Raw genomic sequence first — 57,671 nt, 5'->3', positions numbered from 1 at the left:
ACTGCGGAAATGTGGTGTTGCGGTCGACGGCCGGCAGGGTCCCGACAAGTCTGAAGCCGCCCCAGGTGACGAACAGGGCGATCAGGCTCAGGATCACGATCGCCGCGGCGCGGACTCGTCCCTTCTCACCGGCCCGCCGCGTCGTGAAGATCGTGCTGACCACCGGCAGGAGCGCCGCGCCGGCCAAGGTGCCCCAGTCGCTCTTGCTGAGGACGCCGGTCAGGACAGCGCCGACGACCGAGCCGAGCACGGCCAGCAGCAGGGCGCCGGGGGAGAAGCCCGGCGCCTCTCGCAGCTCCCGGGGCAGCGATCGGCGTTCCCACGGCCGGTCGCCGATGCGGAATCCGAGCTCGACGTCGGCGAGGGTGAGCCGGTCGCCGTCGCGCAGTGGGCTCGGACCGGCGATCAGCTCGCCGTTGATCCGGGTGCCGTTGGCCGAGCCGAGATCCACGACCTCGTACTCGCCCGTCGTGCCGTGGCCCGGCCGGACCGCCGCGTGACGCCGGCTGAGATGTTCGCCGGCAATCGCCAGGTCGCAGCCGGCGTCGCGGCCGATGACCGTGCCCCGGGGCTCGATCGTCACGGTCCGGCCGTCCTCGGCGGGCGGTGCGACCACCGTCAGGGTCGCCGTCGGGCGATAGATCGCCGTGTCGGTGGCGTACGCCTTCATGGCCGTCTACTCCTCCGCACAGAACGCGTAGGCCTCCAGCCACCAGTCGCCCGGGATTCCCGGGGCGATCTCGGTGGCGGTCGCCAGGAGGCCGTCGCCGGCCTGGAAGTGGACCGGCTCCAGGTGGGTGACCGCGACGCCGGTGTTCTCGGCCGGCGTGGTGGCGAAGGCCCAGCCGCCACCGCCGGTTACCCGCTGACCCGGGGGACAGAGGGCGACGACGGTCTTGGGCGACACCGAGTCGACGGTGGAGACGGTTGCCCACCCGTCCGGTTCCGGCGGCACCGACGCTTCGGCCGCGGGCGAGCCGATCAACAGTGCCGACAGCAGGACGGCCAGGCCGGCGAGAGACAGAATCGCATTCTTCCTCATGAGATTTCCCTTCACGGATTTGTGGAATATCTCGACGGTAGGAATGGGGAGTCCTCGCGCGCATGACCGGAATTGCCCGGTGCCATTCCGGCGGCCCGGGTAGTCAGATCTGACTATCGACGGGTCCGGGGGCCGTCAGTAGCTTGAGGTGATGACCGGCTGGATGCCGCCGGCTTTGCCGGAGCAGTGGGAACGCGCCGCGGAGAAGACCTTCGTCGGCCGCGCCGCCGAGCTCGCGGCGCTGGAGGAGGCGTGGGCCGCGGCCGCCGCCGGTGCTCGTCAGCTGGTCTTCGTCGGCGGCGAGGCCGGCGCCGGGAAGTCGCGGCTGGCCGCCGAGGCCGCCCGGGCCCTGCACCGGGCCGGGGCGACGGTGCTGATCGGCGGCTGCGTCGCGGAGCTGGGCGAGCCCTATCAGCCGTTCGTCGAGCCGCTCAAGGCGCTGCTGGCCGGCGTCGAGGACGCCGCGCCGCGGCTGCGGGTGCTGACCGGCGAGGTTCCCGTTCCCGACGCCGATCAGGCCTTCCAGCGGCAGCTGTGCATCGCGGTCGTCGACCTGATCAGGACGACCACCCGGCACGCGCCGCTCGTGCTGATCCTGGAGGACCTGCACTGGAGCGGAACGGCCGGGCAGCAGCTGCTGACCTACATCGCCCAGCACACCGCCGCCGACCGGCTGCTCGTCCTGGCCACCCACCGCGACACCGCGCCGGACCGCTCGGCGGCGCTGGTGCGGACGATCGCGACCGTGCAGGGCGCCGACGGCGTGCAGCGGATCGACCTGGCGCCGCTGCGTCCCGAGGACATCGCGGACTACCTGATGCGCGACGCCGGGGTGCGGCCGGAGCGGGCCCGGGCCGCCGCCGAGACGCTGCACCGGCGTACGGGCGGCAATCCGTACTTTGTCCGTGAGGTGTGGCGTGACCTGCGGGCCCGCGGCGGGCTGGGGGCGCTCGACGACGCGTGGACCGCCCCGGCGTCGGTGCGGGACGCCTTCCAGAGCCGGCTCGCGCGGCTGAGCCCCGAGCAGGCCGCGATCGCCCGGCTGGCCGCCGTGATCGGCGAGGAGGTCGAGCCGGCGATCCTCTGCTCGGCGGCCGGGAGCACGGCCGCGCCGACGCTCGCCGCGGTGGACGCCTGTGTCGACGCGGGGCTGATGCTCACCATGGCCGACGGCGACGACACGTTCCGGTTCACCCACGCCCTGGCCCGGCAGTCGGTCCTGGAGCTGATCCCGGCCTCGGCGAGGATGGACTGCCACGCCCGGGTGGCGGCGGCGATCGAGCGGCAGCCGGCGACGCACCGCCGCGTCCAGCGGCTCGCCCACCACTACGCCAGCGCGCATCCGCTCGGCTACACCGGCCAGGCCGTACGCTATCTCGCCGAGGCCGCCCGGATAGCCGCCCAGGGTCTGGCCCACAGCGACGCGGCGCGGCTGTACGAGCGGGCCGCCGCCCTCGTCCCGGAGGCGGAGGCGCGGGACGCCGCGTTGCTGAACGCCGTCGAGCAGCACATCCACGCCGCCGACTTCGTCCGGGCGCGGGAACTCGCCGAGCGGGTCGCCGCCAAGGGCACGGACGCCCAACGGCTGCTCGCGGCCGTCGCCTTCGAGGCGGCCTCCTGGCGGCCCGGCCTGCCCAGCCGGCAGGCCGTCCAGCTGCTGCGGGAGGCTCTCGAACGCGCGAGGCCCGGCCCGACCGGTGCCGATTACGTCCGCCTTCTCGCCGGGCTGGGGCGGGCGCTCTCGTTCACCGGCAACCGGGAGCAGGCGTCGGCGAGCATGACGCGGGCGCTCGAGCTGGCTCGCGCCGCGCACGACGACCGGCTGCTGATGGAGGCGCTGTCGGCGAGCCTGTGGGACCGGCAGACACCCCACTACTTCGCCACCGTACGCGACCGCGCGGTCGAGCTCTCCGGGCTGGCCCGCAAGCACGGCGACCTGGTCCTGCTCGGGCCCGCGGCGCACCACCGGGCGATGGCCGCGTACCTGCTGGGCGATCCGAACGAGCTGGAGGCGGCGCACCGGGAGCTGGCCGGGGTGGCCCAGGCGACCGGCCAGGCCTACTTCGAGTACCACGCGGCCGGTGCGGCGTACGGGAAGCAGTTCATCGTGGGTGACTTCGCCGCGGCCGAGCGCACCTGCGACGCCCAGCTGCGGCTGGGGCTCTCGCTCGGCCCGGACCAGACGACCGGGCCGTTCGGCGTGCAGAGCTTCATGGTGCGCCGCGAGTCCGGCGCGCTGGAGCAGGTCCGCCCGCTGATCACCGGCGAGGAACGGCCCGGCGGCTACTGGGCGCCGGGGCTGCTGGCGCTGTACACCGAGTTCGGCCTGCGCGAGCCCGCGGCCCGCCTGATGCGCTGGATCCTCGACCGTCCCGTGCTGTGCGACGAGGCCTCCGCGCAATGGCCGATGGTGCTCGCCTTCCTGGTCGAGGCGGCGCTGTGGCTGGGTGACACCGCGACCGCGGCGGATCTGCGCCCGGCGCTGGACCGCTACGCGGGGCTCAACCTGGTGGCGGAGCCGTTCGTGGCGTTGTTCGGGAGCGCCGACCGGTACATCGGGGCGGTGGACTCACTGCTGGGGCAGGGCGATCCGGCCGCGTCGCTGGCGGCCGCGCTCGAGATGGACACCCGGGTCGGCGCGCCCGTCCACGTGGCACAGACCCTGACGGCGATCATCGAGCACCGCCGGCGCACCGGGGCCGGCGAGGCGGACGTACGGGATCTCGTGGCCCGGGCCCGCGCCATCGCCGAGCCGCTGGGCCTGCGCCGGGTCCTGCGCACGCTCGGCGAGCGCGACACCGCCGCCCGGCCCGCCGGCCTGACCGACCGGGAGCTGCAGGTGCTGCGGCTGCTCGGGGCAGGGCTGGGCAATCGCGAGATCGGCGCCCGGCTGTTCATCACCGAGAACACCGCCGCCAACCACGTCCGGAGCATCCTGGCCAAGACCGGCGCGCGCAACCGTACGCAGGCGGCCCGCTATGCCGCCCAGCACGGCCTGACGTGACCGGCCGCCGTCACATCGCCGTCACGCCGCCGTCATACCGCCGGGGCGAGCGACCCGTCCGCGAGCACCCGCGCATCGATCTCGACGACGACGTCCGCCGGAATCCCGGCCCGTTGCGCGGCCCGGATGATCGCCTCGGCCGTCGGGGCGTCGTAGAGGCAATAGGTTTTGCGCAGATCGGCCGACAGGAACGAATAGAGCCAGTGAACTCCCTCGCTGTCATTGATCAGATTGATGCGCTCGGCCTCGGCCGCATTGGGGTCGAGCTTCTCCGCGTAATTGCGTTCGATCATGAAAAGCGGCATCGCATTTCCTCCCTCAGCCACACCACCGTATAAGCGGCGACGCCACCCCGGAATCCCCGGACCGGCCGACGGAGTCACCCGGGTCCGCTGCCTTGTTCCGGTGCCGCGGCGATCGGCAGGCGCACCATGAACCGGGTGTTCCCGGGAGCCGACTCGACCGACAGATCGCCGTGGTGCCGGTTGACCACGATGCGCCACGAGATGTCGAGGCCGAGGCCGGTGCCGGAGCCGACCGGCTTCGTCGTGAAGAACGGCTCGAAGATCCGCCGCTTGGCCTCCTCCGGGACGCCGACGCCGGTGTCCCCGATCTCGACCAGGACTCGATCGTTGTCGCGCGACGTGCGTACGGTCAAAGTGCCCTGGCCTTTCATGGCGTCGACCGCGTTGTCGACGAGATTTGTCCACACCTGATTCATCTCCGCCGCGTACAGCGGAATCGGAGGCAAACCGCGGTCGTACTCCCTTACCACGGTGATCGCGTCGCCGATCTTGCGATTGAGCATCACCAGCGTGCTGTCGAGCAACTCGTGGATGTCCACCACCTGGTACGGCGCGCGGTCGAGCTGCGAGTACTGCTTGGCCGCCGTCACCAGGGCCGAGATCCGGGCCGTCGAGTCGGCCAGCTCGTTCATGAGGAGCTCGATGTCGACCGTGGCGTTGAGCCAGCCCAGCACGTTCTCGAGGGACGACGTGTCCTTGATCGAGCTCGCGACGGTGTCCAGCCAGGCCGTGCCGAATCCGGCCTGGACGAATCCCGGCGCCATCTCCCACCCGCTGGAGATCCCGCGGTCGTCCAACCAGTCGGACAGCTCGTCCTCGCGATCGGAGGCCGCCAACGAGCTCAGCGACGAGCTCGTCACATGCTCGACAGTGCGGTTCTGCAGGCCGGCCAGCACGGCCAGATCGTCTCGGTCGATCGGGCCCGACAGGAGCAGCCCCAGCTTGTGCCGCATCGCCGCGATCCGCTCGCGCAGCGCCGCCGTGGCGCTCGACACCGCGGCGGCCGGGTTGTTCAGCTCGTGGGTGAGACCGGCCGAGAGCGAGCTGAGGGCCACCAGCCGGTCCCGTTCGCTCACCGCCTGCGCGGTGTTCCTCATACCGGCGAAAAGACCCGCGAGCATGTGTACGGGCATGGGGAACCATTCGCGCATGAGCTCGGCGAACTTGTCCGCGGCCAGCACGTACAGGCGGGACGGGACGGTCGTGCGCAGCGTGTTGTCGAGCGTGTTGGTCACGCCGTCGCCGAAGAACGAGCGCCAGGCGCCCGCGTACGACCCGGCCTGACTGGTGCGGTTGATCTCGACGTCCTGGTCGCCGGCCCGGCGCGAGATCACCAGCTCGCCGTCGAGCAGGACGTAGAACGAGGTCGCCAGGTCATCCTCGCGGTAGACGTAGCCGGGGTCGAAGCGCTCGACGTGACCGTTGCGGCAGAGCCACTCGAGCTGGTCGTCGCTGAGCTTCTCGAAGAGGAAGAGCGACCTGAGCTCGGCCGTGTCGCAGGGGAGTTGTTCACGCGCGGTCATGTCGCCTCACCGTACTCGCGCGTGCGCGGGACCGATGGCTGGTCGGCGCGGTGGCTAGCCACCGGGGGATGACCGGCAGGTCCGCCCGTCACAGACTGCTCGAGGGTCCAGGAGTGTGGGCGTCGGCGGTGAAAGAGCGGATCTCCCGGGCGCAGATCGTGGGCTGGTCCTCCGGGAGAAGGGTGTAGGCGTCGGGCACCTCGATCAGGCGGCCCTGGGGGAGTGCCTTCGCGAGGCGGGGTCCGTTCTCGGGGCGCATCATGCGGCCCTCGGGGGCCCAGAGCACGAGGGCGGGCTTGGCGAAGCCGGCCAGTTTCGCGGCCGCGTCGACGTACTCGCCGCGGCGCGTGGAGCGGAGGTATTTCAGCAGGTCGCGGCGGATTTTCGGGTCGTCGAGCGCGGGGGCGAGCCAGGCGTCCATGATGTCGTCGGGGATGCGGCGCTTGGACATGAGGCCGAAGTTGACCGGGGAGCGGCGCAGGCCCGGCACCCGCAACGTCTGCATGGCGAGGCGGGTGGCGCCGGGGATCATCGAGGACAGGCGTAGCGCGCGGCCGGGCAGCCCCGGCGGGTAGTTGTCGAAGGACTCCTGCGGCATCAGCACGAGCCGGGCGACGCGTTCGTCGAGGCCGTGCGCCGCGACGAGCTGCGCGCCGCCCCAGTCGCAGCCGACCAGCGTGACCTCGCGGAGGTTGAGCGCCTCCAGGAACTCGGCCACCAGCCTGGCGAGCCCGATCGAGCTGAGATCGGCGTCGCGGGCCATGGGCCGGCGGTGCGCGCCGAGCGGCACCTCCAGGACGACGCAGCGGTGGTCGGCCTTGAGGTCCTCGACGACGTGCCGCCACACGGTCGTCCCCACGAAGACGCCGGTCAGAAGGACGACGACCGGTCCCGCACCGCCGGTGTCCTCGTAGTCGACGGTGCCCGCGGACAGGATGACCTCTCGCATTTCCGCCTCCCCGACCACCACAACACCGGGGCCACCGCCTTTCGTCAAGCGGTTGGCGGCCGGAGCCAGAACTCGGTCGGCAACGCGGCCACCTCGGTGCCCGATTGCTCCAGCAGCGCGGCCCACGACAGCAGGTGCCGGAAGGTCGGCTCGCCGCCCTCGGCGAGCTGCCGGATCACCGCGACGTTGCGCTCGACCCGCCCGAGGATGGCGTCGCGGATCGCGGTGCGGTCGCCGGCCGGGTAGCCGTACGCGTCCAGGAGCAGGTGGAATCGCCGGCGCCGGTCGTCCGGGTCCTCGAATCCGGCCGGTACGGAGACCTCGGCCGTCAGCAGCGGCACCCAGGTCAGCGTGGAGAACGCCAGGTCGTCCTCGCGGCGGGACGGGCTCGCCGTGTCCCAGTCGATGAAGCCGACCAGGTCGCCGCCGGCCCAGACGGCGTTCCACGGCGACGCGTCCAGATGGCCGATGAGCAGCCCCGGCTGCCACGCACGGCCGGTGAACCAGATGGCGTCGTCGTCCGGCCGGAAGGTCCCGGTCGCGTCGTGCAGCCTCCGCAGCCACCCGCCGACCTGCCGGAGTGCCTCGTCGGAGCGCAGCCAGTCCGGCCACGGCGGCGGGGTGTCGCCCAGTGTCTTGCCGGCGAGGTACGTCAAGCGCTCGCGGCCCTGGTCGTCGAAGCCGCGGGCGCGCGGAGCGCCGTCGAAGCCGGCCTCCTCCAGATGCCGCAACACCGTGTGCACGGTCGCCGTCCACGGCTGCGCGGGCCGGCGAACCTCGTCGCCGGCCAGTACGGCGCCGAAAACGCGCCCGCCGGGCAGCCGTTGTTCGGTCATCCCCCGGTTCTACCGGCACCAGCCGTCCACGGCGACCGAATAAGCCGGCTCCTGACTGATTCCCGTCAGTTCGCGCTTCTGTCTTCTGAGGCGGAGCACGGTGAATGGCGGGAGCCGCCATGTCACTGCTCGCGGAGATCTTCGCCGTCCACCGGGAAGGGTGCCTTCCCTCTGCGGAGGCGTTGCCGATGCTCGACGATGTGGCGGCGACAGTTCGCCAGACCGGCGAGTTCACCTGGGAGGCGGATTCCGCCGAAGCCGCGGCGGCCTGGCTCCTGCTCGTGGTCCACGACACGTACTCGGTGGACGAATCCGGCAAGGGGATTCTTCCTGGGGCGTCCTTCACGAACCTGCTGGGTTTCCGCGGCCAGTTCGCTCGCTTCCCCGAATTGAGGCCGAGCCGGTGCCGGCTGGGCGCGCACGAGAGACAGGTGCAGTCCGCCGCGCTGGGCTGGTTTGCCGGCACGCTGAACGGGTTGATCGTCGAAAACTACCGCTACGTCAACGGTACGGTGCCCAACTTTCCGATGGATCCCGAGGATGGTCTGATGGTCGGCCAGCATTACGGTTTGGCGACCAACTATGTGGACTGGTCCTGGGATCCGCTCGTCTCGGTGGTCTTCGCGCTGCACGGCCTCCCGCCCGGCGAGAGGGGGACGGTGCTCGTCTGGCCGCAGGCAGTCGACGATCCGATGAGCTTCTGCCTGCCACCCACGGCGGCCAAGAGGGTTTGGCGGCAACGCGGCTATTTCCAGCAGCTGCCGTGCTTCGACGGCACCGACACGAATGTGGATGTTCTCCTGACCGTCCTGAATCGCTCGCCTGTCGCCCGGCAGGTCTCCTCATTTCCGCGCATCGAGTTTGCCGCCGACGGCGCCGCCAGAACCGACGCGGATCGGCAATATTCCGCGCTTCTGGTCGACGACGACCCCCTCGTGCGCTTGAAGGACTGGGCGGTGGATGTCGCCCGGGATTTCGGGCCGCCGACGCTGAATCGCTGGCAGATGGAGGACGCCGAACGTGTCCGGAAGGACCTTCGCCGGCTTGGCGCGCCCGAGATGCCCGATCCGGCCGGAGAAGGCTTCGCCGAGGACCTCGACCTGGTCGTCGACTACATCGACGCGATGAGCGTCCGGCGGAAAGCGAACGAATACCCGACCTTCGGCCCCGCCGTGGCTGCGATGGGGAAGCGCACGTTCACGTCTCTGAGCCTGGTGCCGACCGGACTGCCGCCACGAGCGATGGAGCTCAGCCGCTTCACGCGGCTGACCCAGGCAGACGTGTGGCTGCAAGGTTGGGAGTTCTTTCCCGAGCTGTGGTTCCACCCGCGCGCGGTCTGAGAGGGTCATAAGTTCGTTTAGAGGTCATGGCTGCGGCGACGACCGTCTGCCGTTCGCTGATCAGGTCCGGGTTCGATGGAGTTCGTGGCCCGTGATCGGGTTGCTGGTGGCCGCCGGTGTCGCGTCGATGGTGGCGTTCGTGCTCGCCCCCGCCGCCCTGCTCGGCGGGGGGGTACGGGTCGTTCCGGCAGGAGGCCGCGCTGCGGGACGGGGTCGGTCGCGGCCTCGTCGAGTTCTGGCGGGGCGGCGGGCCGGAGTACCCGGCCCTGCTGGCGAGACTGGTCGACTACTGGTTCCGATGGCACGCGATCAAGGTGGCGATCAGCTCCCTGATGCTCATCGTGTTCGTGCTGCTCGCCGCCGCCCTGTGGCGCGGATATCTGCGGGGCGGAGGCGCGCGGGCGGCGGCGGGCTCCTCGCGCTCCTCGGCGGGGGCTGACCGCCGGGCCCGCGCGACTTCCCGGGCCGGCCGATCCGGCCACCCGCCGGGCGAGCTCCGGTCGCCGCGCGGGCTACGACATCACGACATCGAGGGACGCCGAGACGCCCGTCGCGGGGAATTTTGTCAATACCGGCAGCGCAACACCTCGAGCGTGTGCCCCGGAACCTCGACCTGCCCGCCGGCGCGCGCGGTTTTGCGGCGGGTGGCCAGCAATGGGTCGGCCGTGTTGACGACCACTTCCCAGGTGCGGCCGAATTCTCTTGGCGGGAGGGTGAATGCGACCTTGTCGCCGAGGGGGTTGAAGAGGAGCAGGAATGAGTCGTCGGTGATGGGCTCGCCGAGCGAGTCGCGTTCCGGAATGCCGTGGCCGTTCAGGAAGACCGTCATCGTCATGCCGCTGCGGGTGTTCCAGTCGTCCTCGGTCATCGGCTCGCCGTCGCGGCGCAGCCAGGCGATGTCGGGGGCTTTCGTGTCGCCGACCAGGTCGCCGGTGAAGAAGCGGCGGCGGCGGAAAATGGGGTGGTCGGCGCGCAGTTTGGTGAGGCGGCGGACGAAACCGGTGAGCACGTCGGCGTTTCGCGCCTCCGCCCAGTCTATCCAGCTGAGCTCGTTGTCCTGGCAGTAGACGTTGTTGTTGCCGTGCTGGGTGCGGCCGAGCTCGTCGCCGTGCGAAATCATCGGCACGCCCTGGGAGAGCAGCATGGTGGCGAGGAAATTGCGTTTCTGCCGTTCCCGCAGCGCCACCACGTCGGGGTTGTCGGTCGGGCCCTCGACGCCGCAGTTCCAGGAGCGGTTGTAGCTCTCGCCGTCGTTGTTCTGCTCGCCGTTGGCCTCGTTGTGCTTCTCGTTGTAGGAGACCAGGTCTTCCAGCGTGAATCCGTCGTGGGCTGTGACGAAGTTGATCGATGCGACCGGGCGGCGGCCGTCGTGCTCGTAGAGGTCGGAGCTGCCGGTGAAACGGGACGCGAACTCGCCGAGGCTGGACGGCTCGCCGCGCCAGAAATCGCGTATCGAGTCGCGGTATTTGCCGTTCCACTCCGTCCACAGCGGCGGGAAACCGCCGACCTGATAGCCGCCGTCGCCGACGTCCCACGGCTCGGCGATCAGCTTCACCTGCGACACGATCGGGTCCTGGTTGACCAGGTCGAAGAACGCGGCCAGCCGGTCGACCTCGTGGAATTCCCGGGCCAGCGCGGCGGCCAGGTCGAAACGGAATCCGTCCACGTGCATCTCGGTCACCCAGTAGCGCAGCGAGTCCATGATGAGCCGCAGCGACTCGTGGTGGCGGACGTTGAGGCTGTTCCCGGTGCCGGTGGTGTCGTAGTAGTACTGCTTGTCGGCGTCGACCAGCCGGTAATAGGCCGGATTGTCGATGCCGCGGAACGACAGCGTCGGCCCGAGGTGGTTGCCCTCGGCGGTGTGGTTGTAGACGACGTCGAGAATCACCTCGATGCCGGCCTTGTGCAGCGCCTTCACCATCGACTTGAACTCCTGCACCTGGCCGCCGCGACCGCCGAACGAGGCGTAGTCGTTGTGCGGCGCGAAGAAGCCGATGGTGTTGTATCCCCAGTAGTTCGACAGCCCCCGGTCGAGCAGCACCGAGTCGTGCACGAACTGATGGACCGGCATCAGCTCGACCGCGGTGACGCCGAGCCCCTGGAAATGCTTGATCATCGCCGGGTGGGCGAGCCCGGAATACGTTCCGCGGACGTCGTCCGGGATGCCCGGGTGCCGCACGGTGATGCCCTTGACGTGCGTCTCGTAGATCACCGTCTCCCAGAACGGAATACGCAGCGGCCGGTCGTTGCCCCAGTCGAAGAACGGGTTGATCACCACGGACTTCTGCGCGAACGGCCCCGAGTCGGCGTCGTTGCGCGAGAGCGGATCGCCGAACCGATACGCGAAGAGCGCATCGCTCCACTCGTTGTGGCCGTCGATGGCTTTCGCGTACGGATCCAGCAGCAGTTTGCTGGGATTGCAGCGCAGCCCGTTGTGCGGGTCGTAGGGCCCGTGCACCCGATAGCCGTAGCGCTGGCCCGGCACGACGCGCGGCAGATAGCCGTGCCAGACGTTCGCCTCGCGCTCTGGCATATCGATGTGCGTCTCGGTGCCGTCGTCGTCGAACAGGCACAGCTCGACCCGGTCGGCGACCTCGGAATAGACCGCGAAGTTGGTGCCGCCCCCGTCGTAGGTGGCGCCGAGCGGATACGGATTGCCCGGCCACACCGTGATGCCCGCCATGCTTCCCCCTCGAGCACTCGACGCCGATGCTGGTGTGCGTGAATGTGGACGTCTACCTTGAGCGTATCGGCGCGACCCGCTCGACCGGGCTGCGCGACCTGCACCGGCTGCACCAGACCGCGGTGCCCTTCGAAAATCTCAGCATCCACCTGGGTGAACGCATCTCGCTCGCCGACAGTGACCTCTACGACAAGATCGTCACGCGCCGTCGCGGCGGCTTCTGCTACGAGCTGAACGGCCTGTTCGCCCAGCTACTCTCCGCGCTCGGCCACGACGTGGCCCGCCTCGGCGCGCGGGTCGGCGACGGCCCGCCCTTCGACCATATGGCGCTGCTCGTGGACGGCGTCTGGCTGGTCGACGTCGGGTTCGGCGCGCACAGCACGTATCCGCTGCGCTTCGACAGTCCGTCCCCGCAGTCCGACCCCGGCGGCACCTTCACCGTCGTCCCCGCTACCGACGGTGACGTGGACGTGCTGAAGGACGGCAAACCGGAATACCGCCTCGAGTCCCGCCATCGGGACCTGTCCGACTTCATCCCGACATGTTGGTGGCAATCGACCTCGCCCGACTCCCATTTCACCCGGAAGACGGTCTGCTCACGCCTCGACGGCGACGGCCGGATCACGATCAGCGGCCGGAATCTCATCACCACCGCCGGCGATTCCCGCACCGAGGAGGAACTCACCACCGACGATGCCCTGCTGACCGCCTACCGCGACCGTTTCGGCCTCACCCTGCCTCGAGCAGTCTGAGCTCGACGAACGGAATCGTGTCGCCGGGCAGCGTGTACCGCTCGATCTCGGCAAAGCCCCGATGCACCGCGAATCGAAGCCCGTCATCGTTGGACGCCAGAATCACAGTCTCGATCGTCAATGCCCCGAGCTCCAGCGCCGTGGCCACGGCCCGCCGGTACATCTCGTCCCCGAACCCACGCCCCCGAAATTCCGGCAACACCCGAGCGATGACGACCGCCGTCCCCTCGCTCGGCGGCCGCACCGTCGAACACCCCACCGCCACATCGTCCAGATAAGCCACCTCGAGGTGATTACGCCCGGCCCGCTCCTCGACCTCCTCGGCCTCCAGCGGCGCCGTGGGAATGACCAGATTGTGAATCCGCCGCCAGTCCCGCAACACCGCCGCGGAACCGGCCGTCTCATAGCGCAGCACACCGGACACATTAGTCATCCGCACGGCCCGCCCGGCCGGAATCGCCACCCCGAAATTCACCATCAAGAACTTCATGTCGTGCCTGGTTGCATGGTGCAGACCGTCGCTCACGCCGAGGCCGGCCCGGGGCCCAGCTGCGCCGTACGGCCGATTCCTGAATCTTCGGGCGCGCGGAATGGCATCCTGCCCAGCGGATGAGGCGCCGGCGGTCCCCGGCGTGGTGTGGGGTGGCAGATGGAGAGACCAGGAGGCGGAGGTGCGCCATGCCCGCGAACATCGATGTCACGGGCGGGTTCGTCATCCGGCAGCGCCGGGCCAAGAACCCGCTGTATGACCTGCACATCGCCGGGCGCCGCGTCTTCTGGGTGGCGGCGTGCGCCGGGATCATCGTGTTCGGCTCGCTGATGGGTTCGGCGTTCGTGAGCCAGCAGTACCTGCAGAACGTGCTCGGCTACTCGACGCTGGAGGCGGGCGCCGCCGAGCGCGAGAGTCCCCTTGTTCGGCCCGGCTCATCGAGACGCGCGGGGCCCGGTTCACCCTGCTCGTCGGCTGCGTTTTCCTGCTGCTCGCCCGCGTCGCACTCGCTGACCGGCTCGGTGCCGGTGCAGCGGGCGGGGATGGCGTCGGGCACCGCCGATCGGCAGCGGGACCTCGGCGGGGCGTTGCTCTCGGCCGGTTACGCGACGGCCTTCGCCGCCGCCGTCGCGGTCTCGCCGGACAGGCAGGACGTCTCCGCGGCCATGGAGAACCAGCTCACCAAGTCCTTCTCCGGCCGCCGCGCGCGTTCGCGGCTGAGCCTCAGTACAGCTTGGCCCCGCGCACCTCGCGCCCGTGCGCCACCAGCGCATAGATCACCACGACGTCAAAGGTGATCATGATGATTCCCCAGACCGGGTACGCCGGCATGAACAGCATGCTGGACAGCGCGCTGACCAGGGCGACCACCACTCCGGCCACCCGGGCCCAGAGAGCGCCCGTGAAGACGCCGATCCCGGCGGCCAGCGCGAGCACCCCGAGGGCGATGTGCAGCCAGCCCCACGCCGTGTAGTCCTTCGCCACGACCAGGTCGCCCACGCGAGCGATGTAGAAGGTGTCCTTGGTGAGGGCCACGATTCCTTGGATCAGATGGAAGACGCCCAGCAGGAACAACATCAGTCCGCCGAACACGATGACGCCGACCCAGGCGGTCGGTTCCGGCTCGGTGGCCTGCGGGGAGGACCCTCCGGTCGCGTGACTACCCTGCGTGGACATGCCGTCATGGTGCGACAACCCCGCCGCGGGCGCGCCATCCGCGGCGGATGATGCCGCGGAAGAGCTCAGTGAGCGCCGACCTGCCGGCGCCGGACGTAGTGGACGATGCCTTCCCGATCGGGCACAGCGCTGCCGGCGACGAAGCCCGCGGCGGTCGCGCAGCGCCGGCTCGCCACGTTGTCCGGCTCGATGCCGGCCGCGAAGATCACCACGTCGGCCACCTCGGGCGCGTCCATGAGGGCGCGCAGTGCGGCGACCCCGAAACCCTGCCGCCACCGCCGGGGGTCGACCACGTACGCGATCCCCATGGCCGGGCCGGGCTCGACCTCGTCGACCACCGGACCGCTCGGGCCCTCGGTGTAGCGGCACCAGCGGTCGTAGACGTCGCCGCCGAGGTGCGCGACCGCGGCGCCGGCGTCGTCGAACGCCACCCACGAGTGGACCCTCAGCACCCGGCGGCCGCGGAAGACCTCGCCGATGCCGTTGCCGGCCGCGGCCATCCGGAGCTCTTGCGCCGGCCAGTCCGGGCCGCCCAGCCGGCGCGCGACCTCGGGGTGGCGGAACCAGGGCTGCACGGCCCCCAGCAGCTCCGCGGTGAAGGGGCACAGCACGACCATGCCGGCCAGTGTCACACGGCCGGAGCCGTCGAATGAGGGCAAAAGCGCGGGGCCGGGTCGGATGTCGGACAGCGGCCTCGCGCTGATCCATCCGGGGGCGGGAAGGTTTAGCACACGCGCCGCGCGGCAGGTCGTGGAGGTGATCCATGGCAACACCCGGGGAGGGGCAGCCGTCCGGTGATGCGGGGCGGCCACCGGGCATCACGGTTCCCAAGGGCGGGGGCGCCGTCCGGGGGCTGGGGGAGACCTTCGACGTCAATCCGGCCACGGGTACGGGGTCTGTCGTCGTGCCGGTGACCACCAGCGCGGCGCGGGACGGGTTCGGGCCCACGCTGGCGCTGCGGTACGACTCGGCCGCGGGGAACGGCCTCTTCGGGCTCGGCTGGGGCGTCGGGCTGCCGGCGATCACGCGACGGACCGACCACCGGGTGCCGGAGTACCAGGACGGGCGGGACTCCGACGTGTTCCTGCTCAGCGGGGCCGAAGACCTTGTTCCCGTACGGGAGAGAGCGTCCCGGAAGATCGGGGCCGTCACCTGGACGGTGGAACGCTACCGCCCGCGCGTCGAGGGCCTGTTCGCGCGGATCGAGCGGTGGACGGCCGGCGCCGACGTGCACTGGCGGACGATCGACCGGGACAACGTCACCGCCCTCTACGGCACCACCGCGGACGAGCGGATCGCCGGCCCGGACGGGCAGATCTTCAGCTGGCTCATCGCCTCCAGCCGCGACGCCAAGGGCAACACCATCCGGTACGGGTACAAGGCCGAGCGGAACAACCGCTATCCGAAGTGGATCCGCTACGGCGACACCCCGGTCGGGCCCCGGATGTTCGAGGTCGTCTTCGACTACGGGGAGCACGACGACGACGCGCCCACGCCCGCCGCGGTGCAGCCCTGGCGGGACCGGGCCGACCCGTTCTCCAGCTACCGCGCCGGCTTCGAGATCCGCACCGAGCGGCTGTGCCGGCGGATCCTCGGCTTCCACCACGTGCCGGACGACCCGGCCGTGGGCGCCGACTGCCTGGTGCGCTCGATCGAGCTCGGCTACCGCCCCGACCCCGCCGGAACGATGCTCACCACGGTGACCCAGGCCGGCTTCCGGCCCGACACCGCGGGCGGCTACCTCCGGCGCGAAGTGCCGCCGCTGACCTTCGGGTACACCGAGCCACATCTCGACGACACCGTCCACACCGCCGACGCGCCGCACGTGGACGGCGCCCTGCACCGCTGGGCCGACCTGCACGGCGAGGGCCTGCCGAGCGTGCTGACCGAGCTGGCCGGCGGTTGGTACCTGCGTCGCAACCTCGGCGGGGGCCGGTTCGGCGCGGCCGAGCCGGTGCGCGACAAGCCGGCCACGGCCCGGTTCGGCCGGGGCACCCAGCTGCTCGACCTGGCCGGGGACGGCCGGCCCGACCTCGTCGACTTCAGCGGCCCGGCGCCGGGCTTCGCGGAGCGCGACGACGACGGCGAGGGCTGGGGGCCGTACGTCCCGTTCGCCTCCCTGCCCACGCTGAACTGGTCGGACCCGAACCTGCGATTCGCCGACCTCGACGGGGACGGCCGCGCCGACGTGCTGGTCACCGGCGGCGACCACCTCACCTGGTACCCGTCGCTGGGGGAGGCCGGGTTTGAAGGGCCACGCCGGGAGCTGGGGCCGGGGATGGTGTTCGCCGACGGCGAGGGCTGCGTGTTCCTGGCCGACTTCTCCGGCGACGGCCTCACCGATTTCGTGCGCGTGCGCAACGGCGCCGTCTCCTACCGGCCGAGCCTGGGCCACGGCCGGTTCGGCGCCGAGGTGGCCATGAGGAACCCGCCGCGCTTCGAGGCGAGCGACGACCTGTTCGACCCGCGGCGGCTGCGCCTGGCCGACGTGGACGGGCGCGGCCCCACCGACCTGGTCTACCTGCGCGCCGATGGCGTCCACTGGTACGCCAACCAGTCCGGCAACGGCTGGGCGGACGGCCACCGGGTGGCGAGCCTGCCGCCCGTGGACGACCTCGCCGCGGTGACGGTCACCGACCTGCTCGGCGAGGGCACGGCCTGCCTGGTCTGGTCGTCGCCGCTGGCCGGGTACACGCGGCAGCCGCTGCGCTACGTCGACCTCATGGGCGGCAAGCCGTACCTGCTCGCGACCATCGACAACAACCGGGGCGCGCGAACGACCCTGACCTACGCGCCGTCGACGCGCTTCTCCCTGGCCGACCGGGCCGCGGGCCGGCCGTGGCTGACCACGCTGCCGTTCCCGGTGCAGCTCGTGGAGCGGGTCGAGGTGTCCGACCGGATCACCGGGAACACATTCGTGACCCGCTACTCGTACCGGCACGGGCGCTACGACGGCGTGGAGCGCGAGTTCTGCGGCTTCGGCATGGTGGAAAAGCACGACACCGACTCGTACGCCGGCGAGGGTGACGTCGCGCCGACCATGACCCGGACCTGGTATCACACCGGCGCGTACCTGGCCGAGCGCGGCGTCTCCCGGCACTTCGCCCACGAGTACCACGCCGACCCGGCCACGACCCCGCTCGGCGACTCGATTCTGCCGGAGGGCCTGAACGCCGACGAGGTCCGCCAGGCCTGCCGGGCGCTGAAGGGCTCGGTCCTGCGCGAGGAGGTCTACGGCCTCGACGGCGGCCCGGCCCAGCAGCATCCGTACACGGTGGCCGAGCACAACTACGCGGTCGTGCGCCTTCAGCCGGCCCGGCCCGGTGGCGACGGCGTGTTCCTCGTCCATCCCGCCGAGACGGTCGACCACGCCTACGAGCGGGCGCCGACCGGCGCCCGCGTCCGGCACGAGGCCGCGCTCGACGTCGATGACTACGGAAATGTGGTTGTGGGCGTCTCCGTCGCGTACGGGAGAAGGGCCGATGATCCGGCACTGCCGGAACCGGTCCGCGAAGCGCAACGCACCACCCTGCTCACGGTGTCGGAACACCGCTACACGCGGGCGATCGACGAGGACGACGCGCACCGCACGCCGATGACGGCCCGCTCGGAGACGGCCGAGCTGACCGGCGTCGCGCCGCCCGCGAACGGCGACCGGTACACAATGGACGAACTTCGCGCGGCAAGGGGGGCGGTACAAAAGCGGACGCTCGGCGCGACCCGCACCGAGTACTGGCGCGACGACCTCTCCGGCGCGCTGCCCGATGGCGAGGCCGGCGTGCGGGGGCTGCCGCTCACCACGTACCGGATGATGCTGACCGACGACCAGGCGGCGGTGGTCGGGCCCGAGGCGACCGCCGCGATGCTGGCCGAGGCCGGGTATCGCCGCGTGCCGGGCGAGGCCGGCTGGTGGGCGTCCGGCGGCGAGGTCCACTACGACGCCGCGGCGTTCTACCTGCCGAACCGGTACGTCGACGAGTTCGGCAACCCGACCCTGGTCGGCCACGACCGCCACCAGCTGCTGATCGCCGAGGTCCGGGACGCGACCGGCAGCACCACGAGCGCCGAGCACGACTACCGCACGCTGCAGCCGGCCGTGGTCGTCGACGCGAACCGCAACCGGGCCCTCGTGCTCTACGACGCGCTGGGCCTCGTCGTCGCCACCGCGGTGCAGGGCAAGACCACCGAGCACAAGGGAGACACCCTCACCGGCGTCGATCCCGATCCCTCCCCGGCGGTGCTGGCCGCATACTTCGCGGCGCCCCTCGCGAACCCGGCCTCGCTGCTGGGCGAGGCGACCATGCGCACGGTCTACGACCTCTCCGTGTCGCCGGTCGTCGCCGCCACCCTGTCCCGCGAGACCCACCGTGCCGATTCGCCCACCACCCGCATCGGGCAGGCCTTCGCCTACTCCGACGGATTCGGCCGGGTGGTCCAGCAGAAGTCCCGCGCCGAGCCGGCCTCACCCGGTGGTCCCCCGCGGTGGGTCGGCACAGGTTGGACCATTTTCAACAACAAAGGTCTGCCGGTACGACGGTACGAGCCGTATTTCAGCGCCACGCACCACTACGAACCGGCGCGCGCGGACGGCGTCAGCCCGCTGCTCTGTTACGACCCGATGGGCCGGCAGGTCGCCACGCTGCGCCCCGACCACACGTACGACAAGACGATCTTCTTCCCGTGGCGGCAGGAGCACTGGGACGCCAACGACACCGTGCTGGTCGCCGACCCGGCCACCGACCCCGACGTGGGCGCCCAGTTCCGCCGCCTGCCGCCGGCGCAGTACCTGCCGACCTGGTACGCCCGCCGCACTCTCGCCAACGTCGGCGCGGACGAGCGGCGCGCCGCCCAGCAGACCGCCGACCACGGCGAGACACCCCTCGCCGGGTACCTCGACCCGCTCGGCCGGACGGTCTACGCCGTCGGGCACAACCGGGTGCGCCGCAACGGCACCCTCACCGACCGGTGGCATCCGACCCGGATGGAGCTCGACGTCGAGGGCCGGCAGCTGGCGCTGTACGACACGCGGATCGAGCTCGAGGGCGAGCGCATCGTCGCGAGCACCACCTACGACCTGGCCGGCCGGGCGGTCCGGCACCGCAGCATGGAGGCCGGCGAGCGCCGCCTGCTGCCCGACGCCGACGGCAAGCCGGTGCTGGAGCGCGACAGCCGCGGCCACCTGCGCTACACCCGGTACGACGAGCTGCGCCGGCCCCTCGAGGTGCGGGTCGGGAGCGCCCTGGTCGAGCGCATCACCTACGGCGAGACGCGGGCCGACGCCCTCGACAAGAACCTGCGCGGGCGGGTCCACCAGGTCGAGGACGGCGCCGGCGTGCTCACCGACGAGCGGTACGACTTCAAGGGCAACCTCGAACGCAGCGGCCGCCGCCTCGCCACCGGGTACTCGCGGCAGCTCGACTGGTCGGGCGCCGTGCCGCTGGAGACCGCCACCCGCTGGACCACGGTCACGTACGACGCGGTGAACCGGCCGAGGACCACCACGACGCCCGACGGCACCGTCATCACCACCGCGTACAACGAGGCGGGCCTGCCCGAGCTGGTGACCGCCGGGCCCACCACCGTCGTGCAGCGGGTCGCCTACGACCCGAAGGGGCGCCGCACCCTGCTCGTGCTCGGCAACGGCGCGCAGACCACGTACGGATACGACCCGGAGACCTTCCGGCTGCGCACGCTACGGACCGGGCAGGTGCAGGACCTCAGCTACGTGTACGACCCGGCCGGCAACGTGACCCACGTCGGCGACGCGGCGCAGCATCCGGTCTACCGCAACAACGTGCGGGTGACCGCGGACGCCGACTACGTCTACGACGCGCTCTATCGGCTGGTCGAGGCGACCGGGCGGGAGCACCTCGGCTGGGACGCCGCCGGGAACCCGCGCGCGCCGGCGCCGCCGATCGGGCTCCCGCAGATCCGGGACGGCGACGGCGTCGGGCGGTACGTGGAAAGCTACGACTACGACCTCGCCGGGAACCTGTCCGGCCTCGTCCATCTCGGCTCCGACCCGGCCGACCCCGGCTGGACCCGTGCCTGGACCTATGCCGAGGCGAGCCCGCTCGACGGCAGGCACAGCAACCGGCTCAGCGGCACCCGCACCGGCGGCGGGGCGGCGGAACCGGTCGGTCACGACCCGCACGGCAACATCGTCCGGCTGCCGCACCTGCCCGAACTGCGCTGGGACCACGCCGACCGGCTCAGCGCCACCACCCGGCAGGTGGTCACCTCCGGCACCCCGGAGATGACCTATTACACGTACGACGCCGCGGGTCAGCGCGTGCAGAAGGTCACCGACCGGCAGGCCGCTCCCGGGCAGAACGCCACCCGCCGCAACCGCCGCGTCTACCTGGGACTGTGGGAGATCTACACCGAGTACGGCGGCAACGGCACCACGCCCGGCGTGCAGCGGGAGACCGTGCACGTGATGCTCGGCGAGCAGCGGGTCGCGCTGATCGAGCGGCGGACCGGCACCGACGACGGCAGCCCGGTCCGCGCGGTCCGCTACCAGCTCGGCGACCACCTCGGCTCGGTGTCCCTCGAACTGGGCGAGGCGGCCGAGGTCGTCTCGTACGAGGAGTACTACCCATACGGCGCGACCGCGTACCAGGCGACACCGAAGCGGACCACCCCGCCCAAGCGGTACCGGTACACGGCGAAGGAGCGCGACGAGGAGTCGGGGCTGGACTCGTTCGGGGCCCGGTACTACGCGCCCTGGCTCGGCCGGTGGACCAGCTGCGACCCGTCGGGAGCGGCCGACTCGCCGAACCTCTACCTGTTCGTGGGCGCGGCGCCGACCTGTCACGTCGACCCGGACGGCCGCCTCTCCGACCCGTCCGGACTGTTCCTGCAGGCGGTCCGGGTGGTCCTGCCGGGGGCGGCCGAGGGTGCGGCGGCGGCCGGCGGCGCGGCGGGCGGAGGCGCCACCGCGGCGGGCGGGACCGCCGCCGTGGCTGGGGGGCCGGTCATCGTCGGTATCGCCGTGGTTCTCGCCGTCGCGATCACCGGCGTCCTGCTCTACCGGCTGCACGAGGCGAACAAGGAGCTCGACGCCGCCAGGAAACGGGCCGAGCAGGCCAAGGAGATGCTCGACCGGCAACTCGACAGCATGTTCCGCAACGGCCAGATCACCTACGAGCAGTACCTGCTCTATCGCAACACAGGAAGCCTGCCCGGCGTCACCGGTCCCGCCGAGGACGACGACCACCACGCCACGGCCACCCCCGCCGCCACGCCGGCGGCCAAGCCGGACGCCAAGCCCGAGGCGAAACCGGATGCCAAGGCCAAGGCCAAGCCCCAGACGGCCAAGAAGTCGACGGCCAAGGCCAACAAGCGCGCGTTCAACGCGACCACGCGCGCGAAGATGGGCCGGCTCATCGCCCGCACGCCCGGGCACATCCTCGCGCCGCTGGTCGACCCGGTGACGGAGAAGTTCTACAGCGGCGTGATGGGCGAGTGGGACAAGCCGAGCATCCAGATGGGACACGCCACGAGCCTGCACTCCGGAGCGGCGGAGAAGCTTTTCATCGAGGACACCGAGTTCAACCAGATCGCCAGCAACACCGCGGAGAGCAAGGGCATCTCGATCGAGCGCCCGGGCGTCGACCTCGGGGGCATCCCGGTCGAGATGCGCACCGCCCGGCTCCTCGAGCGGATCTACGACTGGCCCAAGGGGACGGTCGACGCCGCGCCGCCCAGCACCGGCTGGGATCCGAAGAACCCGCCGCCGATACCGAAGAAGCCGAAGAAGCCCGCCAAATAGCCCGCGGAGGGTCGCGCCATGACCGAGAAGCACTCCCACCGCAGTGTCGCCGGGACCGTCACGTCCCCGGCCGGCCCCGCCGCGGGCATCACCGTGACCGCCGTGCATCGCACGGTCAGCGGCGACACGCCCCTGAAGACGGCGACCACGGATCCGTCCGGCCGCTACTCGCTGGCGTACTCGATGGAGCTCCCCTCGGACCGGGTCAACCTCGTCGTCCGCGCGGCGGGAGAGGACGCCACCATCGAGTCCGCGGTGCTGTTCGGCGCGGGCGTGGCCGAGCAGGTCGACCTGACGTTGCCCCAGCCGCCGGGCAGCGAGTTCGACCGGCTCGGCGCGCGGGTCGCGCCGATGCTCGACGGCCTCGACCTCTCGGACGCCCCGCTCGCTTTCGTGGCCGCGGGCGCCCAGGCCGAGCTGGGGGAGGTCGAGCGCCTGGCCGCCGCCGAGCGTCTCGCCGCGTCGACCGGCCTGCCGGCCGCGCCGTTCTTCGGCCTGCTGGGGCAGGGCCTGCCGGCCCGGGCGGCCGCGCTGGCCCAGCAGCCGGCCGCGGCGCTGCGGGAGGCGCTCGCCGCGGCGTCCGCCGCCGGCACCGTCCCGCACCTGGACGCCGACCAGGTCGACGACTTCGTGACGCGGCTGCGCGACGAGCACGTGGACGCGGTCGTCGACGCGGACGACGACCCGCTGCTGGAGATCTTCGCGGCCGCGATCCCGGACCGCGACGACCGGCGGCACTGGTACGAGGCGTACCTCGACCACCGCGGCAACGCCGACGAGTTCTGGACCGAGCACGGCGACGAACCGGACGCCGACCGGCTGCGGCTCGCCCTGCGGCTGGCGTCGCTGACCGCCCAGCGGCCGCCGCTCGTGCGGCTCCTGCTCGACCGCTTCGACGACGGCACGTACACGAAAATGGGTGACCTGGCCGACCTGTCCGTCCAGGACTGGCGGGACCTGACCGTCGAGGCCGGCGGCAAGGACGACGAGCGCTACGCCCGCACGACGGCGGCCATCCTCGCCGACGCCTACCCGGCCCGGGTCTTCGCCCGGCGGCTGGGCGACTCGCCGGTCGCCGACTTCCTGCGCGCGAACCCGGACTTCGACCTGCGCACCTCCCAGGTCGGCGCGGACGAGCCGGCCGAGATCCAGCGGGACGTCGGCGACCTCCAGCGCCTCTTCCGCGTCGCGCCCGACGCCGACGCGGTGCAGGTGCTGCGGGACGCCGGTCTCGGCTCGTCGCGGGCCATCGCCCGCACCGGCCGCACCGCCTTCGTCCGCGCGCACGGTCCCGTCCTGGGGGAGGCACGCGCCCGGCAGGTGTTCGAGCGGGCCCAGCGCACCCACACCGAGGCGCTGACTGTCCACGGTGAACTGCACAGCTACAACTCGCTGCCGGTGCCGTGGCTGCCGGCCCCGGTCCAGGCGGCCGCCGTCGCCGACCGGATCCCGAACTGGGAACGGCTCTTCGGCGCGGCCGACTTCTGCGCGTGCAGCTCGTGCCGCACGGTGTACAGCCCGGCCGCGTACCTGGCCGACCAGCTGTCCTGGCTCGGCGAGCGGCGCGCCCGGGACGGCCGCCCGGTCAGCGCCGTGCTGTACGAGCGCCGGGACGACCTGCGCGACATCAAGCTCACCTGCGACAACACCAACATTCAGCTGCCGTACGCCGATCTGGCCGCCGAGCTGCTGGAGAGCCTCATCGCGCCGGCCACCGCCGTGCCGCCCGCCGAGCGGCAGACCTGCGGTCCGACGCCGGAGCTGCGGGCCCAGCCGCAGCACATCAACCCCGGCGCGTACGACGTGCTGCGCGGCGCGGTGTACCCGTGGCTGCTCCCGTTCGACCTGTGGACCGTCCAGGTGCGCGCGTTCCTGGGCCACCTCGGCGTGGACCGGGCCGGCCTGATGGCGGCCTTCGGCGTCGCCGACGACAACGAGCGGCTCGGCCTGTCCCTGACCCGGCGCAAGATCATCGCAGGCGAGGCCCTGCAGCCGGCCCGCACGCTCGCCGAGTTCTACGGCCGCCCGGCCGCCACCACCGACGCGGCCCTGGTCGCCGAGATGCGCCGGGTCCGTGCGCTGCTCGACGCCGGCCGGCTGACCTACGCCGGGCTGGCCGAGCTGTTCCGGATGCGGTTCCTCAACGCCTGCGCCCTGCTGACCATCGAGACGGAGGACGAGGAACACCCGTGCGACACGACCGAGATGGTCGTGCCCGCGCTCAACGCGGCGGTGCTGGAACGGCTGCACCGCTTCGTCCGGCTGCAGCGCGACCTCGGCCGGCCGGCCGCCGACCTCGACCGCACGATCGCCGTCCTCACACCGGGGCGGATCGACAAGGGCACCATCCACGCGCTCGCCGGCCTCCGGCAGCTCATGGACCGCCTCGGCGTCGGCCTCGACGTGATCCTGGGCTTCTACGCGCCGCTCGACACGTACGCCGGGTACGGCGACCTTTCCCGCTACGACCGGCTGTTCCTGGACCCGAGCGTCGTGACGCCGGTGCCCGGCACGCCGTCGCCGTTCGCCCTGCACGAGCCCGATCGCACCGAGCTGGAGGTGGTCGGCGACCTCGGCGACCCGGCGACAAGCGCCTCGGTGCTCGCCGTACTCGGCGTGACCGACGCCGAGCTCGCCGCCCTGCGTGCCGCCCTCGCGCCGGGTGGGGCGGCCGACCTCGCGAACCTCTCCGCCCTCGTGCGCACGGTCGACCTCGCCCGCGCGCTCGACCTGCCCGTCTCCGACCTGCTGCGGCTGATGGCCCTGTCCGGGCTCACGCCCTTCCCCGCGGCCGGGCCCGGCGCACCGGCGACAACGCTGCGCTTCGTCGCGGTGGTGGATGCCCTGCAGCAGGCCGGCCTGTCGGTCGCCGAGACCGAGGGCGTGCTCACCGGCGGCGACCCGCCGTCCGACGAGGAGCTCGGCGGGACGCTCACCGAGCTGCGGGCGGTGCTGCAGGGCATCGCCCGGGACACCGCGGCCGGCCCCGACGAGCGCGGCGACCGCACCCGCAAGCAGCTCGCGTCGCTCGGCTGGGCGGCGCCGCTGGTCGAGGAGGCGGTCGCGACCCTGCTCGGCACCAGCACGGCCACCGCGCCGCTCGCCGCCCTGCCCGGCGGCCTGCGGTTCCCGGCCGACCTCGCCGCGCGGGTCCGCTTCGACGAGACCGCCGGCCTGCTCTCGTTCACCGGCCCGATGACCATCGCACAGCGCGACGCCCTCACCGCCCTCAGCGCCGACGGCGCGTATCGCGCCGCCGTCCAGGCTCTGTTCGACGCGCCGCGACTGTTCGTGGCCCGCCGGATGAAGGCCCTGGTGATCCCGATCAGCGCCGCCCCGCTCGCCGCGCTGCCGGCCGGGTACACGTTCCCGGCCGGGGTCGCCGGCGTCGTGTTCCACGACGCCGACCGCGGCGAGTTGCGCAGCCGCGGCTATCTCACCGGCGCGCAGGCCGAGGCGCTGCGGGACAGCCTGCCCGCCGGCGGCGTGTACGGCCCGGCCGTGGACGCGCTGCTGGCCGAGCAGGAGAAACCGCCGGCGGCCGGCAACGAGCTGCTCGACGCGGCCGGCGCGTCCGCGCTCTTCGACGCCGACCGGCCGCCCGCCGACCGGTTCGCCGTGGTGCTCGACCGGGTCCTGCCGTTCGTGCGCCGGCGGCAGAGCGAGGCCGCCGTCACCCAGAAGGTCGTCCAGGCCACCGGACTCGACCCGGCGACGGCCGCCGACCTGGTCTGGCGGCGGCTGACCGGGCTAGATCTGCTGGCCGGGGACTTCGTCGCCAGCGACCCGGCCGTGGCCGTGACCCGCCGCTCGTTCCCCGGCCAGTTCACCGATCTCGCCGCCGTGCACCGGGCCGCGCTCGTGCTGCTCCGGCTCCGGCTCACCGGCGACCAGCTGTCCTGGGTGTTCGAGGACGCCGCCGGCGCCGGCTGGCTCGACCTCAACGCCGCGCCCACCGGCCAGCCGCTGTTCGAACCGTTCCTCCGCCTGCTCGCCGCCGTCCGGCTCCGCGACGGGATCCCCGGGGGCGCCCGGACTCTGACCCAGATCTGGCCGGCGACCGGCCCGCAGCTGCTGGACCGGCTGGCCACGCTGACCGGCTGGGACCCGGCCGACCTCACGTTCCTCACCACCGGCGCGACCCTGCCCGACGACCTGCGCGACGAGCGGCTGCTGACCCGGATCCTCAATTGCCTCACTCTCACCAAGACCCTGGGTGTCACGGCCGAGCGAGCCGCGACCTGGACCGTCGCCGAACCGGACCGGGCGGCGGCCGACGCGGCCTGGTCGGCGGCGAAGGCGAAGCACGAGCTTCAGGAGTGGCTGCCGCTGGCCGGCGACCTCCGCGACGGGCTCCGGGAACGGCAGCGGGCCGCGCTGGTCGCCTACCTCGTCGCCAACCCGCTGCGCGACGCGGCCGGCAACGCTCTCTGGCTCGACTCGAACGGCCTCTACGCGTACCTGCTGATCGATGTCGAGATGGCGCCCTGCCAGCTCACCAGCCGGATCGTGCAGGCGCACAGCAGCCTCCAGCTGTTCGTGCAGCGCTGCCTGCTCAACATCGAGCCGTCCGTCTCGGTCGACGCGGCCGAGGACGACGCCTGGGCCGAGTGGCGCTGGCGCAGCCGGTTCCGGGAGTGGGAGGCCAACCAGAAGGTGTGGCTGTACCCGGAGAACTACCTGGTGCCGGAGGTGCGCGACAACAAGACACCGTTCTTCGTGGAGCTGGAGAACGAGCTGCGGCAGAAGGAGATCACCCCGGACAACGTCGAGACGGCGCTGCTGCACTACCTGGAGAAGCTCGACGACGTGGCCCGCCTTCAGCCGTGCGGCAGCTACCACGAGCTGGACACCGAGGGCGGCGAGACCGTGGAGCGGCTGCACGTCGTGGCCCGCACCGAGTCGACCCCGTACGTCTACTACTACCGCACCTGGGAGAACCGCACCCGGTGGACCCCGTGGGAGAAGATCGACCTCGACATCGAGGGCGACACGCTGATGCCGGTCGTCTGGAACCGCCGCCCGCATCTGTTCTGGGTCACGTTCCTGGACAAGACCGTTCCGCCGTCGATCAAGATGCCCCAGGGCGACACCCCGATGCCGGAACCGCTGAAGTACCAGGAGATCCGGCTGCACTGGAGCCAGTACCGCAACGGGCGCTGGCAGCCCAAGCGGATCGCCAAGGACACGCTCAGCACGCTGATCCGCCAGCGGATCTTCGTCCTCGACTTCACCTTCGTCGTGCCGGCCGCCGAGCTGATCCTGCGCCCGCAGCTGATCGGCTACAGCGGTGAGCTGAAGGTCTGGGTGACCTGGAACAGCGTGCAGCAGCCCAACCCCGACGTCCGGTTCATGGCCTGGGGCGGCTTCCAGCTCAGCCCCCGGGCCGGCGCCGCGATCGCCGAGCCGATCAGCCTTCGCGTGAACCCGACCGACGCCGAGGTCGCCGAGCGGTACGTGGCGCCGCCGAAGCGCACCTTCACGAACAACAACGAGTTCGTCGAGAAGCTCGGCGACACCGGGCTGCAGACGCTGTACCTGCCCGACCCCTCCCACCCCGCCTCGGACGCCATCAGTTATCCCGCGTTCCACGCCACGCCCGGCGCGCAGCCGTTCCGGCTGCTCTACCCGCACCAGTACACGGACACGTGGACCAACCTCGCGATGTTCTTCACCGACGCGGCCCGCTGCTACCTGCTGACCCCGGCCCTGCCCCAGGGCGCCATGCTGCGCAGCGTCCGCACGCTGGTGCCGGGCGCCGCCGAGGATCTGCACGCCCGCTTCCGGCCGCTGGTGCGGGCCGGGGCCTCGCGCGCCCTCATGCCACTGCCGGCCGTGCCGACGCCGGCCCCGGTCAGCAGCATGAGCGCGGCCGTCCGGGACGACACCACGCTCACCCCGGTGCGCTTCACGCCGCTCTACCACCCGTACGTCGATGTCTTCGTCAGCCAGGTCAACCGGTTCGGGCCGGCCGGGCTCTACGACCGAGAGCTGCAGACGTTCCCGCAGTTCTATCTGCCGCCGGACCAGGACAACAACGACTTCCAGTACCGGTACAACCCGCTGCCGTGCATCGTCGCCGAGCCGTACCCGCCGGAGATCGTCGACTTCGCGCCGGCCAGCTCGTACGGCGACTACAACTGGGAGCTGTTCTTCCACGCGCCACTGCTGCTCGCCACGCGTCTCTCCGCCGAGCAGCGGTTCGCCGAGGCCCAGCAGTGGTTCCACACCATTTTCGACCCGACCGACCGTTCCTCGTACGCCGCGCCGCAGCGCTACTGGCGCACCAAGCCCTTCTTCGAGACGTCCGCCGCCGGTTACCAGCAGCAGCGGATCGAGTCGCTGCTGCGCCACCTGGCCGACGGCACCGCCGACACCGAGCTGCGCCACGCCTGGGAGGACTGGCGTGACCACCCGTACCAGCCGCACGTGGTGGCCCGCGCCCGCACGACCGCGTACCAGAAGTCCGTCGTCATGATGTACCTCGACAACCTCATCGCCTGGGGCGACCAGCTGTACCGGCAGGACACGATGGAGTCGGTGAACGCCGCCGCCCAGCTGTACGTGCTCGCCGCCGAGCTGCTCGGCCGCCGCCCCGAGGAGGTCGACCGCGGCGACACCGCGCCGCCGCAGAGCTACCGCGAGCTCAGCGCCTCCGTCGAGCAGCTCACCGAGGTTCTCGACGACATCGAGCTGCTGCTGCCCGACCCCGGCGACGATCCGGTACGCGCGGCCGCCGCCGCGCCGATGCCGACCCTCGCCTGGTCGCTGTACTTCTGCCTGCCCCGCAACGACAAGCTGCTCGGGTACTGGGACACGGTGGCCGAGCGGCTGTTCAACATCCGGCACTGCCGCAACATCGCCGGCGTCGAACGGCAGCTCGCCCTGTTCGCGCCGCCGATCGACCCGATGCTGCTGATCCGGGCGGCCGCCGCCGGCCTCGACCTGGACAGCGCGCTGCGCGAGGTCAACACGCCGGTGCCGCTGACCCGTTTCGTCCCGACGGCGGCGAAGGCGACCGAGCTCACCGGCGAGCTGCGGTCCCTCGGCAGTGCCCTGCTGTCGGCCATGGAGAAGCGCGACGCGGAGGCCCTGGCGCAACTGCGCTCCGGCCACGAGCTGAGCGTCCTCGAGGCCGCCCGCGACGTGCGCACCGGCCAGGTCCGCGAGGCCACCGAGACGCTCACCGCGGTCGACCGCTCCCGCGACCTCGCCCAGCACCGCTACGAGTACTACAGCAGCCGTGCCTTCATGAACGTGGGCGAGACCGCGCACACCCTGCTCAGCGCCGAGGCCACGATCCTGCAGGACGCGTCGGCGGCGCTGGACATGATGGTGACCATCGTCCGGCTCATGCCCGAGCTGAAACTCGGCGTGCCGACCACGTTCGGCGCCAGCTTCGGCGGCAGCAACCTCGGCGACGCCCTGCGCGGCTTCGCCAGCTCGCTCGGGATGCTGGCCAACGCCCGCAACGCGGCCGGCTCGCTGGCCGCGACGGTCGGCGGCTACCAGCGCCGCGCCGAGGACTGGCAGTTCCAGGCCCAGCAGGCGACCAAGGACAAGGCGCAGCTCGACCGGACCTACGAGGCGGCCCGGATCCGGCTGGAGCTCGCCGAGCGCGAGGTCGAGAACCACGATCTGCAGATCGCCAACGCGCGCGACGCCGACGCGTACCTGCGGGACAAGTTCACCAACCACGAGCTGTACGAGTGGATGGTCGCCCAGCTGTCCGCGATGTACTTCGCCGCGTACGAGCTGGCCTACGACGTCGCCAAGCGGGCCGAGCAGGCGTACCGGCACGAGCTGGCCGACCCGGACGCGACGTTCGTGCGCTTCGGCCACTGGGACGGCCTGCGCCAGGGCCTGCTGGCCGGCGAGCGGCTGCACGCCGACCTCAAGCGGATGGAGGCCGCGCACCTCGAGCGCAACCGCCGGGAGTTGGAGCTGGTCAAGCACATCTCGCTCGCCCAGGTCGACCCGGAGGCGCTGCTGCGGCTGCGGACCACCGGCGAGTGCTTCGTCACCCTGCCCGAGGCGCTCTACGACCTCGACTGCCCCGGGCACTACCTGCGCCGGATCCGCACGGCCGGGTTCACCCTGGCCTGCGTGGCCGGCTCGCACGCCGATCTGCACTGCACGGCGACGCTGGTGCGCAGCTCGATCCGGCAGGAGCCGCGGCTGTTCAAGGGAAAGTACGCCCGGCAGGACAACGACCCGCGGTTCCGCGACTTCACCGGTTCGGTGCAGACCGTGGTCACCAGCACCGGACAGGAGCAGGGCCTCTTCGACGCCGTTCAGCGCGACGACCGGTACCTGCCGTTCGAGGGCTCGGGCGCGGCCGGCGAGTGGCACCTGGCGATCGCGAAGCAGTACCCGCAGCTGGAGCTGGACTCGCTCACCGACGTCGTCATCACCGTGCAGTACACCGCGCGCGACGGTGGGCCGTCCCTCGCCGGCGCGGTCACGACCGAGCTGCGCGACGCGGTCAACGCCTGGGTGCGCCACGACGGCGAGCGCGGGCAGTTGCAGTGCTTCAGCGCGCGCACGGCGTTCAACCCGCAGTGGAACGCGTTCCTGTACCCGGCGGCCGCGGCCGACCACGTCCTGCGGGTGCCGCTGTCCGGCGACGTGTTCCCGTACCTCTTCCACGGCCGTCGGCTGACCGCGAGCAAGGTGCATCTCCTGCTCGTGCTGCGCGACGCGGCCTCGCCGGACACCGGAAGGACCTATCGGGACGCGTACGCCACGGGCACGCCGCTGCCGATCACGGGCCGGACGCCGGGCGTGGGCGGCCAGCAGGCGACGGTGACGCTGGCGAGCGCGGCCGGCTCGTACGACGGCACCCCGAACGCGACGGTGGCGCTGACCGGCTCGATCGAGCGCGCGGCGGCGGACTGGGTGTTCACTGTGCGGGCCGCCGACGTGGCCGCGCTCGCGCCCGAGCTGCGTACCGACGAGGGGAAGCTCAACCCGGACGCGGTCACCGACCTGCTGCTGGTGGTGCAGTACAAGGTCGCCTGACCACCGCGGGACTCAGGTCGACAGGACGGTGAACTTCGGCGGCAGCTCGCCGCGGCCGGTCAGCGCGCGCAGCAGCGCGTCGCCCTCGCCGAGGGCGACCGCCAGGCGGGTGGCCAGGGTGGTCGCGTCGGCGACGGCTTCCAGAGCAAGACCATGGGGTACGCCGCCGGCCGCGGCCGCGTCGAGGCCGTGCACGACGAGCTCGAACGTGCGGGTCGGCAGCCAGTCGCGGACCCGCATGCCGCCGACGGGGGTCGCCACGATGTCGTCGTCGCCGGCGGCCGCCAGCGCGTGGGTGGCCCGCCCGGCCAGCTCGCCGATCACCGTCGCCGGCTCGTCGCCGAGCGACTCGCCGGTGGTCCGGGCGTCCTCGTCCGACGCGGCGACCGCCGTCTCCAGCACAGTCGCCGGCACGCCCCGGCCGAACGCGAAGTAGCCCTCGGCGGTGGCGACCAGGACCTCGGGCGCGGGGTTCCCGAGCACCTCGGGCACCTGCCGCAGCGCGGAGGAGGCGGTGTGCCCGACCAGCTCGCGCAGCGTCCAGTCGCCGAGCGCGGGGGAGTCCCAGCGGTCGGCGGGCAGGCGGGAGACGAGGTCGGCGTAGGCGACGGCGGCGGATCGGTAGCTCCGGCGGTAGTCCATGCCGCCAATCTGCCACGCCCGCCGCGGGTCGTCATCGCCGGTCCGGGGGGCCCTCGCCGGGCTCGTCCGGCTCGGAGGCGCGGTGCCGGCCCCGCTCGCGGGTGTACGCGGGGTCGTCGAGGTAGGCGGGACGGCGCAGCCGGCTGGTCGTCTCGTGCACGTCGGCGGTGTCGTGCCCGGCCGTCTGCGGCTCCACCGTGTGCCGGAACGTCTCGCGCCCGGGCAGCGGCGCGCCGGGCCCGGCGATCGGCGGCGGCTCGGCGGGCGGGTTCGCCGGTGGCGGCCGGTGACCGCTCAGCCCGGGTACGGACGGGCCCGCCGGCTTGCGGGGCAGACCGGACGGCCGTGCCTCGTACGTGTGCCGCCGGGACTCCTCCGGTGGCGGCTCCTCCTTCGCCGCGGGGTCGTACGGCGGCGGGGGCGCCGGGAACGGCGTCAACGCGGTCGCGGGCGGCGGGGCCACGTACATGATCTGGTTGAGTCCGGCGGCGAGCCGGCGGCGGCGCGCCCGGGCCCGCTCCCGCAGCAGGACGATCAGCAGGAGCGGCAGCACCGCGGCGACCGCGAAGTAGTAGACGTTGACCGAGGCGGCCGGGTCGGTGACGACGAACGCCAGGTAGAGGGCGTAGCCGAAGGAACCGGCCGCGGCCAGGCCGTCGACGACCCGCCAGACGAGGCGCTGGTCGAGACCGCGGATGGCCAGCACGGACAGCAGGACACCGCCGGCGGCCAGCAGGCCGAGAAAGCCGTGGTACTCGGCGTCCGACATGTGGTGACTCCCGCAATCATGTGTCACTCCCACTCTCGGCCGGAAATGATCCCGATGGAGCGGTTTCCGGGGGAATGACAGACTGGCGGGGTGGCTGACCTGGAGCGTTTCGTGACGGCGCAGGACGGGATCTACGAGCGGGCGCTTGCCGAGATCGTCGCGGGCGACAAGCGCTCGCACTGGATGTGGTTCATCTTTCCGCAGCTCGCCGGGCTGGGATCGAGCCCGGCCGCACAGTTCTACGCGCTCTCCGGCCGCGCGGAGGCCGCCGCCTACCTGGCCCATCCGTTGCTGGGCCCGCGCCTGATCGAGTGCGTGAACGGGACATTGACCCACACATCCCAGTTCTTCCCGTTCCCCGACGACCTGAAGCTGCGGTCGTCGATGACGCTGTTCGCCGAGGTCGCCGAGGATCCGACGCTCTTCGAGTCGGTGATCGAGCGCTTCTACGACGGTCCGGACGCTCGTACTCTCGACCTTCTCGACAAACCCGGACAAGTGGGATGATACGGTCGAGGGTGTGCCGGGTATCGACATCCCCCGTATGGGCCTGCCGGACCGACTCGCCGCGCGGCTGAGCATCCCCGAGCAGCATGAACTGCTCCTCTCCCGCCGTACCCTGATGGCCGGCGCCGCGGCCGCGGCCGCTTCCGTCGCGGTGGGTAGCCCGGCGGCCGCGTTCTGGCGGCAGGCCTCGGCCCCGCCCGGCCGCATGGTCGTCCCGTTCGGCCGGCACCTCGCCTGGGGCGCCAACCCGCGTACCCGGATGAGCGTCGGCTGGCAGGTCCCGGCCCGGGTGACGCACCCCTTCGTGCGGGTCGGCGACTCGCCGGCCAATCTCGGGCCCAAGGTCGACGCCGAGATCCGGGCGCTGCACACCGAGCTGGACGACGTGATCGCCCCGCTCGACCAGTACTACGTGCACGCCGCCCTCGACGACCTGCTGCCCGGCACGACGTACTACTACGCGGTCGGCCACCACGGCTACGACCCGACCGACCTCCCCGACTTCGGGCGGATCGACTCGTTCACCACCGCGCCGAGCCGCCGCCGGGTCGCCGACCCGTTCACCTTCACCGCGTTCGGCGACCAGGGCGTCAGCTCGCACGCGCTCGCCAACGACGGCATGCTCATCGCCCAGCGGCCCGCCTTCCACCTGCACGCCGGCGATCTCTGCTACGCCGACGCCAGCGGCAAGGGCCTCAAGACGGACTACTACAACCCGCGTACGTGGAACCAGTTCCTCGCGCAGAACGAGCCGGTCGCGGCCGAGGTCCCGTGGATGGCCTGCATGGGCAACCACGACATGGAGGCGCTGTACTCGCACGACGGCTACGGCGGGCAGCGGGCGCGCTGGGACTTCCCGGACAACGGGCCCGCGAAGGCGGCCGGGGTGTACTCGTTCCTCTACGGCAACGTCGGGGTGGTGGCGCTCGACGCCAACGACGTCTGCCTCGAGCTGGCCGGCAACCGCGGCTACACCGGCGGCGCGCAGACCGCATGGCTCGACGAGCGGCTGAAGTACCTTCGCGAGCAGCCCGACGTGGACTTCGTCGTCGTGTTCTTCCACCACTGCGCCTACTCGACGACGACCGCGCACGCCTCCGACGGCGGCGTACGCCGGAAATGGGTGCCGCTCTTCGACAAGTACCAGGTCGACCTGGTCATCAACGGGCACAACCACGTCTACGAGCGGGCGGACGCGCTGCGCGGCGGAGTCGCCCGGAAGACCCCGATCGGCGACACCGTGCACCCCGACCGCGACGGGACGATCTACGTCACCGCGGGCGGCGGCGGGCGCGGCCTCTACGGCTTCGACACGCCCGACTCGTACGCCGGTCACCCGCACGAGGTCGACGAGATCAAGTCCTACGTCTGGGCCGACGGCCGCGAGCGGGTGCCGGAGAAGGTCGGCTGGTCCCGGGTCCGCTTCACCGGCTACTCCTTCGTCGCGGTCGACGTCGAGCCCGCGGACGAGGGCCACACCACGACGATGACCCTGCGCGCGCTGACCGAGGACGGCGACGAGATCGACCGCGTGGTGCTGGCCCGGAAGGCGGCCGGCGGCGAGCGTCAGGCCCTCAACGACCAGGCGGCCTGAGGTCCGCGTCGGTGATCTGCCGGACGACCCGGGCCGGCACGCCCAGGGCGACGCTCATCGGCGGGACGTCGCGCGACACGACGCTGCCGGCCCCGATGACCGACCCGTAGCCGATGCGCACGCCCGGCAGCACCACGACGTTGCTGCCGATCCAGACCTTGTCCTCGATCACGATGGGCTCGGAGAACCGCCGGAAGTCCTCCCGCAGGCCCGGGTGGATCGGATGCCCGGTCGTGGTCAGCGTGACGCTCGGTGCGATCATCACACCGTCCCCGATCCGGATCTCCACGTCGTCGACGAACGTCAGGTTCACGTTCCCGAAGAAGTCGTCCCCGATGTGGACGTTGCTGCCGAACCCGGCGTGGAACGGCGACAGCAGCACCGTCCGCGCCCCCACCGACCCCAGGATCCGCTCGAGCAGCGCCCGCCGCCGCTCCCCGTCCCCGGGCGGCGTGGCGTTGTACTCGAAAACCAGGTCGGCCCGTCGCAGCGGATCCTGGAAGGACGCCTCCGACTCGGTGTAGAGAAGCCCCCGCCGGATCCGGTCCAACACCTCGCTGTGGTCTCGCATGATCCCCATCCTGCCCGGCCGGACCGATCATTTCGCGCCCCGGCGGCGGTCTGTCCCGGGTGGAAGGGAGAGATCACATGACGGAAACCACCCCCCAGGTCGCGGCGGGCAAGGTGCTGTGGCACTTCACGATGTCGCTGGACGGTTTCGTGGCCGGCCCGGGGCACTCCATGGACTGGATGACCGGCTTCACCGCCCGGCCCGGCCTGATCGACGAGTACGTCCGCACCACCGGCGCGATCATCGGCGGCCGCAGGGGCTGGGACGCCGCGATCGACGGGAGCCCCTATGGAGGCGCCTGGCAGGGCCCGCTCTTCGTGCTGACGCACCACCCGCGGGACGCGAGGCCGGCCGACGGCGTCACGTTCCTCGACTGCGGCGTCGAGGAGGCGGTGCGGATAGCGCTCAAGGCCGCCGGCGGCAAGAACGTGGAGATCTTCTCCCCGTCGATCGGCCGCCAGGCACTCGACCGCGAGCTGATCGACGAGATCGACCTGCACATCGCGCCGGTCCTGCTCGGCGACGGGATCCGCCTCTACGACAACCCGGGCGGCGTCCCGATCCGGCTGGACCCGGCGCGCGCGGTGAACGTGCGGTACCGCCCCGAACGCACTCAGCCCTCCGGATAGGAGAACCAGCCCGTTTCCGGCCGGGGCGGTGGCGGCGGGGGCTCGTGCGTCTCCTCCCAGTAGCTCTGCGGCGGCCAGAGCTCCTGGGCACGGCCGGCGGCCTCACGGATCGGGGCGCTGTCGACGACCGTGCGCGACTCGGGCATGCCGAACGCCGGCCACGAGAGGACGAACGTCACCGGCCCCTCGGGCGGCAGCGGAGAGACCCAGAAGTCCTGGTCCACGGTGCGGTCGCTGCCACCGCCGCCCTGCTGGTGAATCTGCAGGCCGTCGTCGTCGAAGGCCGGCCCGCGCCAATCCTGGAGGGTGGATGCGCGGGCGCCGTCGGCGTACTCGATGCCCAGCAGCAGGCGATCCCCGAGCGGGATCTCGATCCCTGGGTGCCGGTTACCGACGAGCATGGGTAGGTGCCCGCCGTAGAAGTCGGGCCGCGATCGGCGCAGCCGGACGGCCAGCGTGAAGCGGAACCCCGTGGAGAACACCTCCACCAAAGTGATGCCGACGGCCGCGTCGTCGGTCCGGGCGAGCAGCGCCGTGATGCCGGCGCCGGCCGGCAGCTCGTTCTCGGGCGCGGACATCCGCTGGTGCCAGCGCTCCAGCTGCTCGGGGGTGGGTGGCTCCTCGTCCGGTCCGGGACGACTGCTGGTGTGCATGGCGCCCATTGTCCGGGTCTTCCTCAGTGCCCGCTGCCCTGTGCGGCGAAGAGACCCGGAAGACCACCGCTGTGCAGGAAGACGACGCTGGCGACGGGCCGGGCGGTGGCGGCGAGCCCGGCCATCGCGCGCCCGGTGTAGATCGGGTCGAGGAAGAGCCCCTCCGTGCGGGCGGCCAGGCTCAGCGCCTCCCGGACCGGCTCGGTCACCGTGGCGTACCCCGGTCCGATCTGCCCTCGATCGATGTCCAGCCGGCCCGGGTCGTGGTCGAGCAGGGCTCGGACGGTGGCATCCGGATCGGCCACGGCCCCCGTGTCGAAACCCTGCACTCTCTCGGCCCCGAGACCGGTCACCAGCCCCGCCATGGTGGCCCCCGAGCCGACCGCCACCACCACGTAGTCGAAATCAGCCTGGTCCATGAGCTCCCGGGCACATTCGACGTACGCCGCAACCGAGGTGGGGGAGGAGCCCCCGAACGGGATCAGATAGGACCCGGGCCGCCGTTCAGTCTCCGCGGCGGCGACGTCGTCGGGCGGAGTCGAGCCGGCCCACACGATCTCCGCCCCGGCCAGCTCGTCCAGCAGCAGATTGCCGGTCGGATGCCCGGGCGCGTCCCCGGCCAGCACCAGCACGCACCCCAGACCCAGCCGGGCGGCGGTCGCGGCCGTGGCCCGGGCGTGGTTGGACTGCTGCGCCCCCGTGGTGATCAGCGTCGTCGCGCCCGCGGCGAGGGCCTCGGCGCAGGTGAACCGCAGCTTCCGGGCCTTGTTGCCGCCCCCGCCCAGCCCGATGAGGTCATCCCGCTTGATCCACAGGTGTCCGAGCCCGAGCGCGGCGGCCAGCCGCGGAGCATTCTCGAGCGGCGTCGGAAACGCACCGAGCGGAAGCATGGGCACAGGTCTCCCTAGAACGGCGGCGACACGGACAGGCGGGTATCGATGCCGGTGCCGAACTCCGGATGGCGCCCGCGGATGTGCACCGCCCACGACGACACGTCGGCCCGGTAGAGCCGCAGGTCCGCGGCCCCGGAGAGCTCGGCCGGCGAGAAGGGCCGCGCCCCGTTCGCGACCGACTGAAAGGCCACCGCGCATTCCGAGGCGAGCGACTCCGCCGGCACCTCCCCGGCGACCGCGCTCAGATACACGGCCTCGGTCGACCCCGGCGGCAGGGTGGAATCGAAGATCACCATCGAAACGTCCGCCCGTCGGGCGATATTTCCGGAATGGTGAGACTCGGGCGAAGAGACCCAGTAGAAGGCGCGATAGGAGAAGTGCGTGTAGTAGACCGGAGTCAGCCGCGGCAACCCGGAGGACTCCACCGTCCCGAGAGTCAGGTATCGGTTGGTGTCCACGACCCGCCGCACCATCGCGGCCAGCACACCCTCGCGCTCGGAATCGTCCATGATCAGAGTTGACCGTGGTTGGGTGGCAGCACCCCGCCCAGCTCGTAGGCCGCCAAGTGGTGATACTTCCAGTCGACCGGGTCGTGCACCGAGTGCGTCCGCGCGTTTCGCCAGAACCGGTCGAGGTCGTACTTGGCGGCGGTGGAACTTGTCCCGCACAGGGCGAACAACTCCGACCCGGCCTCGACCGCCACCTCGCTCCCGAAGGCCTTGGCCGCGGCCACCGACAGCGACCCCCGGGCGGCCCCGGCGGCCGAGGAGGGCACCAGCCCGATCTCATCGAGGTCGGCGGCGGCGTCCGACAACAGCGCCGACGCGGCCCGCACCCGGGTGGCGAGCCGTCCGTACCGGTACATCACGTGCGGATCCTCGACGGCCCGCCCGGCGCCCGCCCGCACCGCCTCGGTCGACGGCCGCGCCTTCTCCACCAGGTACTCCCGGGCCGCCGCCAGCGCTCCCTCGGCGATCCCCACCTCGATCCCCGCGTGATAGAGCTGCGCCCGCGCCCCGAACTGCTGCGGCATCTCGTAGACCCCGGTGTAGTCGAACCACAGCGTCACCGGCACCGACGTGAACGTGGCCGTCCCGCTGATGGTCGCCCGCTGCCCCATCACGTCCCAGTCGGTGTCGATGTGCACGCCCGGCGCGTCCCGCTCGACGAACGCCAGCGCCACGCGCCCGTCCGGCAGCACGGCGCTGACGCCGATCCACGCGCTGGTCAGCGCACCTGTCGTGTAGTACTTGACCCCGTCCAGCCGCCCGTCCACCAGCCGGGTCCTGAGGTCCTGCGCGTGCTTGCCGCCCCGCTCGGCCAGGGCGTTCCCGATCCGCCGACCGGCCAGCACGTCCGCGAACAGCGTCTTGCGCAGCGCCGGCGTCCCGTGCACCGCCAGCAGGTCGACCATCAGGAAGTGCGCCTGCGGCACCTGCGCGATCGACGGATCGGCGGCCGCGATGATCCGCGCGATCCCGGCCAGGGTCGGCGCCCCCAGTCCGGGCCCGCCGTCGGCCGCCGGAATGGTCACCCCGAGCAGGCCCGAGGCATCCAAAAGATCAAGAGCTTCCGTGGGTACGAGGTCAGCACCGGCCCGGTCACGAGCGGCGGCGCCCGGCGCGAGCGCGGCGGCCAGCTCGGTGGCGGCGGCAACGGCGTCCTCATGCGTCTGTGGCGTAGGCACGAATCGAATCCTAGGTGTCGAGGGCTCCCGGGGAGGGTGTAGAGATTGAGCCATGCAACCCGAGAAGATCAGCAAGGACGAGTACGAGGCCGAGCTCAACCGCCTCCACGAGCGCCGCGAGGAGCTGGAGGAACGGGAGTCGACGATCACCAGCCACGACCACGGCGGCGGCCTGCCCCACGACGAGCAGAACCGGCTCGACCGGGTGCGCGGCGAGCTGGCCGACGTGCTGCAGAGCATCGGCGACCTGCAGGACCGCTTCGCGGACGCCGGTGGCGCGCCGCCGGAGTCCGGCGGCGCGCTCGGGGAGTAGAACCGCGTCAGCCCACCCGGCGGCAGGAGGCGAAGATCACCTCGTGGCTGGGCTCGAAGCCGAGCCGCTCGTAGAGCCGGATCGCCCGGTCGTTGTCGGCCGACGCGTGCAGGAACGGCAGCTCGCCGCGCTCGAGGATGCCGGCCGCGACGGCCAGGGTGAGCCGCGCCCCGAGCCCGCGCCCCTGGAAGTCGGGGTGGGTGGCCACGGCGCTGATCTCCGTCCAGCCGGGCAGGCGGAAGCGCTCGCCGGCCATCGCCACGAGCCGCCCGCCGACCCAGATGCCGAGGTAGCGCCCCAGCTCGATGGTGCGCTTGCGGAACGGCCCGGGTTTCGCCCGCTCGACCAGGTCGAGGATCTCGGGGACGTCGGTCTCGGTGAGCACGACGGCCTCGGGGTCCTCCACGCCGGTCATGCTCTGCCCGATCATCTGGACCCCGGGGACCGAGACCGCGATCTCCCACCCGGGGCCGGGCACGACCGTCGGGCCGGTGAGCAGCGCCAGGTCGGTCAGCGTGGCGAGGTCGCGCCAGCCGGCCGGATCGGCCGGGTCGGCGACCGCGGCGAACGGGGAGATGTCGGACGAATAGCAGGCGGCGTCACCGGACGCCTCGGCGAAGCAGGCCTGCGGCCCGGTGAGGGCGGCCCACGCTGGGTTCTCTAGCACAGGATCGACCTTGCCGCACGGGGACCGCCGCCACTAGTGAATATCTGTCAGAACCCCACGCACGAGCTCGGTGATCTCGCCGGGCCAGACCGGCTTCGAGAACAGGTAGCCCTGGCCGTACGGGCAGCCCATGCGGGCCAGGGCGTCACGCTGACCGGCGTCCTCGATGCCCTCGGCGACGACGGCGAGGTCGAGGTTCCGGGCCAGGGTGACGATCGTGTCGACCATGGTGTGCTGCTGGTCGCTGCTCAGGATGTCGTCGATGAACGACTTGTCCAGCTTCAGCACGTCGACCGGCATCTGCCGCAGGTAGCTCAGCGACGAGTACCCGGTGCCGAAGTCGTCGATCGCGATCCGGATGCCCATCGCCCGCAGCGCCCGCAGGTCGTCCCAGACCTGGTCGGCGTCGCGCAGCACCAGGCTCTCGGTGATCTCCAGCAGCAGCCACTCGGGCCGCGCGCCGGCCTCGGCCAGAGCCTCCCGCACCTGGTCGACGAAGCCGGGCGTGCGGAACTGGCGCGCCGACACGTTCACGCTGACGTACCGGAGCGAGGTGGACGGGTCGTCGGTCTTCCACCGCGTGAACTGCGAGAGCGCCGCCCGCAGGACGGACATGCCGATCGCGACGATCGCGCCGCTCTCCTCGGCCACCTCGATGAAGTGGAACGGGCCGAGCAGCCCGCGGGCCGGGTGCTCCCAGCGGACCAGCGCCTCGACGCCGGCGATCAGGCCGGTGTGCAGGTCGACGATCGGCTGGAACATCGGCCGGAACTGGCCGCCCTCGATCGCCTCGTGCAGCGCGGCCCGGATCTCCAGGCGCTGCACCATCGCGCCGTGCAGTTCCGGCTGGTACCGCTGCCAGGTGCCCTTGTCGCCGCCCTTGGCCTGGTAGAGGGCCAGGTCGGCGTGGCGCAGCAGCTCGGTGGCGGTGGCCGCGTCGGTGCTCGCGGCGACGCCCACGCTGGCCGCGCCGCTGACGATGTGCGAGCCGCCGAGGCCGTCGCTGACCTCGACCGCGACCGCAAGGGCCGCGACGATCGCGGCGGCCACGTCCTCGGCGCTGCCGGCCCGGTGGCCCTGTTCGATGAGGATGGCGAACTCGTCGCCGCCCATCCGGGCCGCGGTGCTGCCGCCCCCGACGATCTCGGCGATCCGCTGGCCGACGGTGACCAGCAGCTCGTCGCCGACCGCGTGCCCGAGGGTGTCGTTGACCTCCTTGAAATCGTCGAGGTCGACGAACAGGACGGACAGCGTGCGGCCGTCGCGCGAGCACTCGGCGTACGCCTGCTCGAGCCGGTTGCGGAACAGCACCCGGTTGGCGAGCCCGGTGAGCCCGTCGTGGAACGCCAGGTGCGACAGCTCGTCCTCGAGGCGGCGCCGCTCGGTGACGTCGGCGATGGTGAGCACCAGGCCGCGCACGGTCGGGTCCGCGCGCAGGTCACGGCCGTCGACCTCGACCTGCACGAGCCGCCCGTCGGCGCACAGCACGGTCAGGTCGGGCACGTTCTGGGTGTCCCGGCCGGCCCGCACGGCGGCGAGGATGTCCCGCATCGTGCCGTGGTGGCTGACCGCGACCAGCGCCGACAGCGGCGTGCCGGCCAGGTCGTCGTGGCCGAGCACGGTGGTGGCCGACGGGCTCGCGTACCGGATCTCGTCGTCGTCGGTGACGATCAGGATCACGTCGGAGGCGTTCTGGATCAGCGTGCGGAACCACGCCTCGCTGTCGCGGCGGTTGACCTCCCCGGTCAGCGCGATCCGCTGCAGCACGACGTCGACCTGGGCGAACAGCGCCTCGAAGGTGTCGGACAGATCGGCGAGCACGTCGGCCGGCGCGGCCAGCACCCCCAGCCACTGCCGCGGCGGGTCGCCGGGGAGCATCAGGGCGCCGACCAGGAACGTCTCGAACCCGTGACTTTCCACGCCGGCCGGCAACCCGGCGGCGGAGACCGGCCGGATGCCCCTCAGCGCGGGGTCGACCGGCAGGCCGGTGCTCATCGTCAGCTTGAACGGCCGGTCCCGCGGCATCAGGGCCTCGATGGCCTCCTGCGCGGCGACCATGACCTCCTCGACGGTGGCCACCGCGAACAGCGCCGCACCGGCCTGCCGCAGCGCCCGCTCCCGGGCCCGGGCCCGCCGCTGGGCCAGCGCGAGCCCGTTGACCCGGGCCAGCACCAGCACGAACATCAGGGCCGCGGCGCCGGCGATGACGGGCGCGTCCATGATGCTGGCGCGGGCGCTCTCGTCGGCGTTGATCCACTCGAGGTACAGGACGGCCGGGGCGATCAGGGCGGCCGAGGCCATCCAGATGATCCGCTGCGGGCCGTCGGTGGTGCCGCGCCTGGCCGCCGAGGTGAGCTTGCGCATCGAGGGCATCAGCGCGGTGTAGCCCATGGTCGCGTAGAAGACGATCCAGCCGAGGTCGACCGGCCCGCCGAGCGACCAGTCGCTGTTGAGCTGCGACTGCCCGTACAGGATGTCGGAGATCAGCAGGCCGACCATGGCGATGCCGATCGCGGCGAGCGCGCGCGGCCGCCGGCCGGGGGTGGTGATCATGCGCAGCGTCATGGCCAGCACGAGCACGTCGCCGAGCGGGTAGCCGACCGAGACCAGCTTCTCCAGCAGCGACAGGTCGGCCGAGCGGGTGAACGGCGCGATCCAGTAGATCCAGGAGAGCAGGCCGAGGCCGACCGTCGGCACCAGCGCGTCCAGCAGCGCGGCCCGGTTGCCGGCGCCGCCCGAGCGGGACCGCACCAACACCAGGAGAGCGCCCGTGAGCAGCGGGTACACCAGAAGGTAGAGCACATCGGCCGGGCCCGGGAACGCCGGGGTGCGGCCGAGCGCGAGGACCAGGTTGTACAGGCTGTCGCCGCTGGTGAAGAAGACCAGCGCCACGGCGATCAGGTACCAGGGGAGCCTGCGCTCCGGCTTGTTGAGGCGCACGCCGAGCAGCACCATCGCGGCGCTCGAGTAGCCGATCGCGGCCCACGTGTACAGGTGGCTTCCGGGAAAGGCGTAGTAGACGGCGGTGAGCACCGCAATCCACGCGCCGAAGCACGCGCGGGCGGCTCGCGTCGTCATGCGCTCTCCGTTCGTCGTGAAACCGGCGCCGGTCGCCGTCGCAGCCTCTGATCGGGCGGCTCGTCCCGGCCTTGAGCCCTTTCCCGGGTGCCGGACCGGTGCCGGCCGTAGGATTCGCCGGAACTTTCCGGGCCCGAAGGGCGACTGAGACCTCGTGACGTTCACAACGAAGCTGATGACCAAGCGGGTGGCGACGGTGGCCACCGTCGCGGCGTTCGCGGTGCTGGGCGTGTCGGCCCCGGCGTTCGCGCACGTGGAGGTGTCCGCCGACAAGACGACCGCCGGCGCGGAGAACGTGACGCTCACGTTCAACGGCGAGGCCGAGAACGACAAGGCCGGGATCAAGTCGGAACGGGTGGTGCTGCCCGCCGGCATCGACCCCGCGAGCGTGACCCTGGTCAAGGCGCCCGCCGGCTGGACGTTCACCCCCGCCGCCGACGGCTTCACGGTCGGCGGCAACGCGCTCAAGATCGGCGTCGACGCGGTCTGGAAGGTCAAGATCGCCAAGCTGCCCGACGGCGTGACCACGCTCAGCTTCAAGACCCTCGAGACGTACGGGGACGGCGAGATCGTCCGCTGGATCGAGATCCCGCAGCCCGGCCAGGACGAGCCCGACCACCCGGCCCCGACGATCACGCTGAAGGCCGGTCCGAAGGCGGCGGCCACGACGTCGGCGACCCCGAGCGCCGCCCCCACGACGGAGTCGGCGGCCGCGCCGAGCACCGCCCCCAGCACGACAAACGTCGCCGAGATCCCCGGCGACGAGGGCAGCAGCGGCAGCAGCACGTGGTGGATCTGGGTGGTCGTGGCGGTCGTGCTGATCGGCGGCGGCGCGTACCTGGTGGTCCGGCGTCGGGCACGCGATGATGCCTGATTGACGGTTGTCAATTCTTAATCTGCCGTCAAACTCCCGTGCGTGCCGCCGTGTCCGGCCCTGCTGACGATGCGAGACATGTCCGTACGGCGTGTATCGGTCGCTCTCGCGACCCTCGCACTCATCGGGGCCGGGCTCACCGCCGCCGCTCCGACCGCCCAGGCCGCCACCAGCGTGCCCCGTTTCGACCACATCGTCCTGGTGATGTTCGAGAACAAGGCGTCCTCGCAGATCACCGCCTCCAGCGCCCCCTACTTCAAGTCCCTGGCCTCGCAGGGCGCGAGCTTCTCGCAGTCCTACGCGATCACCCACCCCAGCCAGCCCAACTACATCGCCCTGTTCTCCGGCTCCACCCAGGGCGTGACCAACGACGACTGCCCCAAGACGTTCAGCGGCAACAACCTCGGCGCCCAGCTGATCGCGGCCGGCCTGTCGTTCAGGGGCTACTCGGAGTCGATGCCGTCGAACGGTTACACCGGCTGCTCCAGCGGCACCTACCGGCGCAAGCACAACAGCTGGGTCGACTTCAGCAACGTGCCGGCGGCCAGCAATCTCACCTACGCCGGCTTCCCGTCCAGCGGCAACTACGCGTCGCTGCCGACGGTCGCGTTCGTGACCCCGAACATGTGCAACGACATGCACGACTGCAGCATCGGCACCGGAAACTCGTGGCTGCAGGCCAACCTCGACGCGTACGCCCAGTGGGCCAAGACGCACAACAGCCTGCTCATCGTCAACTTCGACGAGGACAACTCGCTGTCGCTCAACCACATCTACACCACGTTCGTGGGCGCCGGGGTCAGGACCGGCACCTACTCGGAGAAGATCACTCACTACACGGTGCTGCGGACGATCGAGTCCGCCTACGGCCTGTCCGCGCTGGGCGGCGCGGCGAGCGTCTCGCCGATCACCGACGTGTGGAGCTGACGGATGTACCTTGCCTCGGTGGAGCGTCCCGCGACACTTGACCGGACAAAAGCGACGAAAATTGCCGCCAATGTCCTGGCTCTCGGCACGGTCAGCCTGGTCACCGACGTGTCCAGCGAGATGGTCTCGGCGATCCTCCCGCTGTACCTGGTGGTCGGCCTGGGCCTCGGACCGGCCGTCTACGGCCTGGTCGACGGGCTCTACACCGGGGCGACCGCGCTGCTGCGCCTGGCCGGCGGCTACATCGCCGACAAGGTGCAGCGGCGCAAGCTCGTCGCCGGCCTCGGTTACGGCATCTCCGCCGTGGCCAAGGCCGGCCTCCTGCTGGCCGGCGGCTCGCCGGCCGGCATCGGCGCCGCGATCGTCGCCGACCGGGCCGGCAAGGGCCTGCGCACCGCCCCACGGGACGCGATGATCACCCTCTCCATGCCGGAGGAGGGACTGGGCCGGGCGTTCGGCGTGCACCGGGCCATGGACAGCGCCGGCGCGTTCGCCGGTCCGCTGGTCGCCATCGGGGTGCTCGCCGCTTCCGGCCAGGCGTTCGACGCGGTCTTCGTGGTCAGCGGCTGCGTCGCGGCGATCGGCGTGCTGGTGCTGGTCCTGTTCGTCCGGGACCGTCCTGTCCGCGTACCCGGAAAGGTCGTGAATCTCCGTCAGGCCGCCAAGCTGCTCGAGCGGGGCAAGGTGCGGCTCCTGCTTTTCGGCGCGATCCTTCTCGGCCTGTCCGCGATCGGCGACGGCTTCGTCTACCTGCTGCTCCAGCGCCGGGAGGACATCGCGATCGGCTGGTTCCCGCTGCTGGCGGTGGGCACGAGCCTGGTGTACCTGATCATGGCGGTGCCGCTCGGCGCGCTCGCCGACCGCGCCGGCCGCACCCGCGTCTTCCTCGGCGGCTATGCCGCCCTGCTGGCCGTCTACCTCATTCTGGCGACGTCGTGGTCCGGCTGGGGTGCGCTGGTCACGGTCCTTCTGCTGTACGGGGTGTTCTACGCGGCCACGGACGGCGTGCTCATGGCCGTCGCCGGTCCGCTGCTGCCGCCGGAGCTGCGCACCACCGGACTCGCCCTGATCCAGACCGGTCAGGCGGTCGCCTACCTGGTGTCGTCGGTGCTGTTCGGCCTGGCCTGGCAATGGTGGGGCGCGGCCGGCGCGACCCGGGCGGCCGTGGCGGCGGCGACGCTGACCCTGGCCGGCTCGGCCGTCATGTTCCTGCGCACGCGGCAGACTCCGGCGCAGGCGGCGGCATGAGCCTGCGCGCACGGATCCTGCTGGCCGGCGGGCTGTCGCTGGCGCTGATCGCGGCCGCGGTCGCGTACGTCGTCGTGGCGGGCCACCGCGGCTCGGCCCCGGCGGTCGCGTCGGCGGCGGTGGACGCGAGCCCGGGGGAGCGGTTGCTGTTCCGCAGCACGACCGCCTCCAGCTATGGGCGGGTCGCGACCGTACCGCGCGGGAACGGCTCTGGTCCCCGTACGGTAGCGGCCTTGGATTGTGATCGTGTCTACGCGGCCGCGAGTGCCGCGGTGTGCTTGCGGCCTGATGGACCGCTCGCCACCTACCAGCTCGCCGTCCTGGACGGCCACTTGGGGATCAAGGACACGTATCCGCTGGTGGGGGTGCCGAACCGGGCGCGGGTGTCGCCGAGCGGGCACGTGCTGGCCTGGACGGTGTTCGTGACCGGCGACAGCTACAACGGCGGCAGGTTCTCGACGCGCGTGGGCATGCTGAACACGGCGACCGGCGAGACCGTCGACACCCTGGAGACGTACGCGGTCACGGTTTCCGGCCGCGCCTACCGTTCCGTGGATCTCAACTTCTGGGGTGTCACGTTCGTCGACGACACGCACTTCTACGCCACGATGTCCACATCCGGTCGTCGTTACCTGATCTCCGGCGACGTGACCGCCCAGACCGTCCGCACCGTGGCCGAAAACGTCGAATGCCCCTCGCTGTCCCCGTCCGGGAAGAAGATCGCGTTCAAGGAGGCGATCGGCGGCGATCCCGGCAAGGGCTGGCGGCTGACCGTGCTGGACCTGGCCACGATGATCCGCACCCACCTGGCCGAGACCCGCAGCGTCGACGACCAGGCGGCCTGGTTCGACGACGCCACGGTCATGTACGCGATCCGGCGCTCGGCCAAGGCCGCCGACGTCTGGTCGGTCCCGGCCGACGGCTCGGGCGCGCCGTCCCTGCTGATCCCGGACGCGGAGTCGCCGGCCGCGCTCTGGAACTAGGCGCTAGCGCACCAGCGACCGGCTGATCACCAGGCGCTGGATCTGGTTGGTGCCCTCGACGATCTGCAGCACCTTCGCCTCGCGGAACCAGCGCTCGACCGGGTGGTCGCTGACGTAGCCGTACCCGCCGAGCACCTGCACCGCGTCGGTGGTCACCCGCATCGCGGCGTCGGTGGCGAACAGCTTGGCCTTCGCCGCCTCGATCGAGAACGGCCGGCCGGCGTCCTTGAGGCGGGCCGCCGCGAGCACCAGCGCGCGGGCCGCCGACACCTGGGTGGCCATGTCGGCCAGCATGAACCCGACGCCCTGGAAGTCCCCGATCGGCTTGCCGAACTGCTCGCGCTCCCTCGCGTACGCCGCCGCGTAGTCGACCGCCGCCTGCCCGAGCCCGACCGCGCAGGCCGCGATGCCGAGCCGCCCGGCGTCGAGCGCCTCCATCGCTATCCGGAAGCCGCCGCCCTCGGCCCCGACCAGGCGATCGGCGTCCAGGTGGAGATCGTCGAACACGATCTGGGCCGGCGCCGACGAGCGCAGGCCCATCGTGCGCTCGGGTTTCTGCGGGAGCAGCCCGGGCGTGCCGGCGTCGGCGAGCAGGCAGGAGATGCCGGAGGCGCCGGGCCCGCCCGTGCGGCAGAAGATGTTGTAGAAGTCGGCGTGCCCGGCGTGCGTGATCCACGCCTTCGTGCCGTTCACCACCCACCCGGCGCCGTCGTGGGTCGCCCGGGTCTGCAGGGCCGCGGCGTCCGAGCCGCCTTGCGGTTCCGAGAGGGCGTACGCCCCGAGCAGGTCGCCCCCGAGCATGTCGGGCAGCAGTTTGCGCTGCCGCTCGGTGCCGTGCGCGTAGACCGGGTAGCAGGAGAGCGTGTGCACGCTGACCGCCTCGGCGATGGCCAGCCAGCGCCCGGCGAGGATCTCCAGCACCTGCAGGTACACCTCGTAGGGCTGACCCGCGCCGCCGTCGGCCTCCGGGTACGGCAGACCGAGCAGGCCCGAGAGTCCCAGCGTGCGGATCGTCTCACGGGGAAAGACGCCGTGCCGCTCATGATCGTCGGCCTTGGCGGCCAACTCGCGGTCGGCGAGCTCACGGGTCAGGTCGAGGAGGTCGTACGCCTCCTCCGTCGGCAGGATCCGGTCAACCGTCACCAGTCCATCTTAACGACCGTTCAGGTGGACGGTGTCATCGACACGACCAACTTCCCGGCGACCCGGCTTTCCTCCAGGTCACGGTGCGCCTGGACGATCTCGCCGAGCGGATGGACCCGGGCGAGCGGCACCTTCGCCGTACCCGCGGCGACGGCGTCGAGAAACTCCTGGAGCACCGCCGCCGGAAGGTCGTCGGCCTCACCGCCGTAGGCGGCGAGCCGCACCCCGCGCGGCAGGTACCCGATCGGGTAGAAGTCCCGCACCAGCCACTGGTTCGACAGCATGCCGGTGAAGCAGCAGACCCCGTGCACCCGCAGCGCGCGCAGCGTGTCCGGCAGCGTCGGCGTGCCGACCAGCTCCAGCGCCAGATCCACGCCGCCGGGGACGAGCTCGCGGGCCCGCGCGGCCACCTCGCCGTCGTCGATCAGCACGTGGTCGGCGCCGACCTCGGTGAGCGCCGGCGCCTTCGCCGGGTCGCGGGTCGTGGCCAGCACGGTCAGGCCGCGGCGCTTGGCCAGGACCGTCGTGGCCATCCCGACCGAGGACGTACCGCCCCGGACCAGCAGGGACTGCCCCGGCCGGGCGTCGAGACCCACGGTGAGACTGCCGTACGCGGTCTGCAGCATCTCCGGGACCGCGCCCAGCACCTCCCACGGAAGCTCCGAGCGGAACGGGATCACCTGGCCGGCCGGCACGCACGTGTACTCGGCGTAGCCGCCGTCGAAGGTGCGGCCCATCCCGCCCATCATGGTCATCACCTGCGTGCCCGGTTCGAACTCGCCGCCGGGGGCGGCGGCCACCACGCCGGTCGCCTCGATGCCCAGCACCCGGGGGAAGACCACGCCGTCGGCCAGCCCGAGCCGGGTGTGCAGCTCCGAGCGGTTGAGGCCGGCCGCCCGCACCTCGATCAGCACCCAGCCCGGCCCGGGCTCGGGGATGGGCAGCTCACGGATCGTGAGCGCCTCCGGTGGCCCGGGTGCGTCGAGGACGACGGCGCGCATCGGGTGTCCTCCTTTGATCCTCGGTGGTGACTATTGTGGCGTGGTGACCGCACAGCCGCTGCTCGCCGTCGACGCGCCCAGCCTCTATTTCCGTGCCTTCCACGGCATTCCGGAGAAAGCGGCGCAGACCGCCGCCGGTGAGCCGGTGAACGCGGTGCGCGGGTTCCTCGACATGATCGCTCAGCTGATCCGCACCCGGCGGCCCGATCGCCTGGTCTGCGCGCTCGACGCCAGCTGGCGCCCGGCGTGGCGGGTCGCGCTGGTGCCCTCGTACAAGAAGCATCGGGTCGCCCATGGCGACGTCGAGGTCGTGCCGCCGAACCTCGAGCGGCAGATCCCCATCCTGCTCGAGGTGCTCGCGGCGGTGGGGATTCCCGCCTTCGGCGTCGACGGGTACGAGGCGGACGACGTGCTCGGCACCCTCGCGGCGACCCAGCCCGCCCCGGTCGAGGTGGTCTCCGGCGACCGTGACCTGTTCCAGCTGGTCGACGACGAGCGCGGCACGCGGCTGCTGTACTGCGGCCGGGGCGTGGCCAAGCTCGAGGACGCCGACAACGCCCTGGTTCTCGCCAAGTACGGGGTGCCCGCGCGGTGGTACGCCGACTTCGCGGCCATGCGCGGGGACCCCAGCGACGGTCTGCCCGGCGTGGCGGGGGTGGGTGAGAAGACGGCCGCGCGCCTGGTCAGCCGCTACGGCGGGGTGGAATCCATCCTGGCGGCACTCGACGATCCCGACGCCGGGTTCGCGCCCGGGCTGCGCGCCAAGCTGGCCGACTCCCGGGAGTACCTGGACAAGGCGCTGCCGGTCTGCCGCGTCGCGCTCGACGTGAAGCTGCCGTCGTTCGACCCGGCCCTGCCGCGCTCGCCGAAGGATGCGGACGCGCTGCTGGCGCTGGCCGAGCGGTGGAACCTGGCCGGTTCGGCGCGCCGCCTGGTGGACGCGCTGAGCGGGGTCGCGGCCTAGCCGTCCTGCTCCTCCGGTTTGGATGCGAACAGCGTCAACCCCAGCCGCCGCGAGAGGAAGGCCGCCGCGAGCTGGCCGCGCACGCTGTTCCCGTACGCGTCCAGGGGTGGGGAGAAAGCGGCCAGCCCGCCCTTGCCGGGGGAGACCACGATGATGCCGCCGCCGATGCCGCTCTTCCCCGGGACGCCCACGTCGTAGAGCCAGTCCCCGGACGTCTCGTAGAGGCCGGCGGTCGCCATCACGGCGAGGGTGTGGTGGCAGGCGGCGGGCCCGACCAGGCGCTCGCCGGTGCGCGGGTTCACGCCGCCGTTGGCCAGGGTCGCTCCCATGACCGCGAGGTCGGTGGCCGTGACGCGCAGGCAGCTCTGCCGCGTGTACAGGTCGACCGCCTCCGCCGGATCGCAGCCGAGGAACCCGTACGTCTGAAGAAGGTTGGCCAGGGCCCGGTTGCGGTGGTTGGTCGACGCGGCCGAGGGGAAGACCTCCTCGTCGATGGGCAGCTCGCGGCCCGCGAAGCGGGACAGCCCCTCCTGGACGAACTTCCACTTGGCCTCGACGTCGCCGCCCGGCGCGAGGCTCACGGTGCCGATCGCGCCGGCGTTGACCATCGGATTGGTACGCCCGTCCGGGGACTTCTCGACGGCGGTGGCCGAGTTGAACGGCAGCCCCGTCGCGTTGGCGCCCAGCCGGCGGCGCATCTCGCCGGCCCCGAGCGCCTCGCAGACCAGCGCGAACACGAACGGCTTGGCCACGCTCATCAGCGTGAACCCGTGATCGGCGTCGCCGGCCGCGTAGATCCCGCCGCCGACGCCGGCCGCGCACAGGCCGAACAGGTGGGCCGGCACCCGCGCGAGGGCCGGGTAGAGCGTCGAGGGCGATCCGGCGTCCTCGGTGCGGAAGCGCTCGTAGGCCTCGTCGAGACCGCGGCGGACCATCCGGGCGTCGGGCAGCCGGCCGGTCGAGACGTACCCGGCGTCCTCGTCCATGTGATCAGCGTAGATCCAGCTCGTACGTCTGCCCGATCAGGTCGGCGCCGAAGCTGTGGTGCGGTTCCTCGGCGGTGAGCCGGAACCCGCGCTTGAGGTAGACCCGCCGGGCCGCGACGAGGGGATCGTTGGTCCACAGGCGCATCCGCTGGTAGCCGGCCTTCCGCGCGAACTCGACGCACGTGTCGACCAGCTCGCCGCCGACGCCGTGGCCGCGCGCCGCCGGATCGACCAGCAGGATCCGCAGCACCGCGGTGTCGTCCTCGCGGCCGTCGACGCAGAACACGCAGCCGGCGCGCTCGCCGTCGACCTCGGCGATCCAGGCGTTCTCCCGGGCCGGGTCGCGGTCTTGGGCGTAGTCCGCCACGATCCGCGCCACGAGCGCCTCGAACGTGGTGTCCCAGCCGTACTCCGCCGCGTACATCTCGCCGTGTGCCTTGATCACCCAGCCGAGGTCGCCGGGCTGTCCGAGCTCCCGAATCATCTCCATCCCTCCGCCTCTTCACTGAAACAGTCGTTTCAGTTGGCATAATAGCGGCCGTGGCGGAGGGTCGGCGAGGGGAGTTGCTGGAGCTGGCGTACGCCTACGTCCGCACCCACGGCATCACGGACCTGTCGCTACGCCCGCTGGCGGCAGAGATCGGGTCGAGCCCGCGCGTGCTGCTGTTCCTCTTCGGGAGCAAGGACGGCCTGGTCAAGGCGCTGCTCGACCGGGCGCGCTCCGAGGAGCTCGGCCTGCTGCGGGCGCTCCCGGCCGACGCCGGCCTGCCCGCCGCGACCGAGGCCGTCTGGCAATGGCTCTCGGCCGAGGCTCACCGCCCGCTGCTGCGCCTCTGGGTCGAGGCGTACGCGAGAAGCCTGGTCGACGAGTCCGGGCCGTGGTCGTCCTTCGCCGCCACCACGGTCGCCGACTGGCTGGCGGTTCTCGCCCAGGCCCAACCTTCGTCGGTACGCGACACGCCGCCGGCGCTCACCGCACGCACGGCGGCCCTGGCCGTCCTCCGCGGCGCCCTGCTGGACCTGCTGGCCACCGGCGACGTGGCCCGCACGACCGCCGCCGTTCATCGGCAGCTCACGTCTCTCTGACCACGGCCGTCAGGCGGCTCGCCAGCGGGCGCGGGCCTCCCCGTCCCGGCGGGTGCAGCGCATCTTCTTGCCCTTGGCCGTGTAGCCGATGGCCCCTTCCGGCGCGCAGAACGCCCCCGCGCGCACGATCGGCCCCGGCGGCGCGGTGGTCGTGGGCGTCGGGGCCGGGCTGGGCGTCCTGGTGGTCGGCGCCGGGGTCGCCGGGGTCGGCTTCCGGGTGGTGGGCTTCGGTTTCGGCCTGGAACTGGTCGCTCTCGGCTTGGCTGCTGTGGTGGCCTTCTTGATCGCCGGGGTGGCCTTCTCGGTCGCGTCGGAAATGCCGGTTTCGGGCGAGGCGGACGGCTGCGAGGTGCCCGCGGCCGCCCCCGGCTGCTTGCCGCCACCGCCGGTGAACGCCCCGAGCGCCGCCGCCCCGCCGCAACAGAGCAGCGCCAGCGCGACCAGGCTGGCCACCAGGGCGTGCACGGGCTTGACCCGCCGCCTCTCCGGGCCGGCCTCGGCCTGATCGGGCAGCCGCCACGACGGTTCCTCGCTGCGCGCCGACATCGCCAGAGGATGCGCCCCGCGATAAGCCCTCGTCGATGGTCCGAACGTGCCATCCGTGCTTTGGCGCGCGTTCGATATGACGGCCGGGAAATGGTGTTGGCGGGCCAAGTAATGTTTCTGCCGTGGAAGAGATCGACCGGGCGATCGTGGGCGCCCTGACCGTGGACGGGCGCCTGTCGTACACCGACCTAGCCGAGCGCGTGGGCCTCAGCGTCTCGGCCGTGCACCAGCGGGTCCGGCGTCTCGAGCAGCGCGGCGTCATCTCGGGCTACACGGCCCGCGTCTCCTACGAGGCGCTCGAGCTGCCGCTGACCGCCTTTGTGGCGATCCGCCCGTTCGACCCGTCCCAGCCCGACGACGCCCCCGAGCGCCTGGCCCACCTGGCCGAGATCGACTCCTGCTACTCGGTCGCCGGCGAGGACTTCTACCTCCTCCTGGTCCGCGTCGCCAGCCCCGCCGACCTGGAACGCCTGCTACAAGAGATCCGCACCGCCGCGAACGTCACCACCCGCACCACGGTCGTCCTCTCCACCCCCTACGAGAACCGCCCACCCCGGCTGTCCACCCCCAAGCCCGACCCTCCGACACCACCCCCAAGCCCGAGCCACTGACCTAGCATCCTAGGACGCCCGAGCGGAAGTGCGCCCCGCCACCGCCAACGGGCCAGGCCGCCCGAGAGCCGAACACGAGGACCACTCCCGGCGCGCGGCCGAGCGGGGCGACGAGGGCCAGTCGGCGCCGGGCGAGGCCAGTGCCGGCCGACTTGGTGACCTGGCCGGTGCGTGGCGGATTCGGCTGACGCAACCCCCGCGGCCGGCCGGCCTTGCAGGGTGGAGAGGCTTACCAGCGCCGGCCCGCTCGGGGTGGCGAAGGTGGGCTTGCCAGGGCCCGGGTGTGTGCCGGGTTGCGGCTGTGGGCGGGGGCCCGTCCCGGTGGCCGATATGCCCCTGATGTCGGGAACGCGAGAGGCCCGGGTGGATCTCGCTCGTCGGCCGCGCGCCGAAGGCTGAAGACTGCGTGTTCGCAGCGCGCGGGAGGTCATCCTCGTTCGGCGGCCGCCGTCAGATCTTGTGGAGAAAGTGTTCGGCTCGAACACGACGTCTTCAACCTTGCGCGGCGGCGGGCAAGCGCCGGTAGGCAGCGACGCGGCGGCGGGCAAGCGCCGGTGGCAGCGACGCGGCGGCGGGCAAGCGCCGGCACGCGGCGGCGCGGGGAGCGGGCAAAGCGTCGGCACGCGGCGGCCCCGAGTGGGAAGCCGCTGGGCGAATAGTGCTTCGCGTTGGGCGGGGGTGTCCGCTTAGGATCGGGCGCGGTCGGCTTTCGGGGGTGTCGATGTTTGCTGGTCGGGTGCGGTTGTTGCGGCTGTTGCCGGGCCGGGGCGGCGGGCTGGTGCTGGCGCTGCTGCAAGGGGTGCGGGCGGTCATGCCGGCCCTGACGGCGGTGGCGGTGGGACGGCTGGTCACGGCTCTTTTCCAGGACGGGGGAGTGCGCGCGGCGGCGGAGGCCGCCATCGTCGTGGCGGGGCTCGTGCTGGTCGATCAGGTGGCCTGGCTGATGATCACGCCGGTGCGGACGCTGGTGGTCAAGCGGATCGACGGCGGGCTGCGGGCGCGGATGCGGGAGCTGGCGCTCGGGTTGCCCGGGCTGGATGTGCTGGAGCGCGGCGACGTGCAGGACCGGCTCGCGCGGGCGGTGGACCCGGGAATGGGGATCGCGCGGGAGCGGTCAGCGGGGAACGCGGCCGTGGGGCAGCTCGAGCTCGTGTTCCGGGTGATCAGTGCGGTCGCGGCGGCGGCGGTGCTCGCGACGTTCTCGGTCGTACTCGCCGTCGTGCTGCTCGCGGCGGCGCTTGGCATGCGGGCGGTGCTGCGGCGGCAGTGGATGCGGATCATCGACAAGCTCGACGCGGACACGGCGGGACAGCGGTACGAGTACTACGTCGCCTCGCAGGCGGTGATGGGCGCGGCCAAGGACGTGCGGCTCTACGGGCTCAGCGACTGGTTCGCCGGCCGGTTCCGGGCCGCGGCCGTGCGGACGTACGGGCCGGTCTGGCGGGAGATGCTCGGGGTGCTGCGCCGGCAGTGGGCGATCGTCGGCGGCTCGCTGCTCATGGGGGCCGCGGTGCTGGCGGCGCCGGCCGTGGCGGTCCTCGATGGGCGGCTCGAGCCGGGGCGGCTCATCACGTATGTGCTCGCCGGGTTCGGGGTGCTGGCGATCAGCGCGATGGGCATGGAGGCGTACGACATCGAGTACGGCCTGCGGGGGCTCGCCGACGCGGACGCGCTCGTCGAGGCGTACGGGAACAAGCAAGCGCGACCCGGCAGCGAGCCGGCGGCGGAGGCACCGGGCGTGACCCTCGAGAACGTGGTTTTCCGGTATCCGGGGGCCGTCGCGCCGGTGCTGGACGGGCTCACCCTGACCATCGCGCCGGGCGAGGTCGTGGCGGTCGTCGGCGAGAACGGCGCGGGGAAGACGACGCTGGTCAAGCTGCTGACGGGGCTCTATCGGCCGGAGTCCGGCCACATCGCGGTGGGCGGGGTGGAACCGGGAGTGCGCCGGCCGGCCGCGACCGTGCTTTTTCAGGATTTCGTACGGTATCCCGCCTCGCTGCGGGAGAACGTGACCGGCGGCGCGGGCGGGGACGACGCCGATGTGCGGGAGGCGCTGCGACAGGCGGGCGGCGACGAACTGCCCGCGGACCTGGACACGCTGCTGTGGCGGGAGGGCGAGGCCGGTACGGATCTCTCCGGCGGCCAGTGGCAGCGGGTGGCGCTGGCGCGGGCGTTGTACGCGGTCGGCACCGGCCGGCGGCTGCTGGTGCTGGACGAGCCGACCGCCAACCTCGACGTGCGGGCGGAGGCGTCGTTCCACGAGCGGGTGGTGGCGCAGGTGCGCGACACCACGACGATCCTCATCTCCCACCGCCTGTCGACCGTGCGGTTCGCGGACCGGATCGTGGTGCTGCACGACGGCCAGGTGGCCGAGGACGGAGATCACGACGCGCTGATGGCGCTGGGCGGCCGCTACGCGGAGTTCTTCACGACGCAGGCGGAGGCGTTCCGGGCATGAGGGACTGGTTGCGGCTGCTCGGGCACGTGACGCGGCAGACGCTGCGGTCCGGCCGGCGGTCGGCGGTGGTCCTGGCCGGGCTGACGGTCGGCCAGGCGGCGGTGATCGCGGCGATGGCGCTCAGCCAGCGCGCCCTCGTCGACTCCAGCGCCGCCCACCGGGTCGCCGGGGTGGTCGCCGCGGTCGTGGTGGGCGCGGCCGCGTACGCGATCATGGCGGCGACCGGCCGGATCCGCGGCAATCTGATGATCATTCTGGTGGCGCGGACGCGGGCCCGGCTCTCCGAGGAGATCCAGCGGCGGGTCTCGTCGATCCCGACGCTCACCCACCTCGAGCACGCGCCGCACATCGACCGGTGGAACCGGATCTTCGACAGCTCGGGGGCGATCGCGGCGATGCCGTGGTCGGCGCTGGACTCGGTCGTGTCGGTGCTCGGGCTGGTGGTCACCGTCGGGCTGCTCGTGTCGGTGAGCCCGTGGCTGGTGCTGCTGCTCGTGCTGGCGGTGCCGCTGGTGCTGGCCAACCGGTGGGCGGACCGGGCGCTGCGGGATGCGCGGGACGCGGGGACGCCGCTGCTGCGCCGGTCGACCCGGCTGCACGAGCTCTGTGTCACCCCGGAGCCGGCCAAGGAGGTGATGCTTTCGGACGGTGGGGCGGAGCTCGGCCGGGAGGCGGGGCGGCTGTGGGATCAGGCCGCTCGGCAGGAGGCCGCGGCCCAGTTGCGGGGAGCGGTCCGGCGCAGCCTGGCCTGGGCCGTCTACGCCGCCGGTTTCGCCGTGGCGATGGTGATCGTCGCGGATCTGATCCACTCGGGGGCGGCCACGGTCGGTACCGCGGTGCTGGTCGTTTCGCTGGTCACGCAGCTGCAGAGTCAGCTGCGGCAGGTGCTGGACAGCATGGCGGTCGCGGCGGAGGCCGGGCACGCGGTGTCGCACTACTGGTGGCTGCGGCGGTACGCGGAGTCGTTCTCGGCGGAGGGCGCGGCACCCCCGGCGGCCCTGGTCGAGGGGATCACGCTCGACGAGGTGAGCTTCCGGTATCCGGGGGCCGGGGACGACGCGTTGCGGTCCGTCTCCCTGAGCCTGCCGGCCGGGAGCACGGTGGCGATCGTGGGCGCGAACGGGGCCGGCAAGTCCACCCTGATCAAGGTGATCACCGGGCTCTACGCGCCGACCGGTGGGTCGGTCGCGGTCGACGGCGTACCCGTGTCGGATTTGTCGCCCGAGATGTGGAGGGCGCGGCTTTCCGGTGTTTATCAGGATTTCGCCAGGCTGCGGCTGCGGCTGCGCGAGACCGTCGGTGTCGGGCAAGTCCGTTTTGTCCGGCAGGGCGCCGCGGTGGGGGAGGCGATCGAGCGGGCGGGCGCACCGCTGCTGACCGGGCTCGAGGGGCAGCTGGGCGCCGAGTTCGGCGGGCCCGAGCCGTCCCTGGGCCAGTGGCAGCGCCTGGCCGTCGCCCGGTCGCTGATGCGCGAGGTGCGAGGCGATCTCCCGCCGCTGTGCGTGGTGCTGGACGAGCCGACGGCCGCCCTCGACCCGCTCGCCGAGCGGGAGATGTTCGAGCATTTCGTCGGCCAGGTGCGCGCGGCCCGGCTGCGGGGCGCCGTCACGGTCCTGGTCTCGCACCGCTTCACGACCGTACGCATGGCCGACCACATCGTCGTGCTGGACGACGGCCGGGTCACCGAGCAGGGCAGCCACGCGGACCTGATGGCGGCCGGCGGCGGGTACGCCGAGCTCTACCACCTGCAGGAGCGCGCCTACCGCTGAGGCAGGTCGGCCCGCGCGCACTCGGTGACGTACGGCAGCTCGAACTCGGTGCGTCCCACCAGGTCGGGGTGGGTCGCGACCAGCTTGCGCACCTCGGAGAGCACCGCCGCCCGCTCGTCGGCCGGCAGCAGGATGATCGCGCTGCGGGAGGCGACCAGGTCGAGGAGCCGTTCCGGC

The 57,671-nt window shown here is 72.1% G+C and carries 44 protein-coding genes (2 of these 44 only partly in view); 19 read left to right on the top strand and 25 right to left on the bottom strand.

Annotated elements, in window-relative coordinates; genetic code table 11:
* Positions 1 to 670 carry the 5' portion of an FHA domain-containing protein gene (locus A3CQ_RS58245; protein WP_020517126.1) on the bottom strand. It extends 365 nt beyond the left edge of the window, so 670 of the gene's 1,035 nt are visible here — the first part of the coding sequence; its start codon is at positions 668 to 670; the stop codon falls past the left edge of the window.
* A 6-nt stretch (positions 671 to 676) separates the two neighbouring features.
* A complete protein-coding gene (locus A3CQ_RS0142815; protein WP_020517125.1) occupies positions 677 to 1,042 on the bottom strand; it encodes a hypothetical protein in 366 nt (121 codons plus the stop codon).
* 151 nt (positions 1,043 to 1,193) lie between these two features.
* Here A3CQ_RS0142815 and A3CQ_RS0142810 point away from each other — a divergent pair, with 151 nt between their 5' ends.
* Positions 1,194 to 4,046, top strand: a complete 2,853-nt coding sequence (locus A3CQ_RS0142810; RefSeq protein ID WP_020517124.1) for an ATP-binding protein — start codon at positions 1,194 to 1,196, stop codon at positions 4,044 to 4,046.
* 32 nt (positions 4,047 to 4,078) lie between these two features.
* On the opposite strand, the gene A3CQ_RS0142805 is transcribed toward A3CQ_RS0142810, so the two are convergent.
* The 4 genes from A3CQ_RS0142805 to A3CQ_RS0142790 form a co-directional block, all read right to left on the bottom strand.
* Positions 4,079 to 4,351, bottom strand: a complete 273-nt coding sequence (locus A3CQ_RS0142805; RefSeq protein WP_020517123.1) for a DUF4242 domain-containing protein — start codon at positions 4,349 to 4,351, stop codon at positions 4,079 to 4,081.
* Between the two features lie 74 nt (positions 4,352 to 4,425).
* Positions 4,426 to 5,874 (bottom strand): ATP-binding protein, encoded by a 1,449-nt coding sequence (locus A3CQ_RS0142800; protein ID WP_020517122.1) that lies wholly within the window; start codon positions 5,872 to 5,874, stop codon positions 4,426 to 4,428.
* Between the two features lie 88 nt (positions 5,875 to 5,962).
* A complete protein-coding gene (locus A3CQ_RS0142795; RefSeq protein WP_026206836.1) occupies positions 5,963 to 6,823 on the bottom strand; it encodes an alpha/beta fold hydrolase in 861 nt (286 codons plus the stop codon).
* A gap of 44 nt (positions 6,824 to 6,867) precedes the next feature.
* On the bottom strand, positions 6,868 to 7,659 hold the full coding sequence (locus A3CQ_RS0142790) for an aminoglycoside phosphotransferase/kinase family protein (RefSeq protein WP_020517120.1): 792 nt from the start codon (positions 7,657 to 7,659) through the stop codon (positions 6,868 to 6,870).
* 119 nt (positions 7,660 to 7,778) lie between these two features.
* On the opposite strand from A3CQ_RS0142790, the gene A3CQ_RS0142785 reads away from it, so the two are divergent.
* Positions 7,779 to 8,999, top strand: coding sequence for an FRG domain-containing protein (locus tag A3CQ_RS0142785; protein WP_020517119.1), 1,221 nt, complete (start codon positions 7,779 to 7,781; stop codon positions 8,997 to 8,999).
* 565 nt (positions 9,000 to 9,564) lie between these two features.
* On the opposite strand, the gene glgX is transcribed toward A3CQ_RS0142785, so the two are convergent.
* Positions 9,565 to 11,673 carry a glycogen debranching protein GlgX gene (gene glgX / locus A3CQ_RS0142780; protein WP_040434040.1) on the bottom strand — a complete coding sequence of 703 codons (2,109 nt, stop codon included), beginning with the start codon at positions 11,671 to 11,673 and terminating at the stop codon, positions 9,565 to 9,567.
* A 47-nt stretch (positions 11,674 to 11,720) separates the two neighbouring features.
* Here glgX and A3CQ_RS0142775 point away from each other — a divergent pair, with 47 nt between their 5' ends.
* The gene (locus A3CQ_RS0142775) at positions 11,721 to 12,434 is read left to right on the top strand and encodes an arylamine N-acetyltransferase family protein (RefSeq protein ID WP_245577606.1); all 714 of its coding nucleotides are present in this window, start codon (positions 11,721 to 11,723) and stop codon (positions 12,432 to 12,434) included.
* Here the strand turns inward: A3CQ_RS0142775 and A3CQ_RS0142770 are convergent.
* The gene (locus tag A3CQ_RS0142770) at positions 12,412 to 12,960 is read right to left on the bottom strand and encodes a GNAT family N-acetyltransferase (protein WP_245577605.1); all 549 of its coding nucleotides are present in this window, start codon (positions 12,958 to 12,960) and stop codon (positions 12,412 to 12,414) included. The two genes, A3CQ_RS0142775 and A3CQ_RS0142770, sit on opposite strands and share 23 nt — an antisense overlap.
* 152 nt (positions 12,961 to 13,112) lie before the next feature.
* On the opposite strand from A3CQ_RS0142770, the gene A3CQ_RS59840 reads away from it, so the two are divergent.
* Positions 13,113 to 13,721 carry an MFS transporter gene (locus A3CQ_RS59840; protein ID WP_211216789.1) on the top strand — a complete coding sequence of 203 codons (609 nt, stop codon included), beginning with the start codon at positions 13,113 to 13,115 and terminating at the stop codon, positions 13,719 to 13,721.
* Here the strand turns inward: A3CQ_RS59840 and A3CQ_RS0142755 are convergent.
* Together A3CQ_RS0142755 and A3CQ_RS56025 are read right to left on the bottom strand one after the other, a co-directional pair.
* Entirely contained in the window at positions 13,648 to 14,100 is a 453-nt protein-coding gene (locus A3CQ_RS0142755; RefSeq protein WP_020517115.1) for a DUF7144 family membrane protein, read from the bottom strand. The genes A3CQ_RS59840 and A3CQ_RS0142755 overlap by 74 nt on opposite strands.
* 65 nt (positions 14,101 to 14,165) lie before the next feature.
* Positions 14,166 to 14,717 carry a GNAT family N-acetyltransferase gene (locus A3CQ_RS56025; protein WP_051115528.1) on the bottom strand — a complete coding sequence of 184 codons (552 nt, stop codon included), beginning with the start codon at positions 14,715 to 14,717 and terminating at the stop codon, positions 14,166 to 14,168.
* A gap of 146 nt (positions 14,718 to 14,863) precedes the next feature.
* Between A3CQ_RS56025 and A3CQ_RS56020 the strand changes: the two genes are divergently transcribed.
* A complete protein-coding gene (locus A3CQ_RS56020) occupies positions 14,864 to 21,874 on the top strand; it encodes a SpvB/TcaC N-terminal domain-containing protein (RefSeq protein WP_084699474.1) in 7,011 nt (2,336 codons plus the stop codon).
* Positions 21,875 to 21,892: 18 nt separating this feature from the next.
* The gene (locus tag A3CQ_RS56015) at positions 21,893 to 30,895 is read left to right on the top strand and encodes a Tc toxin subunit A-related protein (RefSeq protein WP_020517113.1); all 9,003 of its coding nucleotides are present in this window, start codon (positions 21,893 to 21,895) and stop codon (positions 30,893 to 30,895) included.
* A gap of 12 nt (positions 30,896 to 30,907) precedes the next feature.
* Here A3CQ_RS56015 and A3CQ_RS0142730 read toward each other — a convergent pair whose 3' ends face one another.
* A complete protein-coding gene (locus tag A3CQ_RS0142730) occupies positions 30,908 to 31,537 on the bottom strand; it encodes a maleylpyruvate isomerase N-terminal domain-containing protein (protein ID WP_020517112.1) in 630 nt (209 codons plus the stop codon).
* A gap of 31 nt (positions 31,538 to 31,568) precedes the next feature.
* Positions 31,569 to 32,306 (bottom strand): hypothetical protein, encoded by a 738-nt coding sequence (locus tag A3CQ_RS0142725; RefSeq protein ID WP_026206832.1) that lies wholly within the window; start codon positions 32,304 to 32,306, stop codon positions 31,569 to 31,571.
* Positions 32,307 to 32,396: 90 nt separating this feature from the next.
* Between A3CQ_RS0142725 and A3CQ_RS0142720 the strand changes: the two genes are divergently transcribed.
* Together A3CQ_RS0142720 and A3CQ_RS0142715 are read left to right on the top strand one after the other, a co-directional pair.
* On the top strand, positions 32,397 to 32,813 hold the full coding sequence (locus A3CQ_RS0142720) for a DUF1810 domain-containing protein (RefSeq protein WP_020517111.1): 417 nt from the start codon (positions 32,397 to 32,399) through the stop codon (positions 32,811 to 32,813).
* Between the two features lie 13 nt (positions 32,814 to 32,826).
* Positions 32,827 to 34,407: a purple acid phosphatase family protein gene (locus A3CQ_RS0142715; protein ID WP_211216788.1), complete on the top strand. Its 1,581-nt coding sequence runs from the start codon at positions 32,827 to 32,829 to the stop codon at positions 34,405 to 34,407.
* On the opposite strand, the gene A3CQ_RS0142710 is transcribed toward A3CQ_RS0142715, so the two are convergent.
* The gene (locus A3CQ_RS0142710) at positions 34,388 to 34,978 is read right to left on the bottom strand and encodes a sugar O-acetyltransferase (protein ID WP_157296998.1); all 591 of its coding nucleotides are present in this window, start codon (positions 34,976 to 34,978) and stop codon (positions 34,388 to 34,390) included. The genes A3CQ_RS0142715 and A3CQ_RS0142710 overlap by 20 nt on opposite strands.
* A 77-nt stretch (positions 34,979 to 35,055) precedes the next feature.
* Between A3CQ_RS0142710 and A3CQ_RS0142705 the strand changes: the two genes are divergently transcribed.
* Positions 35,056 to 35,607, top strand: a complete 552-nt coding sequence (locus A3CQ_RS0142705) for a dihydrofolate reductase family protein (RefSeq protein ID WP_020517108.1) — start codon at positions 35,056 to 35,058, stop codon at positions 35,605 to 35,607.
* On the opposite strand, the gene A3CQ_RS0142700 is transcribed toward A3CQ_RS0142705, so the two are convergent.
* From A3CQ_RS0142700 to A3CQ_RS0142685, 4 genes are read right to left on the bottom strand one after another with little or no spacing between them, the layout of a single operon-like run.
* Positions 35,592 to 36,260: a hypothetical protein gene (locus tag A3CQ_RS0142700; RefSeq protein ID WP_040433999.1), complete on the bottom strand. Its 669-nt coding sequence runs from the start codon at positions 36,258 to 36,260 to the stop codon at positions 35,592 to 35,594. The genes A3CQ_RS0142705 and A3CQ_RS0142700 overlap by 16 nt on opposite strands.
* 23 nt (positions 36,261 to 36,283) lie before the next feature.
* On the bottom strand, positions 36,284 to 37,150 hold the full coding sequence (locus A3CQ_RS0142695) for a pyridoxal-phosphate dependent enzyme (RefSeq protein WP_020517106.1): 867 nt from the start codon (positions 37,148 to 37,150) through the stop codon (positions 36,284 to 36,286).
* Positions 37,151 to 37,164: 14 nt separating this feature from the next.
* Complete coding sequence (locus tag A3CQ_RS0142690; RefSeq protein ID WP_020517105.1) at positions 37,165 to 37,662, bottom strand: pyridoxamine 5'-phosphate oxidase family protein; 498 nt, start codon at positions 37,660 to 37,662, stop codon at positions 37,165 to 37,167.
* 2 nt (positions 37,663 to 37,664) lie between these two features.
* Positions 37,665 to 38,840 carry an acyl-CoA dehydrogenase family protein gene (locus A3CQ_RS0142685; protein ID WP_026206829.1) on the bottom strand — a complete coding sequence of 392 codons (1,176 nt, stop codon included), beginning with the start codon at positions 38,838 to 38,840 and terminating at the stop codon, positions 37,665 to 37,667.
* A 52-nt stretch (positions 38,841 to 38,892) separates the two neighbouring features.
* Between A3CQ_RS0142685 and A3CQ_RS0142680 the strand changes: the two genes are divergently transcribed.
* Entirely contained in the window at positions 38,893 to 39,153 is a 261-nt protein-coding gene (locus A3CQ_RS0142680) for a hypothetical protein (RefSeq protein ID WP_020517103.1), read from the top strand.
* Positions 39,154 to 39,160: 7 nt separating this feature from the next.
* Here A3CQ_RS0142680 and A3CQ_RS0142675 read toward each other — a convergent pair whose 3' ends face one another.
* Positions 39,161 to 39,820 carry a GNAT family N-acetyltransferase gene (locus A3CQ_RS0142675; RefSeq protein WP_020517102.1) on the bottom strand — a complete coding sequence of 220 codons (660 nt, stop codon included), beginning with the start codon at positions 39,818 to 39,820 and terminating at the stop codon, positions 39,161 to 39,163.
* Between the two features lie 33 nt (positions 39,821 to 39,853).
* A complete protein-coding gene (locus A3CQ_RS0142670) occupies positions 39,854 to 42,898 on the bottom strand; it encodes a putative bifunctional diguanylate cyclase/phosphodiesterase (protein WP_020517101.1) in 3,045 nt (1,014 codons plus the stop codon).
* A gap of 154 nt (positions 42,899 to 43,052) precedes the next feature.
* On the opposite strand from A3CQ_RS0142670, the gene A3CQ_RS0142665 reads away from it, so the two are divergent.
* The 4 genes from A3CQ_RS0142665 (at position 43,053) to A3CQ_RS0142650 (ending at position 46,930) form a co-directional block, all read left to right on the top strand.
* Complete coding sequence (locus A3CQ_RS0142665; protein WP_020517100.1) at positions 43,053 to 43,772, top strand: DUF1775 domain-containing protein; 720 nt, start codon at positions 43,053 to 43,055, stop codon at positions 43,770 to 43,772.
* Between the two features lie 78 nt (positions 43,773 to 43,850).
* The gene (locus tag A3CQ_RS0142660) at positions 43,851 to 44,699 is read left to right on the top strand and encodes an alkaline phosphatase family protein (protein ID WP_020517099.1); all 849 of its coding nucleotides are present in this window, start codon (positions 43,851 to 43,853) and stop codon (positions 44,697 to 44,699) included.
* Positions 44,700 to 44,717: 18 nt separating this feature from the next.
* Entirely contained in the window at positions 44,718 to 45,947 is a 1,230-nt protein-coding gene (locus tag A3CQ_RS0142655) for an MFS transporter (RefSeq protein WP_245577603.1), read from the top strand.
* Entirely contained in the window at positions 45,944 to 46,930 is a 987-nt protein-coding gene (locus A3CQ_RS0142650) for a TolB-like translocation protein (RefSeq protein WP_020517097.1), read from the top strand. Before A3CQ_RS0142655 ends, A3CQ_RS0142650 begins: the two co-directional genes overlap by 4 nt.
* 3 nt (positions 46,931 to 46,933) lie before the next feature.
* Here the strand turns inward: A3CQ_RS0142650 and A3CQ_RS0142645 are convergent, their stop codons facing one another.
* Together A3CQ_RS0142645 and A3CQ_RS0142640 are read right to left on the bottom strand one after the other, a co-directional pair.
* Complete coding sequence (locus A3CQ_RS0142645; RefSeq protein ID WP_020517096.1) at positions 46,934 to 48,073, bottom strand: acyl-CoA dehydrogenase family protein; 1,140 nt, start codon at positions 48,071 to 48,073, stop codon at positions 46,934 to 46,936.
* 20 nt (positions 48,074 to 48,093) lie between these two features.
* Positions 48,094 to 49,074 carry a zinc-binding alcohol dehydrogenase family protein gene (locus tag A3CQ_RS0142640; RefSeq protein WP_020517095.1) on the bottom strand — a complete coding sequence of 327 codons (981 nt, stop codon included), beginning with the start codon at positions 49,072 to 49,074 and terminating at the stop codon, positions 48,094 to 48,096.
* Positions 49,075 to 49,114: 40 nt separating this feature from the next.
* On the opposite strand from A3CQ_RS0142640, the gene A3CQ_RS0142635 reads away from it, so the two are divergent.
* Positions 49,115 to 50,038, top strand: a complete 924-nt coding sequence (locus A3CQ_RS0142635; protein WP_020517094.1) for a 5'-3' exonuclease — start codon at positions 49,115 to 49,117, stop codon at positions 50,036 to 50,038.
* Here the strand turns inward: A3CQ_RS0142635 and glsA are convergent.
* Both glsA and A3CQ_RS0142625 read right to left on the bottom strand, forming a co-directional pair.
* The gene (gene glsA, locus A3CQ_RS0142630; RefSeq protein ID WP_020517093.1) at positions 50,035 to 51,024 is read right to left on the bottom strand and encodes a glutaminase A; all 990 of its coding nucleotides are present in this window, start codon (positions 51,022 to 51,024) and stop codon (positions 50,035 to 50,037) included. The genes A3CQ_RS0142635 and glsA overlap by 4 nt on opposite strands.
* Positions 51,025 to 51,028: 4 nt before the next feature.
* On the bottom strand, positions 51,029 to 51,514 hold the full coding sequence (locus A3CQ_RS0142625; RefSeq protein WP_020517092.1) for a GNAT family N-acetyltransferase: 486 nt from the start codon (positions 51,512 to 51,514) through the stop codon (positions 51,029 to 51,031).
* A 50-nt stretch (positions 51,515 to 51,564) separates the two neighbouring features.
* On the opposite strand from A3CQ_RS0142625, the gene A3CQ_RS0142620 reads away from it, so the two are divergent.
* On the top strand, positions 51,565 to 52,110 hold the full coding sequence (locus A3CQ_RS0142620) for a TetR/AcrR family transcriptional regulator (RefSeq protein WP_211216787.1): 546 nt from the start codon (positions 51,565 to 51,567) through the stop codon (positions 52,108 to 52,110).
* A gap of 9 nt (positions 52,111 to 52,119) precedes the next feature.
* Here the strand turns inward: A3CQ_RS0142620 and A3CQ_RS56010 are convergent, their stop codons facing one another.
* Complete coding sequence (locus A3CQ_RS56010; RefSeq protein ID WP_020517090.1) at positions 52,120 to 52,656, bottom strand: hypothetical protein; 537 nt, start codon at positions 52,654 to 52,656, stop codon at positions 52,120 to 52,122.
* Positions 52,657 to 52,778: 122 nt separating this feature from the next.
* On the opposite strand from A3CQ_RS56010, the gene A3CQ_RS0142610 reads away from it, so the two are divergent.
* From A3CQ_RS0142610 to A3CQ_RS0142600, 3 genes are all read left to right on the top strand, one after another.
* On the top strand, positions 52,779 to 53,267 hold the full coding sequence (locus tag A3CQ_RS0142610; RefSeq protein ID WP_020517089.1) for an Lrp/AsnC family transcriptional regulator: 489 nt from the start codon (positions 52,779 to 52,781) through the stop codon (positions 53,265 to 53,267).
* Positions 53,268 to 54,003: 736 nt separating this feature from the next.
* The gene (locus A3CQ_RS56005; protein ID WP_169516360.1) at positions 54,004 to 55,725 is read left to right on the top strand and encodes an ATP-binding cassette domain-containing protein; all 1,722 of its coding nucleotides are present in this window, start codon (positions 54,004 to 54,006) and stop codon (positions 55,723 to 55,725) included.
* Positions 55,722 to 57,494 (top strand): ATP-binding cassette domain-containing protein, encoded by a 1,773-nt coding sequence (locus A3CQ_RS0142600; RefSeq protein WP_157296993.1) that lies wholly within the window; start codon positions 55,722 to 55,724, stop codon positions 57,492 to 57,494. The genes A3CQ_RS56005 and A3CQ_RS0142600 overlap by 4 nt, the downstream gene beginning before the upstream one ends.
* Here the strand turns inward: A3CQ_RS0142600 and A3CQ_RS0142595 are convergent.
* Positions 57,485 to 57,671 carry the 3' portion of a class I SAM-dependent methyltransferase gene (locus A3CQ_RS0142595; RefSeq protein ID WP_020517086.1) on the bottom strand. Its footprint extends 548 nt past the window's final position, so only the last 187 of its 735 coding nucleotides appear in the window; its start codon lies off the right edge, out of view; the stop codon is at positions 57,485 to 57,487. The genes A3CQ_RS0142600 and A3CQ_RS0142595 overlap by 10 nt on opposite strands.

The sequence above is a fragment of the Paractinoplanes globisporus DSM 43857 genome, assembly GCF_000379645.1.
GTDB lineage: Bacteria > Actinomycetota > Actinomycetes > Mycobacteriales > Micromonosporaceae > Actinoplanes > Actinoplanes globisporus.
Note: the sequence above shows the minus strand (reverse complement) of the source record. Positions and strands in the feature narration are given on the sequence as shown.

What these genes read in the sequence shown, in the direction of transcription:
- A3CQ_RS0142815 (WP_020517125.1), bottom strand. Translation starts at nt 1,042, where the DNA reads ATGAGGAAGAATGCGATTCTGTCTCTCGCCGGCCTGGCCGTCCTGCTG.
- A3CQ_RS0142810 (WP_020517124.1), top strand. Translation starts at nt 1,194, where the DNA reads ATGACCGGCTGGATGCCGCCGGCTTTGCCGGAGCAGTGGGAACGCGCC.
- A3CQ_RS0142805 (WP_020517123.1), bottom strand. Translation starts at nt 4,351, where the DNA reads ATGCCGCTTTTCATGATCGAACGCAATTACGCGGAGAAGCTCGACCCC.
- A3CQ_RS0142800 (WP_020517122.1), bottom strand. Translation starts at nt 5,874, where the DNA reads ATGACCGCGCGTGAACAACTCCCCTGCGACACGGCCGAGCTCAGGTCG.
- A3CQ_RS0142795 (WP_026206836.1), bottom strand. Translation starts at nt 6,823, where the DNA reads ATGCGAGAGGTCATCCTGTCCGCGGGCACCGTCGACTACGAGGACACC.
- A3CQ_RS0142790 (WP_020517120.1), bottom strand. Translation starts at nt 7,659, where the DNA reads ATGACCGAACAACGGCTGCCCGGCGGGCGCGTTTTCGGCGCCGTACTG.
- A3CQ_RS0142785 (WP_020517119.1), top strand. Translation starts at nt 7,779, where the DNA reads ATGTCACTGCTCGCGGAGATCTTCGCCGTCCACCGGGAAGGGTGCCTT.
- A3CQ_RS59840 (WP_211216789.1), top strand. Translation starts at nt 13,113, where the DNA reads ATGCCCGCGAACATCGATGTCACGGGCGGGTTCGTCATCCGGCAGCGC.
- A3CQ_RS0142755 (WP_020517115.1), bottom strand. Translation starts at nt 14,100, where the DNA reads ATGTCCACGCAGGGTAGTCACGCGACCGGAGGGTCCTCCCCGCAGGCC.
- A3CQ_RS56025 (WP_051115528.1), bottom strand. Translation starts at nt 14,717, where the DNA reads ATGGTCGTGCTGTGCCCCTTCACCGCGGAGCTGCTGGGGGCCGTGCAG.
- A3CQ_RS56020 (WP_084699474.1), top strand. Translation starts at nt 14,864, where the DNA reads ATGGCAACACCCGGGGAGGGGCAGCCGTCCGGTGATGCGGGGCGGCCA.
- A3CQ_RS56015 (WP_020517113.1), top strand. Translation starts at nt 21,893, where the DNA reads ATGACCGAGAAGCACTCCCACCGCAGTGTCGCCGGGACCGTCACGTCC.
- A3CQ_RS0142730 (WP_020517112.1), bottom strand. Translation starts at nt 31,537, where the DNA reads ATGGACTACCGCCGGAGCTACCGATCCGCCGCCGTCGCCTACGCCGAC.
- A3CQ_RS0142725 (WP_026206832.1), bottom strand. Translation starts at nt 32,306, where the DNA reads ATGTCGGACGCCGAGTACCACGGCTTTCTCGGCCTGCTGGCCGCCGGC.
- A3CQ_RS0142710 (WP_157296998.1), bottom strand. Translation starts at nt 34,978, where the DNA reads ATGCGAGACCACAGCGAGGTGTTGGACCGGATCCGGCGGGGGCTTCTC.
- A3CQ_RS0142705 (WP_020517108.1), top strand. Translation starts at nt 35,056, where the DNA reads ATGACGGAAACCACCCCCCAGGTCGCGGCGGGCAAGGTGCTGTGGCAC.
- A3CQ_RS0142700 (WP_040433999.1), bottom strand. Translation starts at nt 36,260, where the DNA reads ATGCACACCAGCAGTCGTCCCGGACCGGACGAGGAGCCACCCACCCCC.
- A3CQ_RS0142695 (WP_020517106.1), bottom strand. Translation starts at nt 37,150, where the DNA reads ATGCTTCCGCTCGGTGCGTTTCCGACGCCGCTCGAGAATGCTCCGCGG.
- A3CQ_RS0142690 (WP_020517105.1), bottom strand. Translation starts at nt 37,662, where the DNA reads ATGGACGATTCCGAGCGCGAGGGTGTGCTGGCCGCGATGGTGCGGCGG.
- A3CQ_RS0142680 (WP_020517103.1), top strand. Translation starts at nt 38,893, where the DNA reads ATGCAACCCGAGAAGATCAGCAAGGACGAGTACGAGGCCGAGCTCAAC.
- A3CQ_RS0142670 (WP_020517101.1), bottom strand. Translation starts at nt 42,898, where the DNA reads ATGACGACGCGAGCCGCCCGCGCGTGCTTCGGCGCGTGGATTGCGGTG.
- A3CQ_RS0142660 (WP_020517099.1), top strand. Translation starts at nt 43,851, where the DNA reads ATGTCCGTACGGCGTGTATCGGTCGCTCTCGCGACCCTCGCACTCATC.
- A3CQ_RS0142650 (WP_020517097.1), top strand. Translation starts at nt 45,944, where the DNA reads ATGAGCCTGCGCGCACGGATCCTGCTGGCCGGCGGGCTGTCGCTGGCG.
- A3CQ_RS0142640 (WP_020517095.1), bottom strand. Translation starts at nt 49,074, where the DNA reads ATGCGCGCCGTCGTCCTCGACGCACCCGGGCCACCGGAGGCGCTCACG.
- glsA (WP_020517093.1), bottom strand. Translation starts at nt 51,024, where the DNA reads ATGGACGAGGACGCCGGGTACGTCTCGACCGGCCGGCTGCCCGACGCC.
- A3CQ_RS0142625 (WP_020517092.1), bottom strand. Translation starts at nt 51,514, where the DNA reads ATGGAGATGATTCGGGAGCTCGGACAGCCCGGCGACCTCGGCTGGGTG.
- A3CQ_RS56010 (WP_020517090.1), bottom strand. Translation starts at nt 52,656, where the DNA reads ATGTCGGCGCGCAGCGAGGAACCGTCGTGGCGGCTGCCCGATCAGGCC.
- A3CQ_RS0142600 (WP_157296993.1), top strand. Translation starts at nt 55,722, where the DNA reads ATGAGGGACTGGTTGCGGCTGCTCGGGCACGTGACGCGGCAGACGCTG.